56 protein-coding genes and 1 tRNA gene are annotated in these 54,342 nt (G+C 39.4%); 48 read left to right on the top strand and 9 right to left on the bottom strand.

Annotation, left to right across the window (positions count from 1 at the left end):
- Positions 1-133: 133 nt before the first annotated feature.
- Positions 134-586, bottom strand: a complete 453-nt coding sequence (locus AX662_RS06175) for a universal stress protein (protein ID WP_002884397.1) — start codon at positions 584-586, stop codon at positions 134-136.
- A gap of 363 nt (positions 587-949) precedes the next feature.
- On the opposite strand from AX662_RS06175, the gene AX662_RS06170 reads away from it, so the two are divergent.
- The 11 genes from AX662_RS06170 to gatB all read left to right on the top strand — a co-directional run bounded on the left by AX662_RS06170 (position 950) and on the right by gatB (position 13,933).
- Positions 950-2,164, top strand: coding sequence for a pyridoxal phosphate-dependent aminotransferase (locus tag AX662_RS06170; RefSeq protein WP_004183315.1), 1,215 nt, complete (start codon positions 950-952; stop codon positions 2,162-2,164).
- 267 nt (positions 2,165-2,431) lie between these two features.
- Positions 2,432-3,217 carry a GTP-sensing pleiotropic transcriptional regulator CodY gene (gene codY / locus AX662_RS06165; RefSeq protein ID WP_002884784.1) on the top strand — a complete coding sequence of 262 codons (786 nt, stop codon included), beginning with the start codon at positions 2,432-2,434 and terminating at the stop codon, positions 3,215-3,217.
- A gap of 65 nt (positions 3,218-3,282) precedes the next feature.
- Positions 3,283-3,834, top strand: coding sequence for a cysteine hydrolase family protein (locus tag AX662_RS06160; RefSeq protein ID WP_014634960.1), 552 nt, complete (start codon positions 3,283-3,285; stop codon positions 3,832-3,834).
- 192 nt (positions 3,835-4,026) lie between these two features.
- A complete protein-coding gene (locus tag AX662_RS06155; RefSeq protein WP_060971923.1) occupies positions 4,027-5,466 on the top strand; it encodes a 6-phospho-beta-glucosidase in 1,440 nt (479 codons plus the stop codon).
- 218 nt (positions 5,467-5,684) lie between these two features.
- Positions 5,685-6,893: a glycosyltransferase gene (locus tag AX662_RS06150; RefSeq protein WP_060971922.1), complete on the top strand. Its 1,209-nt coding sequence runs from the start codon at positions 5,685-5,687 to the stop codon at positions 6,891-6,893.
- 3 nt (positions 6,894-6,896) lie between these two features.
- Entirely contained in the window at positions 6,897-7,778 is an 882-nt protein-coding gene (locus AX662_RS06145) for a glycosyltransferase family 2 protein (RefSeq protein ID WP_060971921.1), read from the top strand.
- Between the two features lie 50 nt (positions 7,779-7,828).
- Positions 7,829-9,127 (top strand): hypothetical protein, encoded by a 1,299-nt coding sequence (locus tag AX662_RS06140; protein ID WP_060971920.1) that lies wholly within the window; start codon positions 7,829-7,831, stop codon positions 9,125-9,127.
- Positions 9,108-10,583 carry a glycosyltransferase gene (locus tag AX662_RS06135; protein ID WP_060971919.1) on the top strand — a complete coding sequence of 492 codons (1,476 nt, stop codon included), beginning with the start codon at positions 9,108-9,110 and terminating at the stop codon, positions 10,581-10,583. Before AX662_RS06140 ends, AX662_RS06135 begins: the two co-directional genes overlap by 20 nt.
- A 139-nt stretch (positions 10,584-10,722) precedes the next feature.
- On the top strand, positions 10,723-11,025 hold the full coding sequence (gatC, locus tag AX662_RS06130) for an Asp-tRNA(Asn)/Glu-tRNA(Gln) amidotransferase subunit GatC (protein WP_002884769.1): 303 nt from the start codon (positions 10,723-10,725) through the stop codon (positions 11,023-11,025).
- Complete coding sequence (gene gatA, locus AX662_RS06125; RefSeq protein WP_060971918.1) at positions 11,025-12,491, top strand: Asp-tRNA(Asn)/Glu-tRNA(Gln) amidotransferase subunit GatA; 1,467 nt, start codon at positions 11,025-11,027, stop codon at positions 12,489-12,491. The genes gatC and gatA overlap by 1 nt, the downstream gene beginning before the upstream one ends.
- Positions 12,491-13,933, top strand: coding sequence for an Asp-tRNA(Asn)/Glu-tRNA(Gln) amidotransferase subunit GatB (gene gatB, locus AX662_RS06120; protein WP_002891678.1), 1,443 nt, complete (start codon positions 12,491-12,493; stop codon positions 13,931-13,933). Before gatA ends, gatB begins: the two co-directional genes overlap by 1 nt.
- A gap of 106 nt (positions 13,934-14,039) precedes the next feature.
- Here gatB and AX662_RS06115 read toward each other — a convergent pair whose 3' ends face one another.
- Complete coding sequence (locus tag AX662_RS06115) at positions 14,040-14,405, bottom strand: hypothetical protein (RefSeq protein ID WP_060971917.1); 366 nt, start codon at positions 14,403-14,405, stop codon at positions 14,040-14,042.
- Between the two features lie 157 nt (positions 14,406-14,562).
- On the opposite strand from AX662_RS06115, the gene AX662_RS06110 reads away from it, so the two are divergent.
- From AX662_RS06110 to AX662_RS10760, 24 genes are all read left to right on the top strand, one after another.
- Positions 14,563-15,999, top strand: coding sequence for a 6-phospho-beta-glucosidase (locus AX662_RS06110; RefSeq protein ID WP_060971916.1), 1,437 nt, complete (start codon positions 14,563-14,565; stop codon positions 15,997-15,999).
- A 54-nt stretch (positions 16,000-16,053) separates the two neighbouring features.
- Positions 16,054-16,293 carry a SemiSWEET transporter gene (locus AX662_RS06105; protein WP_060971915.1) on the top strand — a complete coding sequence of 80 codons (240 nt, stop codon included), beginning with the start codon at positions 16,054-16,056 and terminating at the stop codon, positions 16,291-16,293.
- 131 nt (positions 16,294-16,424) lie between these two features.
- Positions 16,425-16,739: a PTS cellobiose transporter subunit IIB gene (locus AX662_RS06100; RefSeq protein ID WP_003096262.1), complete on the top strand. Its 315-nt coding sequence runs from the start codon at positions 16,425-16,427 to the stop codon at positions 16,737-16,739.
- A 163-nt stretch (positions 16,740-16,902) separates the two neighbouring features.
- Positions 16,903-18,879 carry a BglG family transcription antiterminator gene (locus AX662_RS06095; RefSeq protein WP_060971914.1) on the top strand — a complete coding sequence of 659 codons (1,977 nt, stop codon included), beginning with the start codon at positions 16,903-16,905 and terminating at the stop codon, positions 18,877-18,879.
- A gap of 9 nt (positions 18,880-18,888) precedes the next feature.
- Positions 18,889-19,203, top strand: a complete 315-nt coding sequence (locus tag AX662_RS06090; RefSeq protein WP_003096270.1) for a PTS cellobiose transporter subunit IIA — start codon at positions 18,889-18,891, stop codon at positions 19,201-19,203.
- A gap of 29 nt (positions 19,204-19,232) precedes the next feature.
- Positions 19,233-19,739, top strand: a complete 507-nt coding sequence (locus tag AX662_RS06085; RefSeq protein WP_013991085.1) for a hypothetical protein — start codon at positions 19,233-19,235, stop codon at positions 19,737-19,739.
- 58 nt (positions 19,740-19,797) lie between these two features.
- On the top strand, positions 19,798-21,144 hold the full coding sequence (gene celB, locus AX662_RS06080; protein ID WP_048790342.1) for a PTS cellobiose transporter subunit IIC: 1,347 nt from the start codon (positions 19,798-19,800) through the stop codon (positions 21,142-21,144).
- A gap of 88 nt (positions 21,145-21,232) precedes the next feature.
- Positions 21,233-21,616 (top strand): hypothetical protein, encoded by a 384-nt coding sequence (locus AX662_RS06075; protein ID WP_060971913.1) that lies wholly within the window; start codon positions 21,233-21,235, stop codon positions 21,614-21,616.
- Between the two features lie 158 nt (positions 21,617-21,774).
- Positions 21,775-22,818, top strand: coding sequence for a 2,3-butanediol dehydrogenase (locus AX662_RS06070; protein WP_060971912.1), 1,044 nt, complete (start codon positions 21,775-21,777; stop codon positions 22,816-22,818).
- A 97-nt stretch (positions 22,819-22,915) separates the two neighbouring features.
- Complete coding sequence (locus AX662_RS06065) at positions 22,916-23,833, top strand: DMT family transporter (RefSeq protein WP_060971911.1); 918 nt, start codon at positions 22,916-22,918, stop codon at positions 23,831-23,833.
- Between the two features lie 136 nt (positions 23,834-23,969).
- A complete protein-coding gene (locus AX662_RS06060; RefSeq protein ID WP_002891674.1) occupies positions 23,970-24,497 on the top strand; it encodes a YqeG family HAD IIIA-type phosphatase in 528 nt (175 codons plus the stop codon).
- Positions 24,497-25,615 (top strand): ribosome biogenesis GTPase YqeH, encoded by a 1,119-nt coding sequence (gene yqeH / locus AX662_RS06055; protein ID WP_060971910.1) that lies wholly within the window; start codon positions 24,497-24,499, stop codon positions 25,613-25,615. Before AX662_RS06060 ends, yqeH begins: the two co-directional genes overlap by 1 nt.
- 29 nt (positions 25,616-25,644) lie before the next feature.
- Positions 25,645-25,962 carry a ribosome assembly RNA-binding protein YhbY gene (gene yhbY, locus AX662_RS06050; protein ID WP_060971909.1) on the top strand — a complete coding sequence of 106 codons (318 nt, stop codon included), beginning with the start codon at positions 25,645-25,647 and terminating at the stop codon, positions 25,960-25,962.
- Between the two features lie 105 nt (positions 25,963-26,067).
- Complete coding sequence (locus AX662_RS06045; RefSeq protein WP_049546032.1) at positions 26,068-26,700, top strand: nicotinate-nucleotide adenylyltransferase; 633 nt, start codon at positions 26,068-26,070, stop codon at positions 26,698-26,700.
- A complete protein-coding gene (gene yqeK / locus AX662_RS06040; RefSeq protein ID WP_060971908.1) occupies positions 26,697-27,287 on the top strand; it encodes a bis(5'-nucleosyl)-tetraphosphatase (symmetrical) YqeK in 591 nt (196 codons plus the stop codon). The genes AX662_RS06045 and yqeK overlap by 4 nt, the downstream gene beginning before the upstream one ends.
- A 23-nt stretch (positions 27,288-27,310) precedes the next feature.
- On the top strand, positions 27,311-27,664 hold the full coding sequence (gene rsfS, locus AX662_RS06035) for a ribosome silencing factor (RefSeq protein ID WP_060971907.1): 354 nt from the start codon (positions 27,311-27,313) through the stop codon (positions 27,662-27,664).
- A gap of 204 nt (positions 27,665-27,868) precedes the next feature.
- Complete coding sequence (locus AX662_RS06030) at positions 27,869-28,609, top strand: class I SAM-dependent DNA methyltransferase (protein ID WP_060971906.1); 741 nt, start codon at positions 27,869-27,871, stop codon at positions 28,607-28,609.
- 5 nt (positions 28,610-28,614) lie between these two features.
- The gene (locus AX662_RS06025; protein ID WP_060971905.1) at positions 28,615-29,706 is read left to right on the top strand and encodes a nucleotidyltransferase; all 1,092 of its coding nucleotides are present in this window, start codon (positions 28,615-28,617) and stop codon (positions 29,704-29,706) included.
- Positions 29,707-29,847: 141 nt separating this feature from the next.
- Entirely contained in the window at positions 29,848-30,102 is a 255-nt protein-coding gene (locus tag AX662_RS06020; RefSeq protein WP_060971904.1) for a type II toxin-antitoxin system Phd/YefM family antitoxin, read from the top strand.
- A gap of 3 nt (positions 30,103-30,105) precedes the next feature.
- A complete protein-coding gene (locus AX662_RS06015) occupies positions 30,106-30,360 on the top strand; it encodes a Txe/YoeB family addiction module toxin (protein ID WP_060971903.1) in 255 nt (84 codons plus the stop codon).
- A gap of 701 nt (positions 30,361-31,061) precedes the next feature.
- Complete coding sequence (locus AX662_RS06010; RefSeq protein ID WP_060971902.1) at positions 31,062-33,167, top strand: AAA family ATPase; 2,106 nt, start codon at positions 31,062-31,064, stop codon at positions 33,165-33,167.
- 435 nt (positions 33,168-33,602) lie between these two features.
- Positions 33,603-33,728, top strand: coding sequence for a hypothetical protein (locus AX662_RS11060; RefSeq protein ID WP_002884447.1), 126 nt, complete (start codon positions 33,603-33,605; stop codon positions 33,726-33,728).
- Positions 33,729-33,745: 17 nt separating this feature from the next.
- Positions 33,746-34,354: a DUF4230 domain-containing protein gene (locus AX662_RS06005; protein WP_002884297.1), complete on the top strand. Its 609-nt coding sequence runs from the start codon at positions 33,746-33,748 to the stop codon at positions 34,352-34,354.
- Between the two features lie 574 nt (positions 34,355-34,928).
- Positions 34,929-35,096, top strand: a complete 168-nt coding sequence (locus AX662_RS10760) for a hypothetical protein (RefSeq protein WP_014634940.1) — start codon at positions 34,929-34,931, stop codon at positions 35,094-35,096.
- A 180-nt stretch (positions 35,097-35,276) separates the two neighbouring features.
- Here AX662_RS10760 and AX662_RS06000 read toward each other — a convergent pair whose 3' ends face one another.
- On the bottom strand, positions 35,277-35,576 hold the full coding sequence (locus AX662_RS06000) for a hypothetical protein (RefSeq protein ID WP_014634939.1): 300 nt from the start codon (positions 35,574-35,576) through the stop codon (positions 35,277-35,279).
- Positions 35,573-35,992 carry an HIT family protein gene (locus AX662_RS05995; RefSeq protein ID WP_037599159.1) on the bottom strand — a complete coding sequence of 140 codons (420 nt, stop codon included), beginning with the start codon at positions 35,990-35,992 and terminating at the stop codon, positions 35,573-35,575. The genes AX662_RS06000 and AX662_RS05995 overlap by 4 nt, the downstream gene beginning before the upstream one ends.
- Positions 35,993-36,056: 64 nt before the next feature.
- Between AX662_RS05995 and AX662_RS05990 the strand changes: the two genes are divergently transcribed.
- The 5 genes from AX662_RS05990 to AX662_RS05970 all read left to right on the top strand — a co-directional run bounded on the left by AX662_RS05990 (position 36,057) and on the right by AX662_RS05970 (position 39,467).
- Positions 36,057-36,788, top strand: coding sequence for an ABC transporter ATP-binding protein (locus AX662_RS05990; RefSeq protein WP_014634937.1), 732 nt, complete (start codon positions 36,057-36,059; stop codon positions 36,786-36,788).
- On the top strand, positions 36,788-37,822 hold the full coding sequence (locus AX662_RS05985) for an ABC transporter permease (RefSeq protein WP_371748832.1): 1,035 nt from the start codon (positions 36,788-36,790) through the stop codon (positions 37,820-37,822). Before AX662_RS05990 ends, AX662_RS05985 begins: the two co-directional genes overlap by 1 nt.
- A gap of 57 nt (positions 37,823-37,879) precedes the next feature.
- Positions 37,880-38,671, top strand: coding sequence for a cell cycle regulator CcrZ (ccrZ, locus tag AX662_RS05980; RefSeq protein ID WP_002884270.1), 792 nt, complete (start codon positions 37,880-37,882; stop codon positions 38,669-38,671).
- Positions 38,672-38,680: 9 nt separating this feature from the next.
- On the top strand, positions 38,681-39,322 hold the full coding sequence (gene trmB / locus AX662_RS05975; protein WP_003096317.1) for a tRNA (guanosine(46)-N7)-methyltransferase TrmB: 642 nt from the start codon (positions 38,681-38,683) through the stop codon (positions 39,320-39,322).
- A 58-nt stretch (positions 39,323-39,380) separates the two neighbouring features.
- A tRNA-Ser gene (locus tag AX662_RS05970) sits at positions 39,381-39,467 on the top strand.
- Between the two features lie 71 nt (positions 39,468-39,538).
- On the opposite strand, the gene AX662_RS05965 is transcribed toward AX662_RS05970, so the two are convergent.
- On the bottom strand, positions 39,539-40,720 hold the full coding sequence (locus AX662_RS05965; RefSeq protein ID WP_014634936.1) for an NAD(P)/FAD-dependent oxidoreductase: 1,182 nt from the start codon (positions 40,718-40,720) through the stop codon (positions 39,539-39,541).
- A gap of 112 nt (positions 40,721-40,832) precedes the next feature.
- Here AX662_RS05965 and ilvD point away from each other — a divergent pair, with 112 nt between their 5' ends.
- The gene (ilvD, locus tag AX662_RS05960) at positions 40,833-42,551 is read left to right on the top strand and encodes a dihydroxy-acid dehydratase (protein WP_014632703.1); all 1,719 of its coding nucleotides are present in this window, start codon (positions 40,833-40,835) and stop codon (positions 42,549-42,551) included.
- Between the two features lie 156 nt (positions 42,552-42,707).
- Here ilvD and AX662_RS05955 read toward each other — a convergent pair whose 3' ends face one another.
- Positions 42,708-43,067, bottom strand: a complete 360-nt coding sequence (locus AX662_RS05955) for a metal-sulfur cluster assembly factor (RefSeq protein ID WP_037598415.1) — start codon at positions 43,065-43,067, stop codon at positions 42,708-42,710.
- Positions 43,068-43,570: 503 nt separating this feature from the next.
- Between AX662_RS05955 and AX662_RS05950 the strand changes: the two genes are divergently transcribed.
- From AX662_RS05950 to AX662_RS05940, 3 genes are all read left to right on the top strand, one after another.
- Positions 43,571-44,107 (top strand): DUF536 domain-containing protein, encoded by a 537-nt coding sequence (locus tag AX662_RS05950; protein ID WP_002884601.1) that lies wholly within the window; start codon positions 43,571-43,573, stop codon positions 44,105-44,107.
- 49 nt (positions 44,108-44,156) lie between these two features.
- Positions 44,157-44,747 (top strand): 3'-5' exonuclease, encoded by a 591-nt coding sequence (locus AX662_RS05945; protein ID WP_060971901.1) that lies wholly within the window; start codon positions 44,157-44,159, stop codon positions 44,745-44,747.
- Between the two features lie 174 nt (positions 44,748-44,921).
- A complete protein-coding gene (locus tag AX662_RS05940; protein WP_060971900.1) occupies positions 44,922-45,650 on the top strand; it encodes a MerR family transcriptional regulator in 729 nt (242 codons plus the stop codon).
- Between the two features lie 52 nt (positions 45,651-45,702).
- Here AX662_RS05940 and AX662_RS05935 read toward each other — a convergent pair whose 3' ends face one another.
- Both AX662_RS05935 and AX662_RS05930 read right to left on the bottom strand, forming a co-directional pair.
- Positions 45,703-48,345 carry an FtsX-like permease family protein gene (locus AX662_RS05935; protein WP_060971899.1) on the bottom strand — a complete coding sequence of 881 codons (2,643 nt, stop codon included), beginning with the start codon at positions 48,343-48,345 and terminating at the stop codon, positions 45,703-45,705.
- Positions 48,346-48,359: 14 nt separating this feature from the next.
- The gene (locus AX662_RS05930) at positions 48,360-49,061 is read right to left on the bottom strand and encodes an ABC transporter ATP-binding protein (RefSeq protein ID WP_002884692.1); all 702 of its coding nucleotides are present in this window, start codon (positions 49,059-49,061) and stop codon (positions 48,360-48,362) included.
- A 1,104-nt stretch (positions 49,062-50,165) separates the two neighbouring features.
- Between AX662_RS05930 and AX662_RS05925 the strand changes: the two genes are divergently transcribed.
- Positions 50,166-50,783: a hypothetical protein gene (locus tag AX662_RS05925; RefSeq protein ID WP_060971898.1), complete on the top strand. Its 618-nt coding sequence runs from the start codon at positions 50,166-50,168 to the stop codon at positions 50,781-50,783.
- Between the two features lie 118 nt (positions 50,784-50,901).
- On the opposite strand, the gene AX662_RS05920 is transcribed toward AX662_RS05925, so the two are convergent.
- Positions 50,902-51,201, bottom strand: a complete 300-nt coding sequence (locus tag AX662_RS05920) for a YbaB/EbfC family nucleoid-associated protein (RefSeq protein WP_060971897.1) — start codon at positions 51,199-51,201, stop codon at positions 50,902-50,904.
- Between the two features lie 311 nt (positions 51,202-51,512).
- Between AX662_RS05920 and AX662_RS05915 the strand changes: the two genes are divergently transcribed.
- The 3 genes from AX662_RS05915 (at position 51,513) to AX662_RS05905 (ending at position 54,215) form a co-directional block, all read left to right on the top strand.
- Entirely contained in the window at positions 51,513-52,022 is a 510-nt protein-coding gene (locus tag AX662_RS05915) for a hypothetical protein (RefSeq protein WP_060971924.1), read from the top strand.
- 366 nt (positions 52,023-52,388) lie between these two features.
- Positions 52,389-53,273: a hypothetical protein gene (locus AX662_RS05910; protein WP_060971896.1), complete on the top strand. Its 885-nt coding sequence runs from the start codon at positions 52,389-52,391 to the stop codon at positions 53,271-53,273.
- Positions 53,274-53,531: 258 nt separating this feature from the next.
- Positions 53,532-54,215: an FxLYD domain-containing protein gene (locus AX662_RS05905; protein WP_229040623.1), complete on the top strand. Its 684-nt coding sequence runs from the start codon at positions 53,532-53,534 to the stop codon at positions 54,213-54,215.
- The last annotated feature ends 127 nt before the right edge of the window (positions 54,216-54,342 follow it).

Raw genomic sequence — 54,342 nt, 5'->3', positions numbered from 1 at the left:
TTACACCAATGAAAGGCTATGAGTTTTTTTGTTGCACTATATTTTACAATTTATCACAAAAAAAGAACTGAGAGTTAAAATCTCGGTTCTTTTTTTGTATGAGAAAAGCACCAGAGGTGCTTGTGAGAGGTGACTAAAGTGTTTTTTCAGAGTCACGAACAATGAGCAAGTCAACTTTTGCGTGACGGAGAATGTATTCAGAAGATGAACCAATAAGCAAGCGTTCAAAAGTATTGAGACCAGTGGCACCAACCATAATAAGGTCAACATTTTCCTTATCAGGGATATCAACAGCCAAGAGGCTCTTAGGATTACCGAACTCAATAACTTTGCGAATCTTGGTTAAACCAGCTTCTCTGGCTTGGCGTTCAAAGTCAGCCAAAACAGCTTTAGCTTCGTCTTCTAGTTTTTCATAGATATAAGAGTCGAAAGTCGCAACGCTTTGAAGGGCGCGTGTATCGATAACGTGTACCAATAGTAACTGAGCATTATTACGTTTTGCAACGTGCACACCTTTAATAAAGGCCAGTTCTGATTCGTAAGAACCGTCGACAGCTACCATAATACGTTCATATTGTTGAGACATAAGCTCTACCTCCTATCTTTAGCTTTATTATACTCCTTTAATTTAAAAAATGAAAGCGTTGTTATGGATTTTCTGAAATCTTTTTTTGACTGCTTACTTTAGGATGTCCGTAGTAATGTGAAGATTTCAGTATTATCTAAAAATTGAAGATTGCATGAAAAAGAGGTATAATACAATCTGTTATTAGCTTCGTAAGAAACATGATAATTAAACAATAGGAAGACAAGTCTTCAGAAATGATACCAAATGGCTGAGCCTAAATAAAGTTGGTGTCAATAAAAGTGGAAATCCCTATCAGGTGTTGAATTTTCTTATTTTCTGCTAGATGTATCTGCTTTTAGTATCTTTTGAAAGGATTAACTTATGAAAACATTTGATAAATCATCAAAGTTGGAACACGTTGCCTATGATATTCGTGGACCAGTTTTGGATGAAGCCAACCGTATGATTGCTAACGGTGAAAAGATTCTTCGTCTTAATACGGGAAATCCTGCGGAATTTGGCTTTACAGCACCGGATGAAGTCATTCGTGATTTAATTATGAATGTTCGTAACAGTGAAGGGTATTCGGATAGTAAAGGGATTTTCTCAGCTCGTAAGGCGATTATGCAGTATTGCCAGTTAAAGGGATTCCCAAATGTAGATATTGATGATATTTATATTGGTAATGGTGTTTCAGAGATGATTTCCATATCTATGCAGGCCTTGCTTGATGATGGAGATGAGGTCTTGGTCCCAATGCCAGATTATCCTCTTTGGACAGCCTGTGTCAGTCTAGCAGGCGGTAATGCCGTACACTATGTCTGTGATGAAAAATCTAACTGGTATCCAGATATTGATGATATCAAATCAAAGATTACATCAAATACTAAGGCAATTGTAGTCATCAATCCCAATAATCCTACAGGTTCGCTCTATCCTAAGGATGTTCTTGAACAGATTGTTGATATTGCTCGACAAAATGATTTGATTATCTTTGCGGATGAGATTTATGACCGCTTGGTTATGGATGGTAAGAAACATACTGCAATCGCTAGTCTTGCACCAGATGTCTTCTGCGTGTCTATGAATGGTCTTTCTAAGTCTCACCGCATCTGTGGTTTCCGTGTGGGTTGGATGGTTCTTTCTGGACCTAAAAAGAATGTCAAAGGCTATATTGAAGGGCTTAATATGTTGGCTAACATGCGTCTCTGTGCCAACGTGCTCTCTCAACACGTTATTCAGACTTCACTTGGTGGCTACCAATCCGTTGATGAGCTCTTGATTCCTGGTGGGCGTATCTATGAACAACGTGAGTTTATCACGAATACCGTAAACGCTATTCCAGGGCTATCAGCTGTTAAGCCAGATGCAGGGCTTTACATCTTCCCTAGGATTGACCGTAACATGTATGATATTGAAGATGATGAAGAATTCTGTCTTCGTCTCTTGAAGAAGGAGAAGGTTCTCCTAGTTCCAGGTAAAGGCTTTAACTGGAATGAACCAGATCACTTCCGTATTGTCTATCTTCCTCGAGTGGAAGAGTTGGCTGATCTCGGTAATAAAATCGAACGAGTCTTGTCATATTACAAGCGCTAATTCCTTAAAAAACTGGACAATAAGGCTTGTCCGGTTTTTATTGTTTTTAAAAGGGGGATATATTTGAGCAAAATCTGAACATTCTCCCTAAAAATGCCATAATATACTTAATATAATGAATAGTAGAATAATAAATAATTTTCAGACAATTGTTTGCAATTTCTGGGTTAAGTGTGCTATAATGATAGGGCTAGTGAGTCTTGACGCAGAAGATTAGTACAAGGCTTGATATTATTATGATTACAATAGAAAGTGAAGACAATAAATATGGCAAATTTGCTGGCTAAAACACGTAAAATTACATCTATCTTGCAACGCTCAGTAGACAGCTTGGAAGGAGATCTTCCATACAACAACATGGCTGCTCAATTGGCGGATATCATTGATTGTAACGCTGCTATCGTTAATGGTGGTGGTGCTCTCCTTGGTTTTGCCATGAAGTACAAAACCAACAATGATCGTGTGGAAGAGTTTTTTGAAGCTAAACAACTTCCAGAAGAATACACACGTGGTATCAGCCGTGTTTATGATACTCAAGAAAACATTGGTATTGACAGTGACTTGACCATTTTCCCAGTGGAGTCAAAAGATGACTTCCCAGATGGTTTGACTACAATTGCCCCTATCTATGGTGGTGGTATGCGTCTTGGTTCTTTCATCATTTGGCGTAACGATCATGATTTTGTGGATGAAGATCTTATCTTGGTTGAGATAGCTTCTACGGTAGTTGGGTTGCAGTTGTTGAACCTTCAAACAGAGAACTTGGAAGAAACGATTCGTAAACAAACGGCTATTAACATGGCTATTAATACCTTGTCTTACTCAGAAATCAAGGCAGTTTCAGCTATCTTGAACGAGTTGGACGGTTTGGAAGGTCGCTTGACAGCATCTGTTATCGCTGACCGTATCGGAATTACGCGTTCAGTTATCGTTAATGCCCTTCGTAAGTTGGAATCAGCTGGTATTATTGAGAGTCGTTCACTCGGTATGAAAGGGACTTATCTTAAAGTCCTTAACGAAGGTATCTACGACAAATTGAAAGAATACGAATAAGAAGAATACTGAAAGAGAGTGAGGTAGGAGGACCTGCCCCACTTTTTTTAAAAGGAGAAAGTAGCATGACAAAGGCATTGATATCAATTGATTACTCTTATGATTTTGTGGCAGATGATGGGAAGTTGACGGCGGGTAAGCCTGCCCAAGCCATTGAAGATCGTATTGCTCAGGTAACTCAAGAAGCCTATGACAATGGGGATTATATCTTTGTTGCCATGGATCGACATGATGAAGGAGATACCTTCCATCCTGAGACTAAACTCTTTCCACCTCACAATATTGCAGGGACATCTGGGCGAGAACTTTATGGTAAGTTAGCTAGTGTATATGATGCCATCAAGGACGACCATCGTGTCTTTTGGATGGACAAGCGACACTATTCAGCCTTTTCCGGAACGGATTTAGATATTCGTTTACGTGAGCGTCGTGTGACGACAGTTGTTTTGACAGGAGTTTTAACAGATATTTGTGTGTTACATACGGCCATTGATGCTTATAATTTGGGCTATGATATCGAGGTGGTAGAGAGTGCAACAGCCTCCTTGACGCCTGAAGCTCATGACTTTGCTATTGGACATTTTAAAAATGTTCTTGGAGCAACAATTGTGGAGTAAGAGTTAGTTCTTACTCTTTTTTTATCATTGTCATAATGGAGAGAGGATTGAGAGTGGGAATCTGTCCTACTCTCAATTTTTTGTCTAAAATCATAGGATAGTATCAGTTTTCCGTAGTTTACTATAAGAAAACGATTACAGGCTATTGTATACTATTACCATATTAAGTCGAAATATATAGGAGGTAGAATAATGACTAAAAAATTAACTTTTCCTGATGGATTTTTGTGGGGTGGAGCGACAGCAGCCAACCAATGTGAAGGTGCCTATGATGCTGATGGGCGTGGTTTAGCCAATGTTGACGTGGTACCAATTGGTGAGGATCGCCTTTCCATTATCACTGGACATCGCAAGATGTTTGATTTTGAGGATGGTTATTTTTATCCGGCCAAGGAAAGTATCGATATGTACCACCGTTACAAGGAAGATATTGCTCTCTTTGGTGAAATGGGCTTTAAGACCTATCGTCTTTCTATTGCTTGGTCACGTATTTTTCCTAAGGGTGATGAGGCTGAGCCAAATGAAGCTGGGCTTGCCTTTTACGAGGACCTCTTCAAGGAATGTCACAAGCATGGCATTGAACCTTTGGTGACGATCACACACTTTGATTGTCCAATGCACTTGATTACCGAGTATGGAGGATGGCGTAATCGTAAGATGCTTGGCTTCTATGAAAATCTTTGCCGTACCCTTTTCACACGCTTTAAAGGTTTGGTTAAGTACTGGCTCACTTTCAATGAAATCAACATGATTCTCCATGCCCCATTTATGGGAGCAGGACTCTGCTTTGAAGAGGGTGAGAATGAGGAGCAGGTTAAATATCAGGCTGCTCACCATGAGTTGGTAGCCTCAGCTATGGTGACGAAATTGGCTCATGAGATTGACCCTGAAAATAAGGTCGGTTGTATGTTGGCAGCAGGTCAATATTATCCAAATACAGCCCATCCACGTGACTACTGGGCAGCTATGCAAGAAGACCGTAGTAGCTATTTCTTTACTGATGTTCAAGCTCGTGGAGAGTATCCAAATTATGCTAAGAAACAGTGGGAACGTGATGGCATTGAGCTTGAGATGACGGAAGAAGATTTGGCCCTTCTTAAAGAGCATACTGTTGATTTTATTTCCTTCTCTTACTATGCAAGTCGTGTGGCTTCAGGTGATCCAGAAGTTAATGAAAAGACTGCTGGAAATATCTTTGCCTCTATTAAAAATCCCTATTTGGAAGCTTCAGAGTGGGGCTGGCAAATTGACCCACTAGGCCTTCGTATTACGCTCAATGCTATTTGGGATCGTTACCAAAAACCGATGTTTATCGTTGAAAATGGGCTTGGTGCTGTGGATACGCCAGATGAAAATGGTTATGTTGAAGACGATTACCGTATCGACTACTTGGCAGCCCACATCAAGGCTATGCGTGATGCTATTAATGAAGATGGTGTAGAGCTTTGGGGCTACACAACCTGGGGCTGTATCGACCTTGTTTCTGCTGGAACTGGTGAAATGAAGAAACGTTATGGCTTCATCTATGTGGACCGAGATAACGATGGTAATGGTAGTCTTAAACGCTCTAAGAAGAAATCATTTAACTGGTACAAAGAAGTTATCGCAAGTAACGGTGCCTCTGTAGAATAGGGTGTGAGTTCTCGACTAATGACATCTATGAGTTGAGAGGTGTTGGGTGTTCTAAGCCATGTGCTAGTCTGAATCCTGTTTTACGCATATAAGGAGCACTAAGAGAAAATTGATCTCCATTTAAAGTCAGCCTTAGGGTTGGCTTTTTTTGTAAGGGATAGAAATTGTAATGTTTTCTAAAAAATGATATTCTTGTTAGAGTTTGAGAGGAAGAAAACATGGGTAAAAAATCGGTTGTATTTGTAGCTGAGCTATCCTATATGGAAAAGTTAGAGGTAGCTCTTAAATCTTTGTGTGCACATAAAGGGCAGTGGAAAATTTATGTGCTAAATGAGAATTTACCAACAGAATGGTTTACGTTGATGAATCTTCGTTTAGAAGCTATTGATTCTGAAATTCTTAATTGTCGTGTGTCTGCAGAAAGCTTTAAACAATTTTCGCTTCCAAGTGCGCATATTCATTATGCGACTTTTTTCCGTTATGTGATTCCCGAGTTTGTTCAAGAAGATCGTGTTCTCTATTTGGATTGTGATATGATCTTCACGCAGGATTTGTCACCACTTTTTGAAGTGGATCTGGGCGGATTTGGTATTGGAGCGGTAGTGGATCGTCCAACGACGACAGATGGTTTTAATGCTGGTTTGATGGTTATTGACATCGATTTGTGGCGACAACACAAGGTGACAGAGTCTCTTTTTGAATTAACTAAGGAACATCATCAAAATGTTTATGGCGATCAAGGGATTTTGAATCTTTATTTTAAAGACGCCTGGCACCAACTTCCATGGACTTATAATCTCCAAGTAGGCTCTGACAAGGATCAGTACAGATATGGGGACTTGGATTGGTATGATGTTTTTAAAGGGGTGCCAGCGGTTATTCATTACACCTCTCACAATAAACCTTGGACCTCTAAGCGTTTCAACCGTTTCAGAGATATTTGGTGGTTTTATTATGCCCTATCTTGGGAAGACATCTTATTGAGAAAGCCATCCTTAAAGCTTAGCTTTAGTGATATGGTAGGTGATTTTCCTTACCATACGGCTATTTATACTAATACGGCAGACATCTTTGAATTGGAACATTTACTGCAGGCTCTTCCAGATGTAGCTTTTCATGTTTTGGCTCATTCTCATTTCGGGTTTAATTTGGTGAAATTGGAGCAGTATCCAAACCTTATTCTCTATCCATCCTTTGATCCATTGACCAGTCGAAAGGTTTTGGAAAAAATAGATTTTTATTTGGATATCAACCCATTTGACGAGGTTGATCATATCACAGAAACGATTCATCAGTTGGGTCTTCCAATTTTCTCTTTTGAAGAGACCAATCATGACCACACTGGAAAAAATCAAGTGTTCAAGAATGACCAAGTAGACCAAATGGTAGAGGCAGTTCGAGACTATATAGATACGATTGAGAGATAGACCATGGAAAATAAAGAAGTAGTGAGTATTGTGATTCCCATTTATAATGTGGAAGCTTACCTGAAGCAGTGTTTGGAAACGATAGTGAATCAGACTTATCCAAACCTTGAAATCATTCTTGTCAATGATGGTTCTCCTGACAATTCAGAGGAGATTTGCAAGGAATTTTTCAAGAGAGATTCGCGTATTCGCTATGTGCGACAAGTTAATGGGGGCTTATCTGCAGCCCGAAATACAGGGATTGACCTAGCCACAGGTGATTACATCACCTTTGTAGACCCAGATGACTGGGTAACAGAGGATTATGTGGAGACCTTATACACTCAGCTTAAAAAGTATGAAGCAGATGTTTCTATTGCCAACTATAACTTGTTCAATGAGAGTACAAGTAAGTTTTTGATTAAGGTAACGGAGAACGATTATTCTGAAACCCTCTATGAAGGAAGAGACATCATAGATCAGGATGCCATTCAAGAGACACGAGATATGGCTTGGGCATGTGCCATGATGAAACTCTACAAGATTTCCTTATTCGAGGACCTTCGTTTTCCTGTTGGTAAAAATGTTGAAGATAACTTCCTTATGTATAAACTCTTGTTAAAAGCAAATCGTGTTGTCCATACTGAAAAATGTATCTACTGGTATCGAGTGGGACGTAAAGATACCCTTTCGCAGGTCTGGACTGAGAAGCGTGTTTTAGATGAGATGGAAGCTAAGAATGAAAAACTAGCTTTGCTAGGTATGTTGGGCTATGATTTGACCTGGCACCGTTATATTTATAAGACGCGTCTAAAACGGGCGATTGAAAAAATGGAAGAAGCTAATCTTCAAGATACTGAGACCTATAAGATGGCGCAGGTTAACTTGAGATTTTTGGAGCAATAAAGGTCGAGGGTTAAGCTATTTATAGCTTGGATTAGTCAGAAAGGATAACTATGCTCATTATTGCACAAGAACCCAGTCAGGCAACGGAAAAACTGAGAAGATTACTAGATTCCTTTGGTATCCAGTACCGTGTGTTTTACACTAATTTTGAAACAGATGTAGATAAAGCTACTATTAGTTTAGCTTCATCATTTATTTATTCCTCTGAGGAAGATTATCAAGGGGAACCACTCTTTTTTAACGATTTGTCAGTTCCTCTATATTGGGAATTGTGGACTTTGGGGATTACGACCTATATTTTTGATGGTCAAGACCGTCGTGCTAGTGTCATTTTTCGTGACAATCTAAAGGAACGTACGGTCAAACAAGTCCAATGGTTTGGACAAGGGGAAAAAGTTGTTGCGATAGACGACTATAATCGCTATGGTTGGCGTACCAAACAGCGACTTCTGGATGATCAGAGACAAGGCATTATGGATATTTACTTTAATCGTAATCAAGAAGAGGTCTTGCTTCACTATATTCAAGATGGGTACTTGATTGATCAAGAATCTGAAGGAAGAGATAGGATTTTCTCGGGTAGGGAAGAATTAACTAAGGTTGTTTTAAATCAAATTCTAAAGTCAGACGAAGCTATCATCTGTATGGATTCCAATCTAATCCCGATTTTGCAGACCTTGAATGCTGATCGTCTGGTCTATTGCTCCGACAGTCATGATGGTCTTGAGTTTATTCAAAGTCAAGTGAATCATGTTTTGATTACTAATTATTATCCACAAGAGGAACGTTGCTCAGGCATGATTTATTTAGCTGGTGCTGAACAAGAAGGTTCCCAGACTTTTGTGCCTCAGGCTATGGTGATGACTGCTTCTGAAAATATTGAGGGACTAGCTGACTTGGTTGATGCTTTTCCGGATATTGACTTTCATATCGGAGCTCAAACTAGTATGGGACCAAAATTGACTTGTCTCGAAGATAAGGGAAATGTCCATCTTTACCCAGGGATTCGTCAGGAGAAATATCAAGAGCTACTAAGGAATTGTTTCATTTATTTAGACTTGAATTATGGAAGTGAAGTGTCTGATGCAACTTTGGATGCGATTGAAAATGGACAGTTGCTTTTTGGCTTAGAATCAACGGTTCATCGTCACTACTATAAGGACTTACCAACAGTCTATACTTCCTTAGAGGAACTAGAGCAGGGATTCCGACAACTTATACAGCAAGCAGAGTTTTACCCTAAGGCTCTTGAAAGTCAGAAAGAGGTTTTGAAACTCGCCGAGAGGGAAGAAGTCTTAGCTTTCTTTACTAGATTGGAGGGGGAAAAAGATGACGATTTACACCTTTAACCTATTGGTGGGCTATGAACCTAATGGTGTCGATGTGGCTCAGGCGTCTAGAGCTTTGATGCTACGTGAATTAAATGAGCCTGCTAAGTTTGTCTTTACGACCTGGCCACAACCCTATAAATTAGATTATTATCTTTCTTTGGGGCATCGCTACGAGGAACTCCTCCATGCCTATCTTAGCTTTACAGATCAAGACAGTCATATCCCATCTTTGACAGTGGGGGCCTTGCAGCAAAAATTTAAGTTGACACGTCTAGATTTGAAGAGCCAAAGCGAAACAGACTCTGTCTATACCTGTTCTGATGGAACTTCTTTGGTTTTCAAGATGGATCCCTACCAAAAAGGTTGTGTGAGGTATGTAGATTACCACGTCAATGGCATGCTGTTGAAGCGTGAGTGGTATGGAACAAGTAAGTTAGTCACAGAATACTTTGAAAAAGGCATTATCATCAGGAGAAGTTATCACAATAAAGATGGTCGCATCGCCTTTGAAGAACTTAAGCAAGGAGCCAGTTGGTTATATAGGCTAGGAGGTACTGAGATTTTAGTGACCAAGACAGAGGTCATGCGTCGTTTTCTAGCAAGACTTCCTTTGACAGCTGAGGATACCTTATTGCTGGATAGGGCTTCCTTGATGGAGTTTATGCGACCGATTTATGAACTGGATTCACCTGCAAAGCTAGGCTTTGTTTTTCATTCAGAGCATGAGTTTGAAAATGGGGACCTCTACTATGAGTATTATTACATCTTTAAGTACGCCCAACGCTTTGACTTCTTTATCACAGCTACTGAGGCACAAAAGGCTGTTTTAGAGAATACTCTGCAAAAGCAAGGTGTCACAGACGCCGCTATTTATGCCCTAGCAGTGGGACATTTGGAGGATCTTAGTTTTCCAGAGGGGCAGAGGAAGCCTCTTAGTTTGATGACGGCTTCGCGATTGGACCCACGTAAACGCTTGGATTTGGCTATAAGAGCCGTTGCCCTCGCCCATCAAAAAGAGCCTAACCTTCGCTTTGACATCTATGGTAAAGGTGGGGAGCAAGAGAATCTACAAGATCTAATTGATACTTTAGGGGCGAATGATTACATCCAACTTAGAGGGCATGCGGATTTGCGTGACGTCTACCCACAGTATGAACTTTATGTCACAACCTCTCAGTGGGAGACCTTTGGTTTGACCCTGATGGAAGCGGTAGGAGCAGGTTTAGTCCTGGTTGGTTTTGATGCCCGTTACGGCAATCCAACCTTCATCAAAGATGGTGAGAATGGCTATCTGGTTCCTTATAGCGAGACTATGGATGAGGACCTACTTGTTTCTCAGATGGCGGACAAAATTGTATTTGCCTTAGAAAGTGATCTTGAGTCCATGCACCAAGCCTCATATGAGTTGGCCAAACAGTATTTGAAACCTGAAATTCTAGAAGCTTGGAGAAAGCTCTTGATAGCCATACGATAAGTGTTTTGAAAAAGCTCTATCTCTGTAAACTGTAGTGACAAAAAAGTTACTACAGTTTTTTTATCCTCCAAGCAAAATAGGCTAAATTATGGTAAAATAGAAGGTATTGAAAAATCATCATTTCACGAAAGGAAGCAAGATGAAAATTACGCAAGAAGAGGTAACCCACGTTGCCAATCTTTCAAAATTGAAATTCTCTCCAGAAGAGACAGCTGAGTTTGCGACAACCTTGTCTAAAATTGTCGACATGGTGGAATTGTTGGAAGAAGTGGACACGACAGGTGTTGCTCCAACAACGACCATGGCGGATCGTAAGACCGTATTGCGTCCGGATGTTGCTGAAAAAGGGACGGACCGTGACCGCTTGTTTAAAAATGTACCTGAAAAGGATAACTACTACATCAAGGTACCAGCTATCCTAGAAGATGGAGGAGATGCCTAATGTCATTCAACCATAAAACCATTGAAGAATTGCACGACCTCCTTGTCTCTAAGGAAATTTCAGCAACGGAATTGACTCAAGCGACGCTTGATGATATCAAGGCGCGTGAAGAAGACGTCAATGCCTTTGTGACGGTGGCTGAAGAAGCTGCCCTTGGGCAAGCCAAGGCCATTGATGAAAAAGGAATCGATGCAGATAACCTCCTGTCAGGGATTCCACTCGCTGTCAAAGACAATATCTCAACAGATGGTATCTTGACCACTGCAGCTTCAAAAATGCTCTATAACTACGAGCCAATCTTTGATGCGACAGCTGTTGCCAATGCCAAGGCCAAAGATATGATTGTCATCGGGAAGACCAACATGGATGAATTTGCCATGGGTGGATCTGGTGAAACTTCGTACTATGGACCAACCAAGAATGCTTGGGACCACAGCAAGGTGCCTGGTGGATCTTCTAGTGGTTCAGCAGCTTCTGTCGCTTCAGGGCAAGTCCGTTTGTCCCTTGGTTCTGATACTGGTGGTTCTATTCGTCAACCGGCTGCTTTTAACGGGATTGTTGGTCTCAAACCAACTTATGGAACAGTTTCCCGTTTTGGTCTCATTGCTTTTGGTAGCTCACTCGACCAAATTGGGCCGTTTGCACCAACGGTCAAGGAAAATGCCCTCTTGCTCAATGTTATTGCTAGTGAAGATGCCAAGGATTCAACATCTGCACCTGTTCGTGTAGCAGACTTTACTTCTAAGATTGGTCAAGACATTAAAGGCATGAAGATTGCCCTTCCGAAAGAATACCTTGGGGAAGGGATTGACCCAGAAGTCAAAGAAACCATCCTCAATGCGGCTAAACACTTTGAAAAATTGGGAGCAACTGTCGAAGAAGTTAGCCTTCCACACTCTAAATACGGGGTTGCCGTTTACTACATCATCGCTTCATCTGAAGCTTCTTCAAACTTGCAACGTTTCGACGGTATTCGCTATGGTTTCCGTGCGGAAGATGCTAAAAACTTGGATGATATCTACGTGAACACTCGTAGCCAAGGCTTTGGTGATGAGGTTAAACGCCGTATCATGCTTGGTACCTTTAGTTTGTCATCTGGTTACTACGATGCTTACTACAAGAAAGCCGGACAAGTCCGTACCCTCATTATCCAAGATTTTGAAAAAGTCTTTGCGGATTACGACCTTATCCTTGGTCCTACAGCTCCAAGCGTGGCCTTTGATTTGGATTCGCTTAACCATGATCCGGTTGCCATGTACTTGGCGGACTTGTTGACCATTCCAGTTAACTTGGCAGGTCTTCCAGGAATTTCGATTCCAGCAGGATTTGCGCAAGGACTTCCAGTTGGTTTGCAGTTGATTGGTCCTAAGTATTCTGAAGAAACAATCTATCAAGCTGCAGCTGCTTTTGAAGCAACAACGGATTATCACAAGCAACAACCCCTTATTTTCGGAGGTGACAATTAATGAACTTTGAAACAGTCATCGGACTTGAGGTCCACGTTGAATTGAATACAAACTCAAAAATTTTCTCACCAACCTCTGCCCACTTTGGAAACGAGCAAAATGCCAATACCAATGTGATCGACTGGTCTTTCCCAGGGGTGCTTCCTGTCTTGAACAAGGGTGTTGTGGACGCTGGTATCAAGGCTGCTTTGGCGTTGAATATGGACATCCATCAGCACATGCACTTTGACCGTAAGAACTATTTCTACCCTGATAATCCAAAGGCCTACCAAATTTCGCAATTTGATGAGCCTATCGGTTATAATGGGTGGATTGAAGTGCAATTGGAAGACGGCTCAACTAAGAAAATTGGGATTGAACGTGCTCACTTGGAAGAAGATGCCGGTAAGAACACCCACGGAACAGACGGTTTCTCTTATGTAGACCTCAACCGTCAGGGGGTGCCATTGATCGAGATCGTCTCTGAAGCAGATATGCGTTCTCCAGAAGAAGCCTATGCTTATTTGACAGCTTTGAAAGAAGTCATCCAATACACAGGTATTTCTGACGTCAAGATGGAAGAAGGATCAATGCGGGTCGATGCCAACATTTCTCTTCGCCCATACGGTCAAGAGGAATTTGGTACCAAGACGGAGTTGAAAAACTTGAACTCTTTCTCAAACGTCCGTAAAGGTCTTGAATACGAAGTGGAGCGTCAAGCGAAAATCTTGCGTTCAGGTGGTGTTATTCGTCAAGAAACACGCCGTTATGATGAGGCCAACAAGAGCACGATTCTTATGCGTGTCAAAGAAGGGGCAGCGGATTACCGTTACTTCCCAGAACCAGACCTTCCCTTGTTTGAAATCTCAGATGAGTGGATCGAGGAAATGCGTACATCATTGCCTGAGTTTCCAAAAGACCGCCGTGCTCGCTATGTGGCAGAGCTTGGCTTGTCTGACTATGATGCCAACCAATTGACAGCGACGAAAGTTACTTCTGACTTCTTTGAAGCAGCTGTAGCCCTTGGAGGCGATGCCAAACAAGTGTCCAACTGGCTCCAAGGTGAAGTCGCACAATTCTTGAACGCAGAAGGCAAAACGCTGGAAGAGATCAAGTTGACGCCAGAAAACTTGGTAGAAATGATTGCCATTATCGAAGATGGAACGATTTCATCTAAGATTGCCAAGAAAGTCTTCGTTCACTTGGCGAAAAATGGTGGCGGCGCGCGTGAATACGTCGAAAAAGCTGGATTGGTACAGATTTCAGACCCAGAAGTCTTGATCCCGATTATCCACCAAGTCTTTGCAGACAATGAAGCAGCCGTAGCCGACTTCAAGTCAGGTAAACGTAACGCTGACAAAGCCTTCACAGGCTTCCTTATGAAAGCAACCAAAGGCCAAGCCAACCCACAAGTAGCCCTCAAGCTACTTGCCCAAGAATTGGCGAAGTTGAAAGAAGAATAATAGATAAAGAACCAGCCGAGAGGTTGGTTCTTTATCTATTATTAGGGTATACAAAAACTCCTAACGAGTGGAGTTCGTAGGAGTTTTTGAAAAAGACTAAGTGACTTTAGAAATGAGGAAGAGCTGAAGCAACTTTCATTTCTTCAGGAACAGTGACAATAACTTGATGAGCTTTTAATTGATATTTATCAATAATCCATTGACGAAGTTTTTCTTTAGAGACATTAGCAGTTCCTCGGAATTCATGTCCGTTATCATGGACAGTCCAGTCTCCCATTTTCTTAAAATCAGTATTCTTAAGTAAGTCAGGGTATTGATCTAGCTCTTTAAGATGAACAATAGTAAAGGTATTACTATTACGTACAATGACGTTTTTCTTCAAAGTCTTACTTAAGTACCAGAAGAGTATAGCAACAGCGCTAACTCCAACAACAAGTCCTGCAAAAGCAATTAAAAACTGTATGAAATTCATATTAGAACCTCCTTATGAGACATAGTATACTCTTTATCTAAAACGTTTTCAAGCAAAAGATGACCTATTACTTTCCGTAGTATTATGGAAAAAGAATGCGTTTTCATTACCGCTTATGGAGTTTATAATAGAAGTATCAAAGTCAGGAGGAAAAACGATGACTACTTTTAAAGATGGATTTTTGTGGGGCGGTGCTGTTGCTGCTCATCAACTTGAAGGTGGATGGCAAGAAGGTGGTAAAGGAATCAGTGTTGCTGATGTGATGACTGCTGGTCGTCATGGAGTTGCCCGTGAAATTACCCCGGGCGTTTTGGAAGGTAAATATTATCCAAACCATGAGGCAATAGATTTTTACCATCGTTACAAAGGAGATATAGCACTTTTTGCTGAAATGGGATTTAAATGTTTCCGAACATCGATTGCCTGGACACGTATTTTCCCAAAAGGTGATGAATTAGAGCCTAATGAAGAAGGTTTGAAATTTTATGATGATCTTTTTGATGAGTGCTTGAAGCATGGAATAGAGCCTGTAATTACGTTATCTCATTTTGAGATGCCTTATCATTTGGTTACAGAATACGGTGGGTGGAAAAATCGAAAATTGATTGATTTCTTTGTTCGTTTTGCGGAAGTCGTATTCAAACGTTATAAAGATAAAGTTAAATACTGGATGACCTTTAATGAAATCAACAATCAGGCCAATTACCAGGATGATTTTGCACCATTTACGAACTCTGGTATTGTATATGAGGAGGGTGATAACCGAGAAGCTATTATGTATCAAGCAGCACACTATGAGTTAGTAGCTTCTGCTCGAGCAGTAAAAATTGGTCATGAAATTAATCCAGATTTTCAAATTGGTTGTATGATTGCGATGTGTCCTATTTATCCTGCAACTTGTAATCCTAAAGATATTTTAATGGCTATGAAGGCTATGCAAAAACGTTATTACTTTACTGATGTACATGTTTTGGGTAAATATCCTGAACACATTCTCAAGTATTGGGAACGTAAAGGAATCTCAGTTGATTTTACAGATCAAGATAAAGAGGATTTACTTGGAGGAACAGTAGACTATATTGGATTTAGTTACTATATGTCTTTCGCTATCGATTCTCATCGTGAGAATAATCCTTATTTCGATTATCTTGAAACAGAAGATTTGGTTAAAAATAATTATGTTCAGGCATCTGAGTGGGAGTGGCAGATTGACCCAGAGGGCTTACGTTATGCATTAAACTGGTTTACTGATCACTATCATTTGCCACTATTCATTGTTGAAAATGGTTTTGGTGCTATAGACCAAGTTGAAGCAGATGGCATGGTTCATGATGATTATCGAATTGATTACCTAGGGGCTCATATTCGTGAAATGAAAAAAGCTGTAGTTGAAGATGGTGTTGATTTGATGGGATATACTCCTTGGGGCTGCATAGACCTAGTTTCAGCTGGTACCGGTGAGATGAGAAAACGTTACGGATTTATCTATGTGGATAAAGATGATGATGGACAAGGGACCTATGAACGCTCACCAAAGAAATCATTTAATTGGTATAAAGAAGTTATTGCATCTAATGGTGCAACGGTGGAATAAAACTAAGAAGCTGGGTGTATTCCCAGCTTCTTTAGTAAACATAGGAGAATAAATATGATTGGTAGCATTGCAGCAATTTTAACAACATTTGCCTTTTTGCCGCAAGTTGTGCGTGTGGTAAAAACAAAAGATACTGAATCAATTGCCTTAGGGATGTATGTTATGCAGGTTATTGGTATTGCTTTGTGGCTTGCTCATGGGTTTCATATTGGTGACTTACCTTTGATTTTGGCTAATAGTGTTTCCTTTTTACTATCTGGTATTATTTTGACTTATAAATTGAAGTACAAATAATTATTTTCCGTATCGTTGAGGAAAAATCAGCAATGGTAATTGTAAGCGCTATACTCTATAATTAAGGTGTAAATAAGAAATAGCCCAATCAAGTATCAATTTGATGGGATTAGATTAAAGGAGAAAATCTTATGGCAAAAGCATTGATTATTTGTGCAGCAGGAATGTCTTCATCACTCATGGCAAAGAAAACAACTGAATTTCTAAAGGGGAAAGGTCAGGATATTGAGGTTGATGCTATTAGTGCCACTGAAGGTGGAAAAGCTATTGCAGCATCAGAATTTGATTTATACCTTGTAAGTCCTCAAACAAAAATGTATTTTAAACAGTTTGAAGAGGCAGGGGCTAAAGTCGGAAAACCAGTTGTTCAAATTCCACCACAAGCTTACATTCCAATTCCAATGGGAATTGAAAAAATGGCTAATTTAATTGTAGAAAACATCTAATCTTCGTTAAAGAAATAGTGTAAAAAATAGGTGTTAGTTAATATTATCTGTCGAGTGGATTATAAATGATTCATAATGTAACTTATGCTCGATAAAAAGAAGTAAAGGTGTGAAAATATCCTATAATAGAAGGTGAATATATCATTTTTAGGAGGATATGTGATTGTCAAAAACTAGGGAAAAAAGCATCCTTCAATTCTTGATAAAGCATAGGGAACGTTATGTTACGAGTAAAGAGCTTGCTGAATACTTGTCCTGCTCGGATAGGACTGTACGTAATCACTTAAAATCAATTGATCAAACCTTAAACCTTCAAGGTGTTAGCTTAGTATCAAAACAAGGACAAGGTTATAGACTGTTTTTTGAAAGCCAAGAGGCTTGTCAAACGTTTCGTATGATCTATGAATTAGGAGATGATTATAATACAAAATCTTCCATGTCCCAAAGTGATGATCGGCTAGCCTTCATTTTAAATAAGCTCTTGTTTGAACAGGTTCCAGTTCTTTTTGATGATTTAGTTGAGGAGCTATATGTCAGTCGCTCAACCTTGTCTAATGATTTTAAAAAGATACGCCAGATGCTGGCTGAGTATAACCTAACTATAGAAAGTAGAGCGAATAAAGGTGTCTACGTTTCTGGTGAAGAACTAGACAAACGTCGCTTTATTATAAGTTATTTCTTGGAGAACCAGTTTTTTAAAGCATTGCACTCTTATGTGAAGTCAAATTTTTTTGACCAAAATCTTCCATTAGAGGAATTGGCAAAGATTGTTTTAGAAGAATGTCAGGAAGCCAATCTAAAGTTGTCGGATTTTGTTTTACAAAATTTAGTTGTTCATATAGCTTTAGCAATAGGCCGTATCAAGTCTGGTTTTGAAATTAGTAACTTAGATTGTCAGATGGCAGATAATGATATTGAACGTCGGGTTGCTAAGAGGATTCTTTCAAGAGTTAGCAAGGTAACCAATCAGGAATTTCCAGTTCAAGAGATTGATTATATTACCCTACATCTGTTAGCTAAAAGTCAGTTACCCCAAAACAATCAAACAGAGTTTTCTAAAGAGGCACTGAGAGACTCGGTGGTCCAAAGCTTTAAAACCTTAGGGTTAGAGTACATATATCACTTTTCTTCGGATTTTCAACTTATTGAGAGTCTTATAACTCATTTGATGACCTTACAGGTACGTTTAGCCAGTCATATTAATCTTAGTAATCCATTGGTAGATGAGGTTAAACAGAATTATAGTGACGTCTTCTTCATGACCAAGGAAGTTCTTGCAAATATGGAAGCTTTTTCACAGGCTACTATATCTGATGATGAAATAGTTTATGTCTGTCTTCATTTCTTGGCTGCCATCGAACGTCGGAAAGAAAACCATAAATTTTCAGTATTGGCGATTTGTGCAACAGGTTTTGGAGCTGCTCAAATGCTTAGAAATCGTCTTGAATCTGAGCTTGGGAATCGTATAGAGGTGGTTGATGTCATAGGTTACTATGAGTTGAACCAAGAAAAAATAGACGGTATTGATTTTATTGTATCTGCTGTTGATTTATCAAACCTTTACTTTCAGATACCAGTTTTTACGGTGAGTGTCTTTCTTAAATCCGAGGAAATATCTCAGATTCGTCATGCTATGAATCAGATGCAAGTCTCGAGAATTAGGAAACGTTCAGAAGTAGCCCCTATTGAAGACGACAATTTTAAACAGTACTTTAGTCAAGATAATTTCTTTCTGTGGACGAAAGGCGATAAAACAGGACTATTGGAAGAAATGGCTGAGTCTCTATCTGTCGATGAATCAGTGGACTTCAAACAGTCTCTACTTTATGAAATAAAGCAGCGTGAGGCATTAAGTTCTGTTGTTTTTTCCAAAAGAGTCGCGGTTCCACATCCCATTAGACCTTTGGGGAAAGAAGTTAAAGTCTCGGTTGCTATCTGTCAAGAACCTGTCTCTTGGGATAGTCAAAGCTCACATATTCAACTTGTTTTTCTTTTATCACCATCATTATATGGAAATGATGGATTGAAGGATGTGACGAAGAAAATAGTTTCCTTAACAGAAAATGATGACTTACAAAAGCAATTAATCAAGTGCAAGGATTTTGATGAGTTTATTACAATATTCGAAAAAATAACATAGGAGGTTCGTATGAATCAAGAAGAACTACAGGTTGCAGCCTTTGAAATTATTCTTCATTCAGGTACTGCTAGAACAGAAATTCATGAAGCGTTTGCTGATATGCGAGAAGGTCGCTTTGACGAAGCAGAAGCTAAGTTAGACCATTCAAATGAAGAAATTTTAGAAGCACACCATGCACAAACAAAACTTTTGCAAGACTATGCAAGTGGTGTAGAAATTAAGATTGAAATTATCATGGTCCATGCTCAAGACCATTTAATGACCACAATGACTCTATTGGAAGTGGCAAAAGAAATGCTAGTTCTTCATAGAAAGGTTGGCTAAATAGATATAGTTAAACAAGGAGGAAGACAATGACAAAAAAAGAACAACTAGAAATCGAGCGTCAACGTCGGGAGACAGCATTAAAAAATACTTTCTTTAATCGCTACCTTCTTCTACGTTATACAATAGCACTTTTCTTTTTTGGCAATATTTATTGGCTTTTGAATCAATTTATTCGTCCTTCTTTTGTTATTGTTCTCCCTATTACGTTAATTGTATTAGCGATTTTGGCTACTGTTGAGCAGTTTCGATTGTATGGCAAGCGTGATGAACGTTTGAAAGTGACTCAGATGTTTGTTCGCTCGCAAGCTGTTATTCAGGTGGGACTACTTGTTCTAACTTGGACAAGTCTGTTTACAACTCTTTTCCCAATTTTTGAAAATAATCAAGCTGCACGTTTCTTCGTTTTTGTTATTCTTTTACTAGGTTTAGGACTTTGCTTGCTAAATCTTAAAAGAATTCAAGAAATATATGAACGTAAAGATAAGGCTTATCAACGCTTTATCCAGTTAGAAAAGAGTTCTATAACCTTATAACAACTTTTAAAAGGATTGCTATTGAAATATATATAATTATTATTAAGGAGGTCCGATTATGGATCAACAAAACGGATTATTTGGTTTCCTTGAAAATCATGTCATGGGACCAATGGGAAAACTTGCCCAGTTTAAAGTTGTACGTGCAATCACGGCAGCAGGTATGGCAGCTGTACCATTTACTATTGTTGGGTCAATGTTCTTGGTATTTAGTATTCTGCCACAAGCTTTCTCATTCTGGCCAATTGTAGCTGATATTTTCTCAGCTTCATTTGATAAGTTTACTTCTCTATACATGGTTGCTAACTATGCTACTATGGGTTCCCTCTCTCTTTACTTTGTTCTCTCACTTGCTTATGAGTTAACTAAAATCTATGCAGAAGAAGAAGAACTAAATATGAATCCTCTTAATGGTGCTCTTCTTGCGCTCATGGCGTTCATTATGACAGTTCCACAAATCATTTTTGACGGTGGAATGATGAAAGCTGTAGGTAGCCTTAAAGAAGGTGCAGTCGTTGTCGACGGTTGGGCAATGGGCAATGGCGTTACTCGTTTTGGTACTACTGGTATTTTCACAGCTATTATCATGGCTATTGTGACAGTTCTTATTTATCGTACATGTGTAAAACGTAATTGGGTTATTAAAATGCCTGAAGCTGTTCCAGAAGGGGTTTCTCGCGGATTTACAGCCTTGATTCCAGGATTCGTCGTTGCATTTGTAGTTATCTTTATTAACGGTGCACTCGTGGCGTTGGGAACTGACATCTTTAAAGTTATTGCTATTCCATTTGGGTTTGTTGCTAACCTAACTAACTCATGGATTGGATTAATGATTATTTATCTTTTAACTCAACTCCTCTGGATTGTAGGGATTCATGGTGCTAACATTATCTTTGCTTTCGTTAGCCCTATCGCACTTGCTAACATGGCAGAAAATGCTGCTGGAGGACACTATGCTGTAGCTGGTGAGTTCTCTAACATGTTTGTTATCGCTGGTGGATCAGGTGCAACTCTTGGTCTGTGTCTCTACATTGCTTTTGCTGCTAAGTCAGAGCAACTTAAAGCGATTGGACGTGCCTCAGTTGTTCCAGCATTGTTCAACATTAATGAACCTTTGATTTTTGGTTTGCCAATTATCTATAATCCAGCATTAGCGATTCCATTTATCTTAGCTCCAATGGTTACAGCTACTATTTACTACTTTGTTAATGCATTGCACTTGATTAATCCTGTTATTGCACAAGTTCCATGGCCAACCCCAGTGGGAATCGGAGCCTTCTTAGGAACAGCAGATCTCCGTGCTGTCTTAGTTGCTCTTGTCTGTGCAGTTGCTGCCTTCCTTGTTTACTTCCCATTCATTCGTGTTTACGATAAGAAATTGTTGAAAGAAGAACAAGAAGCTTAATTTATGGTTAAAGATCTTAACTTTGTTAAGGTCTTTTTTGTTATACTAATGGTATTCAATAAAACATCTATTAAGTAGGAGCAACCCAATGAACAAATTCTTAAGAGCCCTATTTATCCTCGTTATTCTCGCCATGACTGGTGCCATTATTTTTCAGCTATTTTACCCAACCTATATGGGAAGTCACTCGGGGTACGGTATTTCAGTTGGCTGGCAGAGGGAGATTGGAATTTGGAATGTGGCAGTCCTTGTCATCCTGATTGCCGTGAATCTCAAGTACGATTGGTTTTATTTGAGAGCTGTACTGATAGCTTTGATTATTGGAGGCGTCGGTATTGGAACAAATCATTTCCTTAGCTATCTTCAACATCATCACTCAGTCAACGCCATAGGTGCTCTTGAAAATTATCTTTTAGTCCTTGGCTGGGTTGTAGGTTGGTGGCTAGAGGTGTCTCGAATCAAAAAGAAATAAGGTAACTATTGTTTAGATTAGGGAGGTACTTCATAGGATACTTCCCTTATTTTTTTGGTCTCTTTTTCCTTGACAAGTAAAAAGAAAACGTTTACAATTTGATGTATAATGTTTCCTGAAAAGAAAACCAAAAATTGTGAAAACAAGGAGATCATCATATGGCTACTATGAAAGCAGCTCGCTGGCATGCAGCGAAAGACGTTCGTATCGAAGAAGTGGAAGTACCTGAAGTACAGCCTCATCAAGTAAAAGTGGCAGTCAAGTTCACAGGAATCTGTGGTACAGATTTGCATGAATATTTGGATGGACCAATCTTCATTCCAACAGAAGAACATGTGTATTCTGGTCAAAAAGCACCGGTTACTTTGGGACATGAATTCTCTGGTGAGATTGTAGAAGTCGGAAGTAATGTGACTCGTGTCAAAGTTGGCGATCGTGTAACCATCGAACCAATTCTTGCAGAGCACAACTTGATTGGCGATTATAACCTTGATCCAAACTTGAACTTCGTCGGCCTCGCTGCAGATGGTGGTTTTGCGAAATACTGTGTCCTTGATGGTGATCTTGTCCATGTGATTCCAGATAGCTTGAGCTATGAACAAGCTGCTCTTACAGAACCTGCTGCTGTAGCTGTGTATGCAGTCCGTCAATCTGCTTTGAAAGCTGGGGATACAGCTGTTATCTTTGGCTTGGGTCCAATTGGTCTTTTGATCGTTGAAGCCCTTCGTGCAGCAGGCGCATCAAAAATCTATGCGGTTGAATTGTCTCCTGAACGTCAAGCGAAAGCAGAAGAATTGGGAGCAATTGTTGTTCGCCCAGAAGAAGGGGAAACAGTCGTAGAGGCTATCCATCGTTTGACAGGAGGTGGAGCAGATGTTTCTTACGAAGTTACTGGGGTTCCGGTTGTTTTAGGCCAAGCCCTTGCAGCTGTTCATAAAGCTGGGGAATGTATGGTCGTATCTATCTGGGAACGTGAAGCCAGCATCAATCCAAATGAATTCGCCATCCAAGAAAAATCTCTCAAAGGAATTATTGCCTACCGTCACATCTTCCCTAAAGTTTTGGAATTGATGGAACAAGGCTACTTCCCTGCTGATAAATTGGTTACTAAGAAAATTAAATTGGAGAATATCGTTGAAGAAGGATTTGTTGAATTGACCCAAGATAAATCTCAAATTAAAATCTTGGTTGAACCAGAATAAGCATATAAAGGTCGAATGAATAGATAAAGGTCGAAACCGTTTTGTTTCGACCTTTTTGTGTTACAATAACAGAAACAAATAGATTTGGGAGGCGACTATGTCAAAGACGCTAAAAGGTAGTCTGATGGTCATAACTGTTGGAATTGCCTGGGGATTTTCAGGAGTTTCTGGTCAATACCTAATGGCTCATGGTGTTAATGTCAATCTTTTGACGAGTTTACGTTTGCTTCTGTCTGGTATTTTACTAACGGCTTCGGTCTTTTTTAGGCAGCGAGACAAATTAGTACAAGCTATTAAAGATAGAAAAACCTTAGTAAGTATCGCCTTATTTGCTCTCTTTGGTCTGGTACTAAATCAGTACGCCTATCTCAGTGCTATTCAATACACTAATGCTGGGACAGCGACGGTCTTGCAGTATGTCACCCCAGTTATCATCCTGGCTTTTGTATGTGCAAAATATCGTAGGTTCCCAACAGCAGCAGAGCTAGTGGCGATTATCATGGCTATTGTGGGAACCTTTACCATCGCAACGCATGGTCAGATAAGGGAGCTGGCAATTACACCTCTGGGCTTGTTCTGGGGTCTCTTTTCGGCGGTGACCTATGCACTTTATATCTTACTGCCTGCTAAGGCTATTGAAAAATGGGGAAGTTTGATTGTCATTGGTTTAGGCCTGTTGCTCGGTGGTTTAATCTTTCCGATTGTTATCCAAGCCTGGAAGTACGAGCTACCCTTGACTAGTGGAAATCTTCTAGCACTCTTTGGCTTGGTCTTCATTGGGACAGTCTTTGCTTACACCGTTTTTCTTAAGGGGACAACCATGGTTGGAGCTGTCAAAGGGAGTCTCTTGGCTTCGGTAGAACCTATAGCGTCAGTCATTTTGACCGTATTAATTATGGGGGACCGCTTCTTTGCCATTGATGTGGTTGGAATGTTTTTAATTGTTCTTGCTGTTATCATCATATCGCTTAAGAATTTAGTTGCACTTAAAAAACAAGAAAAAATTCAAAGATAATATTGGAGCCTGAGTGATTGTGGCTCTTTTCTTTATTGTTATGTAAAGGATGTTCTTAAAAAATAGGACTTAAGTCCCACACATAAACCTTAAAAATATGGTAGAATAAGAGGTAAACTAACATTTTGGAGAGAAAATGACTATAGACGATTATAGGCCCCATTTTATGGTGGAGGCTGTTTATGATTTGAAACCTGACCAGTTACGTGAACACGGTATTCGTGCCGTCTTGGTCGATTTGGACAATACCTTGATTGCTTGGAACAACCCTGATGGGACTCCTGAGCTACGTGCTTGGTTGGATGAGATGACAGAGGCTGATATTCCGGTAGTTGTGGTCTCTAACAATAAATATGAACGTGTTGAACGTGCGGTTGCCAATTTCCATGTGGATTTCGTGAGTCGTGCCATGAAGCCTTTCACTAAAGGCATTAATGAAGCGATTGAGCGTTACCACTTTAACCGAGACGAGGTTGTTATGGTGGGAGACCAGCTAATGACTGACATCAGAGCTAGCCACAGAGCTGGAATTCGCTCGATTTTGGTCAAGCCTTTGGTGAAATCAGATGCTTGGGTAACCAAGTTTAACCGTTGGCGTGAACGTCGCATGTGGAAAAAGATTGAAAAAGCATATGGTCCAATGACCTTCAACAAAGGAATTTAATGGAAGAATTATTTTGTATTGGGTGTGGAGCTCAAATTCAAACAGAAGATAAAGAAAAAGCAGGTTTCACACCTGCTAGCTCTATTAAAAAGGCCGAAGAAACAGGTGAGTTATACTGCCAACGCTGTTTCCGTCTTCGTCATTACAATGAGATTGTGGATGTCCACATCACAGATGATGAATTTTTAAAATTGCTTCATGAAGTTGGTGATAGTGATGCCCTCGTTGTCAATGTCGTTGATATTTTTGATTTTAATGGATCAATCATACCAGGCTTATCACGCTTTGTTTCGGGTAATGATGTGCTCTTGGTTGGAAATAAAAAGGATATCCTGCCTAAATCCGTAAAAGATGGTAAGGTAACCCAATGGTTGACAGAACGTGCCCACGAAGAAGGCATGCGTCCGGTGGATGTCATGTTGACGTCTGCCCAAAATCACCATGCCATTAAAGAGCTAATCCAACGTATTGAAAAACTCCGTAAGGGTCGTGATGTCTATGTTGTTGGTGTTACGAATGTTGGTAAATCAACCTTAATCAATGCCATTATCAAAGAAATTACTGGTGATAAAGATGTTATCACAACCTCTCGTTTTCCAGGAACGACCCTTGATAAGATTGAAATTCCATTGGATGACGGTAGCTATATTTTTGATACACCAGGAATTATTCACCGACACCAGATGGCGCACTATTTGTCAGCTAAGGATCTCAAGTACGTTAGTCCTAAGAAGGAAATCAAACCGAAGACTTATCAGTTAAATGCAGGGCAAACCCTATTCCTAGGTGGACTAGGACGCTTTGACTTTATTGATGGTGATAAACAAGGATTTACAGCCTTCTTTGACAATAATCTAAAGCTTCATCGTACCAAACTAAAAGGCGCAGATGCCTTCTATGATAAGCATGTTGGAAGTCTCCTCATGCCTCCTGGGCCAAAGGATCTTGCCGATTTTCCGAAACTTGTCCGTCACGAGTTCACTGTCAAAGATAAGACAGACATTGTCTTCTCAGGATTAGGATGGATTCGTGTCCAAGGAAAAGCTGACCAACCAACCATCGTTGCTGCTTGGGCACCAGAAGGTGTTGGCGTTGTCGTACGAAAAGCGATTATTTAAACTTAATTAAGTAGTTAAAAGGAATAAACATGTCATTAACATCAAAACAACGTGCCTTCCTCAAATCGGAAGCACACACACTTAAACCTATTGTACAAATCGGGAAAAACGGTCTTAACGACCATATCAAAACTAGCGTTCGTAGCGCCCTTGATGCCCGTGAATTGATCAAAGTAACCCTACTCCAAAACACTATGGAAGATATTCATGAGGTTGCTGAAATCTTGGAAGAAGAAATTGGCTGTGATACAGTTCTTAAGATTGGACGTATCTTGATTCTCTATAAAGAGTCAGCCATAAAAGAAAATCGTAAGTTGTCACCAAAGGTCAAAGCTATCCAAAAATAGTTGCTGACTTTGCTCGGTGAAGGATAAACTAAGGTATAGGAACACTTTTGAAGCATCAGCTAGCCTTAAGTCAGTTGTATAATGCTTGAAAAAGAGGAGGCGTACATGGCACTGGATCTCGTAACCCCATTTACAAAGGTTCAACTAGAAGAAGAAATCAAAGATACTGGACGTAAGCAGGTGGGAATTTTAGGTGGAAATTTCAACCCTGTTCACAATGCTCACTTGGTTGTTGCGGACCAGGTGCGTCAGCAGTTAGGTCTTGACGAAGTTCTTCTCATGCCTGAGTTTGAGCCACCTCATGTCGATAAAAAAGAGACTATTAATGAACAACATCGCCTTAATATGCTTATGTTGGCTATTAACGGTATCGAGGGTTTGGATATTGAAACCATCGAGTTGGAACGTAAGGGAATCAGCTATACCTATGACACCATGAAGCTCTTGACAGAGGCTAATCCTGATACGGATTATTACTTTATTATTGGAGCGGATATGGTCGAATACCTACCAAAATGGCATCGTATTGATGAACTAATCGAGATGGTCCAATTTGTTGGTGTTCAGCGTCCTAAGTATAAGGCTGGAACCTCATATCCCGTTATCTGGGTGGATGTGCCCCTTATGGATATTAGTTCGAGTGCAGTCAGAGCCTACATTAAGAAGGATCGTACACCTAACTTTATGGTGCCGCAGTCTGTACTTGCCTACATCAAGAAAGCGGGGCTCTATAAATGACCTATGAAAAATATCTAGACTATTCTCGTGAAGAACTCCTTGAAAAAGTTCGAGCGGTCATGAGTCCTAAACGCTTCAATCATGTTTTGGGTGTTGAGCGAGCTGCTATTGCTCTTGCTGAAAAGTATGGTTACGATACTGAAAAAGCTGGTTTGGCTGGCCTCCTTCATGATTATGCCAAGGAACTTCCGGATCAGGAATTCTTAGAGCTGATCGATAAGTATGAGCTCGACCCTGAATTGAAAAAATGGGGGAACAATGTCTGGCATGGCATGGTTGGGATTTACAAAATCCAAGAAGATTTGGGTTTGACTGATTCTGAGATTCTACGCAGTATTGAGAACCATACCGTCGGAAGCCATGAAATGTCAACCCTAGATAAGATTGTCTATGTTGCTGATTATATTGAGCATAACCGTAATTTCCCTTTGGTAGAGGAAGCTAGACAAGTAGCTGAGCAATCCTTGGATAAGGCAGTTGCTTTTGAAACCGTCCATACGGTAGAACACTTGGCCCACCAAGCTCTACCGATTTTCCCACAAACCTTGGAAACCTATAATGCTTTTGTGCATTGCTTAAAAGATTAATAACAAATTATTGGAGAATATCATTGACTAAAGAAGAATTACTTGAATTGGTTGTCAAAGCTGCTGATGAAAAGCGAGCTGAAGACATTGTTGCCCTTGATTTGTACGGCCTTACAAGTCTAACAGATTATTTTGTTATTTTGAGTGCAATGAACAGCCGTCAGTTGGAAGCTATTGCCGACAACATCCGTGAGAAAGTGAAAGAAGCTGGCCTTGATGCTAGTCACATGGAAGGTGACAATAAGGGTGGTTGGATTCTTTTGGATCTTAACGATGTTGTTGTTCACATCTTTACAGAAGATGAACGTGCACACTATAACCTCGAAAAACTCTTGCATGAAGCACCAATGGTGGATGTGTCAGCTTATTTGGCATAAAATCTGAACTCAGTTGGCGACAACTGGGTTTTGTTGCTTAAACTAAAGATTTAATAGGAAGGATAGAGCCTTGTGTTTGGTTGGTTTGTCAACTGAACACGAGCTAAAAGCTGTGAGAAAAAGATAAACTTTCTTTGTATCTAGCGATACGGCAGAAAGTTTCCTATTTTCTCTTTGCTTTTGACGCTCTTTGTATCTTGATTTATGGCTACTTATGAAACTTTTGCGGCGGTCTACGACGCTGTTATGGATGATAGTCTTTACGATTTGTGGACGGATTTTTCGCTTCGTCATTTGCCAAAGACTAAGGACAAAAAGAAATTGCTTGAATTGGCTTGTGGAACTGGGATTCAATCTGTACGTTTTTCTCAAGCTGGTTTTGATGTAACTGGACTCGATTTGAGTGCTGATATGTTGAAGATTGCGGAGAAGCGTGCGTCTTCCGCCAAACAGAAAATTGACTTTATTGAAGGCAACATGTTGGATTTATCGCAAGCTGGTAAGTATGACTTTGTGACTTGCTACTCAGATTCAATCTGCTATATGCAGGATGAAGTAGAGGTTGGGGACGTCTTCAAGGAGGTTTATAATATACTGAATGAAGATGGCGTCTTTATCTTTGATGTGCACTCAACCTATCAGACGGATGAGGTTTTCCCTGGCTATTCCTACCATGAAAATGCAGAAGAGTTTGCTATGCTCTGGGATACCTATGAGGATGCGGCTCCGCATTCTATTGTCCATGAATTAACTTTCTTTGTCCAAGAGGAAGATGGAAGCTTTAGCCGTCATGATGAGGTGCATGAGGAACGCACTTATGAGGTCTTGACTTATGATATTTTGTTGGAGCAGGCCGGCTTCAAATCTTTCAAACTTTATGCCGATTTCGAGGACAAGGAACCGACTGAAACTAGTGCCCGTTGGTTCTTTGTGGCGCAAAAATAAGAGCTATGACAGTTACAGGTATTATTGCTGAGTTCAATCCTTTTCATAACGGCCACAAGTATCTCTTGGATCAGGCTAAAGGCGTAAAAATCGTTGCCATGTCTGGGAACTTTGTTCAGCGAGGTGAGCCAGCTATTGTGGATAAGTGGATTAGGACTCAGATGGCTTTGGAAAATGGAGCTGACCTCGTGGTTGAGTTGCCTTTCTTGACAGCAGTCCAGTCTGCCGATTATTTTGCTGCTGGGGCCGTTGATATCTTGTCCCGACTGGGGATTGATAGCCTTACTTTTGGCACGGAAGAAGACCTAGATTACCAGGCAATAGCAAATGTCTATGCTGAAAAGTCCGAGGACATGGAAGCCTTTGTGGAAAACTTGCCAAGTGACCTATCTTATCCACAGAAGACGCAAAAAATGTGGGAGAAATTTGCTGGTGTGGACTTTACTGGCAATACACCAAATCATATCCTAGGATTAGCATATGCCAAAGCTTGTGCTGGTAAGGGCATTAAGTTGAATCCTATCCAGAGACAAGGGGCTGGCTATCATTCCTCAGATAAGGGAGTATCTTTCGCCTCAGCGACCAGTCTACGACTCCACAAGCAAGATAGTGATTTTGTGGATAAGTTCATGCCCGATAGCAAACTTTTTCAGACTTCTCCACAGGTCTCTTGGGATAATTATTTCCAATTGTTGGTTTATCAGATTCTTACAAACCCTAATTTGACCAGTGTTTTCCAAGTGAATGAAGAGATTGCTAGCCGTTTAAAAGCTGCTATCCGTGAGATTTCTTCTGTGGAGGAGCTGGTGGATAAGGTAGCGACCAAACGCTATACAAAAGCTCGTGTGCGTCGTATTTTGACTTATATCCTGGTCGGAGCTGTGGACAACTCTCTGCCTGAATCCATTCATGTGCTTGGGTTTTCTCAAAAAGGGCAGTCTCATCTCAAATCTGTGAAAAAGTCTGTGGATATAGTGGCTCGGATTGGAAAGGAACCTTGGGATATGCTTACACAACAAGCGGATAATGTTTATCAATTAGGTAACCCCGAGCTTTGCGAACAAAACTTTGGACGTGTACCGATTAGAGTAAAATAGTTTTATAGAAGGTCTATCTCTGGTAGGCTTTTTTGCTTCTTTTTCGAATAAATGTAATAGAAAGGATAAACTTGTACAAGTTCCTGACAAGTTTATCCTTTTGGTATATAATAAAAGAAAAGAGGAAAATGAGGTATGCTAATGGAAGCAGTCGTCTATTCAACGTTTCGAAATCATTTGAAGGATTATATGAAAAAGGTTAATGATGAATTTGAACCTCTAGCTGTAGTCAATAAAAATCCTGATGAAGATATTGTAGTGGTCTCAAAGAGTGAGTGGGATAGCATTCAAGAAACATTGCGTATTGTTCAAAATAAAGAACTATCAGACAAGGTTTTAAGAGGAATGGCTCAGGTACGTGCTGGAGAGACTCAAGAGCATGCACTAAAGGAGTAGAAAATGTTACTCACTTTCACTGAAGATGCATGGATAGATTATTGTTATTGGCAAAATCAGGATAGGAAGACACTTAAGCGAATCAATAAGCTGATTAAAGACATTCAACGGGATCCTTTTTCAGGTATTGGGAAACCAGAGCCCTTGAAGTATGACTTTCAAGGAGCTTGGTCTCGGCGAATTGATGCTGAAAATCGTTTGATTTATATGATTGATGGTAAGAGTGTCGCCTTTCTCTCTTTTAAAGATCATTATTAGGTCTACCTCTGGTAGGCTTTTTTTACTTTCCGTAAATTATTTTCCAAAAGGTCAAAAAAGATCAAGCAAAACTATTGACCTATACTGACCAATGGTGTATTATAATCTCATAAGGACTTAGCTTCCTTATAAATCTTGCAGTGCTTGCCTAAATACTTGTCATAAAGTTATTTTGGTTTGACTGCAAAAAAATATGACAAAGGTCAAAAAAAGTCAAAAAAACTATTGACTATTACTGACCAATGTTGTACAATATAAACATAAGGAAATGAAATCCTTATGAAGGCTGTGTCAATAGCCCATATACCAATAAAAAGGATTGCAGCTAGTCTGCAAAAATTTTCATCTGAAAGGTCAGTAAAAGTCAAAACTAAATTCTTGACCCAAGCAGATGAAAGGTATATGATAAAGCTATAAGGAAAAAGGTTTCCTTAATCTACAAGTTTCTTTCTGAAAGAGGCTTAGAAGTTAGCTATATTGAGAGATTCACAGAAAGAAGGTGGCTCTTATGCTAAATGACAATTTATTTAAGACTGTGAAAGTTCTCAGTCTCCTACCAAGAGCAAAACCTGAAATTATTAGAAGAGTAGTTGAAGCTACTAAAAATTTTTAGGGTTTTGGTCAGTAAAAGTCAAAAAACACATTAACATAAAAATAACACTTAAAAAATTTCACAAGAAAACACAAAACGAGGTAATTATATGAACAACAACTTTAACAATATGGACGATCTTTTCAATCAATTGATGGGTAACATGGGTGGTTACCGTTCAGAAAACCGTCGCTATATGATTAACGGTCGTGAAGTGACACCTGAAGAATTTGCGATTTACCGTCAAACAGGTCAATTGCCTGGTAATGAAGGTGAAGCAGTGAACCCAACTCAACAACAAGGTAAAGGACCTAAACAAGATGGTATCCTTGCTAAACTTGGTCGTAACTTGACTGAAGAAGCTCGCGAAGGTAAATTGGATCCTGTTATCGGACGTAACAAAGAAATCCAAGAAGCTTGCGAAATCTTGGCTCGTCGTACAAAGAATAACCCAGTCCTTGTAGGGGATGCTGGGGTTGGTAAAACAGCCGTAGTTGAAGGTTTGGCTCAAGCCATCGTCAATGGTGATGTCCCAGCTGCTATCAAGAACAAAGAAATCATCTCAATTGATATTTCTGGACTTGAAGCTGGTACTCAATACCGTGGTAGCTTTGAAGAAAACATTCAAAACTTGGTAAACGAAGTCAAAGAAGCTGGAAACATTATCCTCTTCTTCGATGAAATCCACCAAATTCTTGGTGCCGGAAGCACTGGTGATGGTCAAGGGTCTAAAGGTCTTGCTGATATCTTGAAACCAGCTCTTTCACGTGGTGAATTGACAGTGATTGGTGCAACAACTCAAGATGAATACCGTAACACTATCTTGAAGAACGCTGCCCTAGCTCGTCGTTTCAACGAAGTTAAGGTCAATGCTCCTTCTGCTGAAGATACTTTCAAGATTCTCCAAGGTATCCGTGATCTTTATGAAAAACACCACAATGTTATCTTGCCAGATGACGTCTTGAAAGCAGCGGTTGATTTCTCTGTACAATACATTCCACAACGTAGCTTGCCAGATAAGGCTATCGACCTTGTCGATGTAACAGCTGCTCACTTGGCTGCTCAACACCCAGTGACTGACGTGAATGCTGTTGAACATGAAATTGAAGCTGAAAAAGCTAAACAAGAAGCTGCAGCTGCCAAAGAAGACTACGAAGCAGCTCTAAACGCTAAGGTTCGTATTGAAGAACTTGAAAAGAAAATTGCTAACCATACAGCAGACCTTAAAGTCACTGCAACTGTTAACGATGTGGCTGAATCTGTAGAACGTATGACTGGTATCCCAGTATCTCAAATGGGAGCAACTGATATCGAACGTTTGAAAGATATGGGTCACCGTTTGCAAACTAAGGTTATCGGTCAAGATAAAGCCGTTGAAGCAGTGGCACGTGCCATCCGTCGTAACCGTGCAGGATTTGACGAAGGTAACCGTCCAATTGGTAGCTTCCTCTTTGTAGGACCTACTGGTGTTGGTAAAACTGAGTTGGCTAAACAATTGGCTCTTGATATGTTCGGAACAAAAGATGCTATCATCCGTTTGGACATGTCAGAATACAGCGACCGCACAGCCGTTTCTAAATTGATTGGTACAACAGCTGGTTATGTTGGTTATGATGACAATAGCAATACTTTGACAGAACGTGTTCGCCGTAACCCATACTCAATCGTCCTTCTCGACGAAATTGAAAAGGCTGACCCTCAAGTCATCACCCTTCTCCTCCAAGTTTTGGATGATGGTCGTTTGACAGATGGTCAAGGTAACACTGTAAACTTCAAGAATACTGTGATTATCGCAACTTCAAACGCTGGCTTTGGTTACGAAGCTAACTTGACAGAAGATGCTGATAAACCAGAACTTATGGATCGTTTGAAACCTTACTTCCGTCCAGAATTCCTTAACCGTTTCAATGCTGTCATCGAATTCTCACACTTGAGCAAAGAAGATCTTTCTAAGATTGTAGACCTTATGTTGGTTGAAGTTAACAAGACGCTTTCTAAGAAAGACATTGACTTGGCAGTTAGCGAAGCTGCTAAAGAATACATGACTGAAGAAGGCTACGACGAAGTCATGGGTGTTCGTCCACTCCGCCGTGTGGTTGAACAACAAATCCGTGACAAAGTCACAGACTTCCACTTGGATAACCTTGATGCTAAACACCTAGAAGCTGATATGGAAGATGGTGTCTTGGTTATCAAAGAAAAAGATGCTAAATAAAAAGCATAAAGCCTCCTAATCCTATTTATGAAGCAGAGATGTTAAACGTCTCTGCTTTTCTTTTTATAAATTTTTTAGACTTTCCTTGGGTGCTAGGGACGGAAGTGACTTCCTAGCGGATTCCATTCCTAAGATTTGAGCCTGGGTCTCAAATCTTCCGAGTGAGGGAAACATTATTGCTTCTCTCACTTTTAGCACAGCGGAAAGTCTTGTATTGTGTATAGCTGTGACTTTTATATTTATTCTTAAATATAAAATGAGATAAAATTGTTTAAATTATGATAACATGGTAAATAGTTAAAAATATATTCTATTTTCAAGAAAGCGTTGACAACGCATTCATATCGCTATATAATTTTTGTGTAAAATTAAATTTTAGTTAGTGATTTCTTGGGTTTAATATTACAATCTTTTGTTATTTGATAAGGAGAAATAATGTTAAAAGTAGTTTTATGGATTTTGGCTATTCTACTTCTTGTAGGAATAGCAATGTTGAACCCCCTAATTGCAGCTGGTATTGTGATTGCAGGATTGTTAATCCAGTTGTTTTTGAAGAAATGAGTTAATAGGAAAAAAGTATGAAAAAGATAATATATGGTATTTTAGCGATTTTATTAGTGATTGTCGTAGGATTCATTTTTCTTAGCGTATATAAAGGGAGTGAGTCATCTGGTAATCAAAAACCAAAGACAGAAATCATAGTAAATGTAAAATCTTTGGAAAAGGTCAGTGAGTTAGTTTTACTCAATGCATCTATTCAAAAAGTTAAGTCAATAGAAAATAATACAAAGTTATTTGGTAGTAACTTTGTAATACCTGGTTCAGAAAAGAAAGCACTCATTATTCTAAATTATACGGCAAAATTCGGTATTAAGAATGATGTAACCATTAAAGATAATGGTAATCATAATTATCAAGTTACATTACCCAAATTTGAAGTTATTGGTGTTGAATTAGATAAAGACAAACCTTATACACTCTACGATACTAGTGGAGGGATTCTTAGTTATTCGACTAAAGACATAGATACTGGTGAGGCTGTTGCAGAAGGTTTTTCAAATAAGGAACAACAAGGTTTTATAAAGGACAATAAAAAATTATTAAAGGAGTCAGCCGAGAAGTACTACTCTACAATGATTAAATCTTTGGACCACGAGGCAAAAGTGACAATTGAAACTCAAAAATAAAGGTAAGGAAAAGATATGTTAAAGTAAATTTTTAATGTTAGCGTTTATGTATTTGCAGTTTTTGGATTTATATTTACATTGTTAATAATTTTTTTGGCTATTAGAGATTCTTCGAATGAAAATTCTACTAATGGCAATAATACGTCAAAAGTAGGACAAAGTATTACGGGTTCGAAAAAAAAGTAGCAAAAACGGAAGAACTATATAGTGATAAAAATATTAAAATAACAAGAACTGGTGGAAATATTATTATTGATAACTTAACGGATAAAGAAATTAATATTGAATCAACTATTGTAATTAACAATAGTATTGAAGCAACACCATTTAGTTCGTCACAATCTAGTATCGATCCGAAAGGAAAGCAGTCAGTATCTATATCAGAATTTGTTGCAGTTAATCCAGGACAGAAAGTTGAGGAATCAGACGAAAAAGCAAAAAAAGCAAACTACTATAAGCATAAAATGAAGAGCGGTGAAAATATTGGGTGGACTGCTAATATACAGAATGGTAACTATGATACAATGAATTCATTTAGTATAAATTTTAATTACTAATTGTGAGGAGATGCAGAATGGATTTATTGGATAAACTGTTAAGTAATAAGATTGTTAATACAAATGGTTACACACGTTCAGATACTGGTACCAAAGTCCATTCCTATTTAAGGACACATCCTAAAAATCAAGGCTTAACGAGATCAGCAACACGTTCTATTATTAATGCTTTAAAAGAGAAATAGTAATTATATGAAAATAGGTTTAGTAGTGTTCTCTTTAATCTGATTAGTGGTGCCTTTTATTATTGAATGGTACTTTCTGTTGTGAAAAAAAGGAACATTGAGTGACTATTACACTATCCATAAACTTTTTATAAGTTTTCATCATTGATAAAAAAGGTAAGTAGCACAGGCTACTTACCTTTATTCTTTATCCTCACCCTGATATTTTTTCAAGCGTTCTTGGATGATGTTGAGTCGGGGTTCGAGGTTTTTCTTGAAGACGCGTGTTTTATAGTTAAGGTCTTGTTTGATGTCAGCGAGAACAAGGTTTTGTTCCTTGATGATGTCAAGGTTGCGTTTGATATTGTCCAGATCGTGAGAGATATTTTCTCGTGATTGGTTGAGGTCTAGGATTTCCTCTTTGATGTCTTCACGTCGTTTATAGGCGTAGTAGGCACCGTAGGCGAGGGCTCCAAGAGCTAGAAAGCGTCCAATTTTCATTCTGTTACCTCTTTAGCGATGCTGTCAGCAAGGTCAGCCAGGGCAGCGAAGTCTGGTTCGTGTTCGTCAAATCCCATGTGGATACCATCGTCTGCACCGTAACGAGGAACGAGATGAATATGAGCGTGGAAGACGGTTTGTCCAGCAACTTCTTCGTTGTTATTAAGGATATTCATGCCGATTGCTCTAGTTGCTTTTTGCACGGCACGAGCAATTTTTGGAACACGGCTAAAGACAGTCTCAGCAGTCTCAGCAGACATTTCTAAGATGTTACGAACGTGCTCTTTAGGAATAACCAAGGTATGTCCTTTTGTAGCTTGTGAAATATCGAGGAAGGCTAGAACCTTGTCGTCCTCGTAGACTTTTGATGAAGGGATTTCTCCAGATATAATTTTACAGAAAATACAATTATCCATAATAACGACCTTTCCATGAGTTTTTGTTATAATAGATTATATCATACCAAAGAGAGAAAAGATAATGCTTAAATTAGAAAAGGTGACGGGTGGTTACGCTAATATTCCCGTCCTAAAAGATGTGACTTTTGAGGTGGCTGATGGCGAATTAGTTGGTCTTATCGGTCTTAATGGTGCTGGGAAATCAACAACAATTAACGAGATTATTGGTCTCTTAACACCTTATGGGGGACAGATTGCCATTGATGGGTTAACCATTCAGCAAGATTCAGCTAGCTATCGTCAGAAGATTGGTTACATCCCTGAAACGCCAAGCCTCTATGAAGAATTGACGCTTCGTGAACATTTGAAAACGGTGTTGATGGCCTATGGTCTTGATGTGACTGAAGGAATGGCACGTGCGGACAAGTACCTTAAGCTCTTTCGTTTAGATGAAAAGCTAGATTGGTTCCCGACTCAGTTTTCAAAGGGGATGAAGCAGAAGGTCATGATTATCTGTGCCTTTATTGTGAATCCAAGTCTTTTCATTGTTGATGAACCCTTCTTGGGCTTGGACCCCTTGGCAATCTCCGACTTAATTGAGCTTTTAGCTGAGGAAAAAGCTAAGGGCAAGGCAATTCTCATGTCTACACACGTTTTGGATTCGGCTGAGAAGATGTGTGACCGCTTCGTGATTTTGCACCATGGACAGGTCTTGGCACAGGGAACTCTTGAGGAGCTCCGTCAGACTTTTGGCGATGATAGTGCTAGTCTTAACGATATCTACATGCAGTTAACTAAGGGAGAATTGTCATGATAGCTAAGCTATTTAAGGAGCGTAGCAAGCGATTCAATGCCCGCTGTGCTAAGTATAGTCGCTACGTCTTTAATGATCACTTTATCTTGGTTCTTCTCTTTCTGCTAGGTTTTGTATTGGTTCAGTATAGCCAGTTGCTTCGACATTTTCCAAAGAATCCGTGGGCAATCATTCTTGGTTTGCTAGTGCTTTGTCTTCTATTGCCTTTCTGGGGGAATATTGCGACTTATTTAGAGCCAGCTGATAAGCATTACCTTTTGGTGAAGGAAGAAGAGGTGTTAGACCATGTTAAGAAGGCAACAGGGCGTGCTTTTAGATTTTGGGTAATCGTACAAAGCCTGATTTTTATTTTGGTTATTCCGCTCTTTTTAGCCTTGGGACTTCCAGTTTGGGGAGTTATCCTTGTAGCTGTGGCTATGGCTATTCTTAAGTACTTCATTTTTCAGAAAAAGGCTCAACCTTTTTATAAGCAGTCTGGACTGAATTGGACTGAGGCTATTGCAGCGGAAAATAAGCGTCAACAATCGATTCTGAAGTTCTTTTCACTCTTTACCAATGTTAAAGGGATTACGTCGAGTGTTAAACGCCGTGCTTATTTGGATGGTATTCTCAAACGTACAAAGAAAGACAAGGAACATACTTGGTACAATCTTTACCTAAGAGCCTTCTTGCGTTCTGGGGATTACTTTGCCCTTAGTTTACGCCTGTTTGCCCTAACACTTCTAGTTATCTTTTTGGTTCCTGAAAAATGGTTGGCTATGGTGCTTGTGGTTGTTTTTGATTACCTCTTGCTCTTTCAGCTCACGGCACTTAAATCGCACTTTGCTTATCAGAGAATGGCTAACCTTATGCCAGTTGGAAAAGACATGCAGGTAAGCAATCTTAAGCGCTTGATTAGCCAGATTGTACTTGGGATGACTCTGGTACAGGCTATTTGTCTCTTCGACCTTAAGTTTAGCCTGATTTTGGTTGGAATGATGCTAGTTCTGAGCCTTGTTTACCTACCAGCCAAGCTTAAGAAGATGATTGACTAACACCTATTAAATAAGTTAAAATAGAAACGAATGACTAAAGAAAAAGGAGATGCCTAGGTGACATCAACAGATAAAGATTTGAGCCTGACTCCTCTCAAAGGAAATAGTGGTAAGGCCTATATGGGAACTTACCCAAACGGAGATCGCGTCTTTGTGAAGATGAATACAACACCAATCTTGGCAGCTCTTGCCAAGGAACAGATTGCACCACAGCTCTTGTGGGCTAAGCGTCTGGGAAATGGTGACATGATGAGTGCACAGGAGTGGCTTGATGGTCGTATTTTGACCAAACATGACATGAACAGTAAACAGATTATCCAAATTCTTGGTAATTTGCACCGCTCTAAACACTTGGTTAATCAACTCTTGCAGTTGGATTATCATATTGAAAATCCTTTCGATCTTCTACACGAGTGGGAGGAAAATGCCGCTTACCAATTGCGTGAAAATGGCTTCCTTCAAGACGTTGTTAGAGATTTGAAACGTCATCTTCCAGAGTTTCGTGCGGAAATTGCAACAATTGTTCACGGAGATGCTCGTCATAGTAACTTTGTCATCACAACCTCAGGATTGATTTATTTGGTTGATTGGGATTCTGTACGTCTAACAGATCGTATGTATGATGTGGCGCAGATCCTCAGCCATTACATTCCATTGGCACATTGGCCACAGTGGTTGTCATACTATGGCTATAAGAACAACGACCTTGTGATGGACAAGATTTATTGGTATGGGCAGTTTTCATATTTGACACAGATTTCAAAATTCTTTGATAGTCGTGATATGGAACATGCCAACCGAGAAATTTATGAACTTCGTAAATTCAGAGAGACCTTGCACAGATATTAGAAAGTAGACATGCGAGTTAGAAAACGTAAAGGTGCAGAGGAACACCTAGCTAACCATCCTCAGTACGTTATCCTTGAGCCGGAGGCTGCTAAAGGTAAGTGGCATGAGCTTTTTGGTAATGACAATCCTATCCATATCGAGGTAGGATCTGGTAAAGGGGCCTTCATTACTGGTATGGCCCAACAAAACCCTGACATCAACTACATTGGTATTGATATTCAGCTGTCTGTATTGAGCTATGCCTTGGATAAGGTTTTGGCTTCGGGTGCTGAAAATGTCAAACTCTTGCGCGTGGATGGTTCAGCCTTGACCAATTATTTTGAAGATGGCGAAGTGGATATGATGTATCTGAATTTCTCAGATCCATGGCCTAAGAGTCGCCACGAGAAACGTCGTTTGACATACAAGACTTTCCTAGATACTTATAAGCAAATTTTGCCTGAAAATGGAGAGATTCACTTTAAGACAGACAATCGTGGACTTTTTGAATACAGTTTGGCGAGCTTTTCACAGTATGGAATGGTTCTCAACAAAGTTTGGTTGGACCTTCATGCCAGTGATTATGAAGGCAACGTCATGACTGAATACGAGCGTAAGTTCTCAGAAAAAGGTCAGGTCATCTATCGAGTAGAGGCCCAGTTTAAAGATTAACTCTTGAAAACTTGATTAAAGATAACGATTAGCCATTAATAGGCTAATCGTTTGATGTGGAGAGGTCGCATAGAGGCCGAGTGCGCACGCTTGGAAAGCGTGTAGTCCTTAACGGGGCTCGGGGGTTCGAATCCCCTCCTCTCCTTTGAGAAATAGACAAAAAATCCCTTCTATGACAGAAGGGAACTTTTTGTTGTCCTTAATTGAAAAATCTTTCTAATCCCAAGGGCTCTGGATACCTGCTACCCAACCAGTACAGAGGGCGCTAGTGATGTTAAAACCGCCGGTATGGGCATTGATGTCAAGGACCTCTCCTGCAAAGTGTAGGTGAGGGACTTTTTTACTTTCTAGGGTCTTGGGATTAATTTCCTTAAGGTCAACGCCACCTTTAGTCACAAAGGATTTGGCAAGTGACATTTTACCTGTGATTGGGATTTCCATGTCCTTAAGCTGACTGATAATGTTTTCCAAGTCCTTGGGGCGTAGTTGTTTAACCTTGCTGTCAGCCTTATCTTCTGCTAGGAATTCAGCAACACGCTCAGGCACAAGCGCTTTGAGGGTGTTTTTGACAGATTTTTCGCGATTCTCCTCAAAGTAAGTCTTGAGATTTTCTTGGCTTTGGTTGGGAAGAAAGTCCAGATGGGCAATCTCACCACCCTTAACAAAGCTAGAAAGACGTAGGGCGGCTGGTCCAGATAGGCCAAAATGGGTGAAGAGAAGGTCGTGAGTAATCTTGTGTTTGCCATAGGACAGAGTGACATCGTCAAGAGAAATTCCCTGTAAAGCCTTGTGAGGAAAGTCGGTTAGGAGTGGACTTTCCGCAGCTTCAAGTTCAGTGACATGGAGCTTAAAATGGCGGGCAATATCATGTCCAAAACCAGTTGAACCAGTCGATGGGTAGGATTTTCCTCCAGTTGTGACGATGAGTTTATCACTGGTAAAAGTCTGGTCTGAAGACTTAACTTGGAATTGCTTATCAACTTTTTTGACGGAGACAACTTCTGTATTGGTAAGGATACTAGCGCCCAGTTCTTGAATTTTATTTTCCAGAGCTTGGATGATGGTCCGTGATTTATCTGTCTTAGGGAAGACACGTCCGTGATCCTCAACCTTGAGTTTGACACCATTGTCCTCGAAAAAAGCAATGATATCGTGGTTATCAAATTGTGAAAAGACGCTATAGAGGAAACGTCCATTACCAGGAATGCCTGCTAGAAGGTCGTCTAAAGTCCCGTTGTTAGTAACATTACAACGTCCACCACCAGTACCAGACAGCTTCTTTCCGAGACGTTTGTTTTTTTCAATTAGGAGGGTTTGTTGGCCATAGAAGGCTGAGGCAATGGTTGCCATCATGCCAGCAGGCCCTCCACCAATAACGATAGTATCAAAATGTTTCATGCCTTTATTTTAGCATAATTTAAAAAGGGAGAATAGTTGGTAAATGGTCAGTTTTTTTAGACAATTTATGTTAGAATAGGAGTAGAAGTTTAAATTAGAATAGTTATTAACTATGGAGGAAAATATCGTGTCTGAAAATAACATGAAACACCGTTCATCTGTCTACGATAGCATGGTTAAATCACCTAACCGTGCCATGCTTCGTGCGACTGGGATGACGGATGATAGTTTTGAAAAGCCTATTGTTGGGGTTATCTCAACTTGGGCTGAGAACACACCATGTAATATCCACTTGCACGGTTTTGGTCAAATTGCCAAAGAGGGTGTTAAAGACGCGGGTGCTTGGCCGGTTCAATTTGGTACGATTACCGTTGCCGATGGTATTGCCATGGGGACACCAGGGATGCGTTTCTCATTGACATCTCGTGATATCATTGCTGACTCAATCGAAGCAGCTATGGGTGGTCACAACGTCGATGCCTTTGTTGCAATCGGTGGTTGTGATAAGAACATGCCTGGTTCTATGATTGCCATTGCTAACATGGATATTCCAGCGATTTTTGCCTATGGTGGTACCATTGCACCAGGTAATCTTAACGGTAAGGATATCGACTTGGTTTCTGTTTTCGAAGGTATCGGTAAATGGAACCACGGTGATATGACCGCTGAAGAGGTTAAAGAACTTGAATGTAATGCCTGCCCTGGCCCTGGTGGTTGTGGTGGTATGTATACTGCCAACACAATGGCGACAGCCATCGAAGTAATGGGGATGAGTCTTCCAGGATCATCATCTCACCCTGCAGAATCAGCTGAGAAAAAAGCAGATATCGAAGAAGCAGGTCGTGCAGTTGTTAAGATGCTTGAACTAGGTCTTAAACCATCAGATATCTTGACACGTGAAGCCTTTGAAGATGCCATCACTGTCACAATGGCACTTGGTGGTTCAACCAATGCGACACTTCACTTGCTCGCTATTGCTCACGCTGCTAATGTTGATTTGACACTTGAAGATTTCAACGATTTCCAAGAGCGTGTACCTCACTTGGCTGACTTGAAACCTTCAGGTCAATATGTCTTCCAAGACCTTTACAACGTCGGTGGTGTGCCAGCCGTTATGAAATACCTTCTTAAGAATGGTTTCCTTCACGGTGATCGTATCACATGTACTGGTAAGACTGTTGCAGAAAACTTGGAGGCCTTCGATGATTTGACACCAGGTCAAAAAGTCATCATGCCGCTTGAAAATCCTAAACGTGCTGATGGTCCATTGATTATCTTGAAAGGTAACTTGGCTCCAGAAGGTGCGGTTGCCAAAGTATCAGGGGTTAAAGTTCGTAACATTACTGGTCCTGCTAAAGTATTTGACTCAGAAGAAGATGCCATCGAAGCCGTTCTTTCTGATGAAATCGTTGATGGCGACGTAGTTGTTGTACGTTTTGTAGGTCCTAAGGGTGGTCCTGGTATGCCAGAAATGTTGTCATTGTCATCAATGATTGTTGGTAAGGGGCAAGGGGACAAGGTTGCCCTCTTGACAGACGGACGTTTCTCAGGCGGTACTTACGGACTCGTTGTTGGTCACATTGCTCCTGAAGCTCAGGTTGGTGGACCTATTGCCTACCTCCGTACAGGTGATATGGTTACAGTTGACCAAGATACCAAAGAAATTACTATGCACGTTTCAGACGAAGAGTTGGCGAAACGTAAAGCGGAAACTGAGTTGCCACCACTTTATAGCCGTGGTGTCCTCGGTAAATACGCTCACATCGTTTCTTCAGCGTCACGTGGTGCCGTTACCGACTTCTGGAATATGGATAAATCAGGTAAAGCCTAATGAAATGATATCAACAAAATCACACCGGACATTTGTTCGATGTGATTTTTTGATATTAATTTCTAAGACAGTTGTTGGCAGTGTGATGACAAGTAATGGTTTGTCTGTTGTTACTCTAGTAAAAAACCGGTTGGAAATGTCCAACCGGTTTTCCTTTTATTTTCCGCCTCGAGGTGAGATACCAAGAGCGATACGTCCATAACGACTGATGCGTGTCATCTTCCAGACCGGTGAATAAGTGGTTTCCACCTTGACAGAGTTAATACCGTCAATGGATTTTAGCTTTTCAGCGATTTCATAAGGCATAGTCTCTTCACAGCCACAACCAGTATCAGTAAAGGTCATAAGGAAGTAGCAGTGGCCATTTTCATCGACAGTGATTTCATAAATCAAACCAAGGTTGTAAATGTCTAGCTCAATCTCAGGGTCGAATACAGTGGTCATTTGTTCGACGATTGGCTCTAAGAAGGGCTGGGCCAAATCATTGACCTTAATATCATCACGGAAGTTTTTCATAGGACTCATTCTTTCTATTTTGCTTTTGTTTATTATGGCATAATTTAGGGCTTTTTTCAATCTCGGATGGCAATATGAGGCTTTAGTAAGCGAGTAAAGTAACAATAAAAAAACTCCAACAGTCAAACCGTTGAAGATAATGTGATTGATGCTTCAATATCAAGTCGTTTTGCAACCAAGGTTGCTCGAATACCATCAAAAATTGGAGCAAGAATGAAAATCCCAAACCTTGTGGAATTGTTCCCACCATTCCTAGATATAACAGATCTGATACCGACCAAAGCCAATTTGGAAGTACCGATTGTTTAAGTCAAAGACTTTCCTTCTATATACATTTATACCCACACATAGTTTACCAAAAGCTTAGCTTCCTATCAAGTAAATTGTTTGAAGAGTGAAAGGAAAAAAGTCCTTCAGATATCCAGAATAACTAGTCAAATTGACAGAAAGGAGTGATTGTGATATTCTCATAGTAAGACATTTCAAGAGAAAATGAGGCTATTATGAGTATTGAAAAGACAGTCAGCGAGATTGCTGAAATCCTTGGTGTTAGTCGTCAAGCAGTCAATAATCGTGTCAAACAACTTCCAGAAGAAGATCTAGAAAAAAATGCTAAAGGGGTTACTGTCGTTAAACGCAGTGGCTTAATTAAGTTGGAGGAAATTTACAAGAAAACCATCTTTGACGATGAGCCAATCGATGAAGAAACAAAACAACGTGAGTTGTTGGAGATTCTTGTAGACGAGAAAAACTCTGAGATTGCCCGTCTCTATGCTCAGTTGAAGGCTAAGGACGAACAGTTGTCTAACATGGATGACCAATTGCGTGTTAAAGACGTTCAAATCGCCGAAAAGGACAAGCAAATTGATCAACAGCAGCAATTGACCTTGACTGCTATGAAGGACAAGGAGGAGCTTAAACTGGAACTTGATGAGGCTAAGGTTGAGGTTGACGAAGCCAAGGCCCAAGTGGAAGAAATCCAGACCAAACAAGAAGAAGCTTCTAAAAAAGGTTTCTTTGGACGTCTATTTGGAAAATAAAAAAGAAGCTGGGACTCAGTCTCAGCTTTAACTATTGTAGGAGATTAAAATGGAAAATTTAGAAACTTATATTGCCTTTGATTTGGAGTTTAACACGGTGGATGGGGTTAGCCATATTATCCAAGTATCGGCCGTTAAGCTGAATCAGCATGAGGAAGTGGACCAGTTTAATTCTTTCGTCTATTCGGATGTTCCTTTGCAATCCTTTATCAATGGTTTGACTGGAATTACAGCGGATAAGATTGCCAAGGCACCAAAGCTAGAGTCTGTTCTGGCGGATTTTAAATCATTTGTTGGTGACACTCCACTTATTGGCTACAATGCTCTTAAATCAGATTTGCCTATTCTAGCTGAAAATGGTTTAGACTTGGAAGAGCAGTATGCTTTAGATGTTTTCGATGAGGCCTTTGCCCGTCGTGCTTCTGATTTGAACGGTATTGTTAACCTCAAGTTGACTAGTGTGGCAGATTTCTTTGGAATCAAGGGACACGGTCATAACAGCTTGGAGGATGCTCGTATGACCGCACAGATTTACGAGAAGTTTCTCGAATTAGATGAGAATGCCAAACTTTTGGAGCAACAGGAAGAAGTCAGTAACAATCCTTTTGCTGCCTTAGGTTTGGGTGGCCTTTTCGACTAGGGCTTTACAGAAGCTGTAAAGGCTGTAAAGAGTGATAGCTAACTTTTTCTGTAAGAAAAGAAAATCCTCTAGGGTTAGAGCTTGCATATTACCTTGCGTTATAAGGTAGAATCTAGGTATCAAGGGTGGCCAAGGTCCTCCTTTGATAGAAAATCTAAAAAGGAGGTGACTGAGATGTCGCAGTTTTCAACAGGAGAGTTGGCTAAGGCAGCAGAAGTGTCTGTTAGGACTGTCCAGTACTATGATCAACGAGGTATCTTGACGCCGTCTGAAGTCACAGAAGGTGGTCGGAGAATCTATCACGAATCAGACTTGGAACGCCTGCAAGTCATTTGTTTCTTAAGAGATTTGGACTTCTCAATCAAACAAATCAAGAAACTCTTGCAAGAGGAGAATAGGGAACAGGTTTTAGAGCTTTTGTTGACAGACCAAATCGAGAGTTTGGAAAAGTCTTCGAAGGAAATAGAGGTCAAACTAAAACGTGCCCGTCACTTGCAAAAAGAAACTGCTAAACGACATCAACTTTCGCTGGAAGATTTGTCAGACATTTCACGTCTTATGGAAAATCAAAAATCATGGCGTCATTTGCAGTTGAGAATATTTGGGAGCATCAGTCTAGCGAGTCTTCTTTATATCATAGCCCTACTGATAGTCATTTATTATTTTAAGGATCCTAGAGGTTTGTTTGTTGTCTGTCCTGCTTATATTATAGTAGTGAATTTAGTGATGTTTCACTATAGAAAGCAGTTTGAATACCTTTGTCCTAATTGTCATAGGACCTTTGATCCAAGTTTTAAAGAATTTGCCATTGCCGGACATACACCAAGGACTCGTAAGTTGACTTGTCCTCATTGTCATGTAAAGACCTACTGTTTGGAGTTAGCTAAGACTAAAACGAAATAAATTTATCGAATATAAAAAAACGCTTGAGAATTACTTCTCAGGCGTTTTTAGCTTATTCAACTGAACTTAGAGCTTCGAGCATATTAAGCTTGGCTAGGCGGTTATTAACAACGAAGCCAAGGATAATAAGAATGAAGCCGATAAGAACAGCTGGTAGAAGGTAGGTAGCCAAACCGATAGATGGATCAAACATGATACGATCTGGCGGAATGATGCTTACCATATATTGGTGGAGTGCTTGTCCAAGACCAAACCCTACGAAGATACCGATGATAGACAGGTAAATAGTTTCACGATAGATGTAGAGGGATACTTCATTATTGTAGAAACCAAGAACCTTAACGGTTGAAAGTTCGTGGATACGTTCTGAAACGTTGATGTTAGTTAGGTTATAGAGAACAACCACAGCAAGGAGAATGGAAACTGTAATCAAAATACCAATAACCTGTGTCAATGAATTGACCATAGTGCTGATTTGCAGTTTAAGGTTGTTGTTTTGAACAACACCGTAAACATTTGGCAAGTTGATGAATTTGGCTGCCATATTTTCAACATTTTGCTTAGTTGGTTCAGCGAGAGTAACAAGGTTGGCATTATTCACTGAAGGTGTCCCAAAAGCTTTTTGGTAGTAGCTAGCATTCATAAAGAGGAAATGCCCCATGTACATTTCAGTGATACCAGCTATCTTAATCTTGACAGATTCATCCTGACTGTTTTGCACAGTAATGGTATCTCCAACCTTGAGGTTTAGAAGTTTTGCCATTTTTTCAGAGATAATTGCTCCGTCATTAGATAGCTTGAGAGTCTTATTGCGGTCTCGGTCATGTAAGCTAACGTAACTGTCAATGAGCTTTTCGTCACGGTCGTTAAAGACAAGGGTTGAGATTTCTTGGGTGTCCTTATTGGTACCGACAATTTTTTGCAAGGTTTCAAAATGGACATTCAAGTATTCTTTGACGTCTTTGCTATCGAGGAGTTTAGTGAGTTCCTCATCCAGAGTACTTGACGCATTTGGTTGCTTGGCAACAATCATATCATAGTGAATGATGTCTTCAAACTGTTGCTGGTTAAGGTTAGATACAGAAGATCGAATTCCTAAACCTGCGAAGAGAAGTGCAATAGAACCTGCGACACCAAAGAGAGTCATAAACATCCGTTGCTTATAGCGGAAAATATTACGCATGGTAACTTTTTCCGTAAAGCTGAGACGTTTCCAAAGCGGTGTGATGCGCTCTAGGACAATCTTAGCTCCTGCTCGAGGTGGTTTTGGAAGAAGGAGTTGGGAAGGTTTTTCCCAGAGCTCTTTCTTGGCAACCACAAAGGCAGGTAGCATAGCAGATAAGAGACCTAAAAGGAAGGCCACAAGGGTAAGTCCTAAGTAGAAGTGCAATTCAAAAGCAGGAAGCTGCAAATCGCTCTTATAAGTGTTGTGAATTAGAATCGGAAGTAGTGTATGACCGGTAATAACACCTGCGGTTGTACCAGTAATACTCGTTATCAAACCATAAATGACGAATTTATGGATAATTCGCGAATTACTGTAGCCTAGGGCGTTGAAAATACCAGCCTTACCACGCTCTTCTTCAACAAAGCGTCCCATGGTTACAAAGGTAACCAAAGCTGCCATAAAGTAGAGAGCGACAGGGAAGATGTTACTCACATCGTGAATGATGTTAATATTACTTTCATAAGCAACATATCCCTCGGAACCCGGAATCTCTCGACGCGAGTAGAATTGATAGCTGGGCGCTGGTAAATTATCAACCATTGCTTGACTTTCTTCGAGTTCTTTTTGCTTGGCTTCAATCTTGGTAGTAGCTTCTTTGACACTAGCAGCTTCAGCAGCGTTGCTTGTAGCCATTTGCTGGGTCTGTGCGAGAGCTGTTTCAAGTTCTTGTTTAGCTTGAGTAATTTGAGCTTGAGACTGAGACTTGATCTCAGTTAGGCGTTTCTCAGGTTCATCTTTAAAGAGTTTCTTAAGTTCAGCTTTTCGTTCAGAAATCTTATTTGCGTATTCCTCACTAAAAGGACTAACATTTTCCAAATCCTTGTAGCGGATGCGGGCAATCATGTAATCATTAGAGGTGAAGTCCGTCTCTGGCACAATGGCGTAGCCATCTAGTTTCCCCGTACCAGCGCTGGCATTACCAAGACGGTTCCTAGAGAGAAGTTCAGAGGAATTAACAAAACCAGTAATGGTATATGTTTGTTCCTTTAACTGTTTTTGCCCTGAGCTATCTACTGGCTCAGAAAAGTTAATCTTATCTCCGACGCTATATTCCTCTTTATAAGTTGAGGAAAGAGCGATTTCCCCGTCCTTGGTAGGAAGTTTCCCCTCAATAAGGTCGTAAGTGGAGATGTTCTTAGGTTTAGAGAAGATACGAAATGCCGTATTCGTCCCCTTGACGACAGCATCTTTGAAATAACCATACTCGATGTCTACATTCTTCTTTTTAATTGTATTGAGAAGGTCCTGATCGGTTTGGTTGATACTGTAAGTACTGATTAAGCTCAAGTCAGCTGTTTGATGCGTCTTGAAGAAGTGTTCCCCAGTTTTCTTCATATTAGGAGAAGTTACTTTAAGACCAATCAAGGCAAAGGATCCCAGTGCCATAAGTAAGGCAATCGAGAGCATACGCCCTTTAGAAGCTACAAAGGTTCGCCAAACATCTTTCCAATAAGTTGTTTTTTTCATGACGTTGCTCCTTTCTAGTATTCCAAGTCCTCGATTTTTTGTGGATTAGGATTAAGTTCCACACTCTTAATCTTGGCATCGTGCATTCGAATGACACGATCGGCAATTGGAGCTAGAGAAGCATTATGGGTAACGATAATAACAGTTGTTCCCTGTTTGCGAGCCATTTCTTGAAGGAGGGTCAGGATTTGTTTCCCTGTTTGATAATCCAGAGCCCCTGTTGGTTCATCACAAAGAAGAATCTTTGGATTTTTGGCAACGGCGCGTGCAATAGCGACACGTTGTTGCTCCCCACCAGATAGTTGTGATGGGAAGTTGTCTAAGCGGTCTCCCAAACCGACTTCGACCAGTGTTTGAGTAGCATCTTTAGCGTTTGGAACGATTTCAGATGCTAGTTCGACGTTTTCCCTGGCCGTAAGGTTAGAAACTAAGTTGTAAAATTGGAACACAAAGCCAACGTCCTCACGACGATAGGTTGTAAGTTCTTTGGCTGTGTATTCAGAGATATCCTTACCATCAATAATGACGCGGCCTTCGTCATTGGTGTCCATACCACCTAAGATGTTAAGAACGGTTGATTTCCCAGCGCCAGAGGCACCAAGAATAACGACAAGCTCCCCTTTTTCGATATCAAAGCTTACGTCGTTGTTTGCGATAATTTCCAGATCACCGGTTTTATAGCGTTTATAGCTATGCTTCATTTGAATATAAGCCATGAATTTCCCTTTCATACGAAAATAATGATGCTGATAATTACCTATCTTTCCGTACTCTATTGTAACGGATTTTCCTTGGAATATCTAGGTTTTGAGGCAAAAAAAGGGTTAAAAGTGGAGAAGTTCTTCTTACATGTGACAGAAATGTGGACGAAGCGCTTACATATGAGAAAATACTATTTCAGATGAGCTTTGAGTGAGGTGAAGATTTGGTGAAATAGTTATAAAGTTAGGTTATTTTCAGTCTTTTACGGAGTGGATATACTATTTTTTTCAATTTCCATAATTATCGGAGAGTTTAGGTCGGTAAATACTTCATCATAGGGGTGCCAAAGGGGATCTAGTTTTCCGTCAAAGTTGATGATAGATAAAGAGTTTTTTCATAGTTTCTAGCAATGACGTATCCAGAATACGGACATTTTTTTTGAATTTGGAGGATACATTTTCTATATGGGGAAAGTTATTTATGAGGAAATAGAGGGCTTTTCGTAATGATTTTTTGTGTGTTAGTTATTTTTAAAGAAGTTGTAAACACCTTAAATATATATATCTAAATGAGAGATGTGCATCTTTAAGATTAGTTATTTATTATGGGGTATTCCATAAAGTTACCCTTAAATCCTTTTGTTGTGGCATTCTTTTGACTAATAGAGGAATTCTAGTTCCTAATCTTATTTTAGGATGTTGAGAATTCGACTTCCTGTCTCAAGAATTCTTTTTTATAATTACATTTAAAGTGTTTTGACAAAATTTTCTTATCCGATAAAATTTTTTTGGAGATAAGTCAGCAAAAGTGCTTTCTGAAGAATCTGTCTAAAAAACAACTATTATTTCCCTAAGTACTACTTAAAGAAATTACCATTTGCATAACGTAAAAAAGCTAATCTGATAATAGATTAGCATCAATTTTAAGACATGAAGTTGTCATTTATTTAAAATGCTTAAAAATTAAAGAAACGCTTGAAATCAAGGGGGTTGCATGCTAAGATTGTTATCTGGGTGAAGGGTTGGTCAAACAGCTCAACCAACCTTTTACCTCCTACAGCAGTAAATAGAACGCCTTGTTAGCCAGTTAGAGCTAACCAGATAAATAGTGAGGGATTTATGATTAAGAACAAAGATAATGGTTTTATCGGCAAAGCAATAATCAGCTTGATTGCTACTTTGGGGACTCTGACTTTATTCATGGGGACCACTGGGGTATTGGCTGATGTTAAAGAAGCTCCCAAAATTGATTTAGATGCCAATAAGACTAAGGTTCAAACCGTTAGTGATGAGGACTTGAAGAATCATGATGGGCAAGCTCAGGATACGAAGAAGCAAGAAACACCTGGACAAAAACAGCCAGAAACTGAAGAATCTAAGACTACAGATGAGGAAACTCCTGACTACATCGTTATCACCGAGGTAGTGGATTCGTCGGAGCATAAGCAGGACTCTAATCAAGTGGTTGATGGAGTATCTCAAACGCTTGACCCAGACTTGTTGAATGAGATTTTAGCTCAAACTAGCGAGGTTGGAGAATACCAGATTTATGTCAAGAATGATGATGAACTATTAATCTCAGGACCTGTACCTTCCCAAACAGCGAATGAGGATGTGAATTACCCTACTTTAGAAAGTTCATTGGATTCAGCGAGTATCTACTTAGGTCAAAAGAATCGCTATAAATTGGCAAACGAAGAAGACGCACAGTCAGGTCTTGCTTTGGTTGAAGAATAAAATTTTTATATGACTAACACAAAAAGACTTGGATTTCTTGTCCAAGTCTTTTGTATGTTATGACTGAGTTGCTAGATGAGTATATAGAAAAAGGAACCGCGAGATTCCTTTTCATTTTTTAGAATGGCAATTTACCTGCAAAGGCACCCATTGATTTTTTAGTCGCTTCGTCAATTTGTTCAAGAGCATTGTTAAGTGCTTGAACAGTCATATCTTGGAGTGTTTCCACATCATCAGGATCTACGACAGCATCATCGAAAGTGATGTTAACCACTTTTTTGTCACCAGTTAATTCAGCAACTACCAAGTCTTGGGCTGATTTTCCAGTGAAAGTTGTAGCAGCCAATTCAGCTTGACTTTTTTCCATTTGTTTCTGAAGCTTTTGAGCTTGCTTCATCATGTTTTGCATGTTCATCATAATATTTTCTAGATTCCTTTCATACCAAGGGTTTAGCCCCTGTTTCTTAAATTTTACTGCCCACTTCTACCCAGAAATAAGTAGTATAAAAATCTTAACTATTATACCATGTTTAGCTTGATTAACAAAGTGAGGAGAAGTATTGGAGGAATTTGTTAAGACTTGATTTTTTCTTGTTCATAAAAATGTTAGATCAGTTACAAAGCCACCAATCCTTAAATTATGAGACTTGTTAAAAATAGTGTACAATGGTTTGTTGTTAATCCAATCAAGAAATGGTTTGGTCGTAGAAAAGGAAAGAGAAGATGACAATGCAAAAAAGAAATATTTTAGGGATTTTTGTAGGACTAATTATAGGGCTGTATACAGTCTTGGGAATGGGCCTATTTACCTTTATTAATTTAAAATTTAACTCTGTTTATTATGCTCAGCATACCCCTCATAAGGAGGGGACAGATCCGGATGTCATTATGCTAATGGAGAATATGGGTTGGGCCTACACACCGGAAATAGAAGATATTAGCTATGATGATGATGGAATGTACGCTATAACTAGAAATAAAGGAACGAAAACGTCTATATTAGGTCTTTCAGGTGATACTCTATATTTTAGTTCGGCATCTGGTGATGACTATCTTTTAAATCGTAATTTTTCTGTCCAACATGCTTTTGATGAACATTATCACAAGATTAAGTATAATCAACGAAAAGTCCAAAAAGAAATTAGAGAGACTGTTCAACCTGTGATTGATGCTCAACCAAAACCATTAATCAATCTTCAATGGTTGTTTAATTTAATTTATCAAAGTAGGTTTAATTAGAGAATAAGATAGCATAGAAGCATTTTGTAAGATTGATTATGCTTGTGAGTCTATATAGTTACGCTAGTTAAAAGTATAAAAGAAAACGCTTTGCAGTTTGCAAAGTGTTTTTTTACGGTTAGAGGATAGGTGCTAATTCTTCCGAAATAAAAAAGTAGTAGGATTGAAAATTATAAGGATGTGGGACTAGGATGTTTTACTTAAATCATACTTTTGATAGTCAGTCCCTATTAATCTGGAGAAATTTCTCATTTGAAGAAGATGAGTGAAAAATGTCTATATATAGTATAATGATTTTAGAAGAGTTCGAGTTATGGAATGGGGGACCTTGAAAAATAAATTAATGTAGAGGGAGGCAACAGTGACATGAAGTCGAAAAGATATACAATTATTGGAATAGTTGCCATTGTGAGTTTAATTTTCTTTGTAGTAGTGACTTTTTGTGGAAAAGGGCATCAGTGGAGTAATAATGTCGTACAAGGATTTAAATCGCTTGGTCTTAAAGGTAATGTAAAAGTAATTGGGACATATAAAGAAATTGAAGCATTTCACGGTACTGTTGTTGAAGTGAATTATACTGAGAGATTTTCTGATGGATATTTTTTAGATGAGAATCTGAGAGCAGATATACGAGAATATAATGGTGAGCATATTTCAGATTTTTATCCTCCGTTATCTACAAAGATCGAAGCATTGCTCAATGACAAGGAAAAAGACTTGTTTGATACTGTTAAATTTAACGAGTTTAGCTTCTTATTAGATGTTTATAAAATGAGACCAGGTTTTCAACGAGAAGAAGATAAAATCAAAAAAGACGTTGCCAATAAAATTAATAAACTATTTGATAGACAAGTGACGTTTGATTATAGTTATAAATTTGAGCCAGTATCTAGAGAAAAAATCTACGCTACTATTCTTTCACAGGCTGTCAGGAATCGTGATAATGGAGACTTTGAAGCGGCTGGCTTTTATAATATTAGACCTAAAAATTTAATGAAGAATAAAGCAGTGAGTCTTCATTTGGATTGTATTTTTGCTTCTCTTGATCCTAACGCTAGCAAGTCATTTTCGAGAGAGCATATTGATTATTTTAAAACGAAACTCTTATCTTTGCCCAAAGGCTCATTTTTTGATGGAATATATGAAATACGAGGTAATTATTATAGTGAAGAAGGGGAAAGTATTGATGTAACTTGTATATTTGTTGTTGAAGACGGTGTTGGTCACTTTGAAGAAGATAAAATGAACTAAAAACAAAAAATACACCTAAATGAAATTTGGTATAAAAAAGTATCTATACTTGGGTTGTCACTTAAAAGGTATTTGCCATCGTGATGGTAATCAAGGGGTTAATATAATAAATAAAACGATAGAGATGGGGGATGGACTTTGTTAAAAAAACTACTAAGGGTATCCTTAATACCTTTATTACTAATACTTTTGTTAATATCTATATTTCAATCAATCCATAACAGGAATAAGACTTATGATAGTGAATTCATAACTTCATTGGCAACAGGATTAGATGAACGTTGGAAAGTTACTGCCCAAAAGGATGATGATGAACAGGAAATTGAAGACTATAAATCCTATATAGATTATGAACTAATTGAAATTGAACAGTATAAAAATAGGAAGTTTAAAAATCCTAAGTTAAAGAGATTAGCTAATAAATATATTAACGTTCAAAAGAATGAAAGAAAATCTATAGAAAATCAAGATTTAGTGGACAGTACTTTTGTAAGAGAATGGAATAAATACCAAAGGAAACGTTATGAATTGCTTCTAGATATTAACTCAATAGTCGGAATTCCTGTTCAAGATAAAAATAGCCTAGATAGTATATTGAAATCTGGTAAAGCTGTGAAAGAATTTAATAGAGTTTACGGAATATTAGTAGATACTTTTGATCCCAAAAACTTCGTAGTTGAAGAGGTCACAGGTGTATCGGGAAAAGAGAAGCGCTACATAGGGGATTTTGAAAATACTACAGGTCATTACATCAATTACATAGATATTAGCATTGATTTTTATGATGAAAATGATAAAGTTTATTCTGGTTTTCGGTTTAACACAAGATATGTATGGGAAAATGGAACTAAAAAAAGCTTCGAATTCTCGATTCCAGATTCAGATACGAGGTTCAAATATTTTAAGGTTAATTTGGGTGAAAAAAGTTTTAGGTTTGAGTAGATTTTCTATTTTATAGAAGGGTAGACAATAGTGTTTCAACTAAGTTCTAAAAATAGATAGTTATGTAAAAAAGAGGTATTTTTATACCTCTTTTTGTTCACTCTTCAATTATGCTGTCACTGTCCAT

The sequence above is a fragment of the Streptococcus sp. CCH5-D3 genome, from assembly GCF_001556435.1.
Taxonomy (GTDB): domain Bacteria; phylum Bacillota; class Bacilli; order Lactobacillales; family Streptococcaceae; genus Streptococcus.
Note: the sequence above shows the minus strand (reverse complement) of the source record. Positions and strands in the feature narration are given on the sequence as shown.

Bases quoted from the DNA above. Each gene is read 5' to 3' on its own strand.
- AX662_RS06145 (WP_060971921.1), top strand. From the start codon at position 6,897: ATGGAAAATAAAGAAGTAGTGAGTATTGTGATTCCCATTTATAATGTG.
- AX662_RS06155 (WP_060971923.1), top strand. From the start codon at position 4,027: ATGACTAAAAAATTAACTTTTCCTGATGGATTTTTGTGGGGTGGAGCG.
- AX662_RS06000 (WP_014634939.1), bottom strand. From the start codon at position 35,576: ATGAAAATTGGACGCTTTCTAGCTCTTGGAGCCCTCGCCTACGGTGCC.
- AX662_RS05930 (WP_002884692.1), bottom strand. From the start codon at position 49,061: ATGGCTTATATTCAAATGAAGCATAGCTATAAACGCTATAAAACCGGT.
- AX662_RS06045 (WP_049546032.1), top strand. From the start codon at position 26,068: ATGGCACTGGATCTCGTAACCCCATTTACAAAGGTTCAACTAGAAGAA.
- AX662_RS06160 (WP_014634960.1), top strand. From the start codon at position 3,283: ATGACAAAGGCATTGATATCAATTGATTACTCTTATGATTTTGTGGCA.
- AX662_RS05935 (WP_060971899.1), bottom strand. From the start codon at position 48,345: ATGAAAAAAACAACTTATTGGAAAGATGTTTGGCGAACCTTTGTAGCT.
- AX662_RS06010 (WP_060971902.1), top strand. From the start codon at position 31,062: ATGAACAACAACTTTAACAATATGGACGATCTTTTCAATCAATTGATG.
- AX662_RS11060 (WP_002884447.1), top strand. From the start codon at position 33,603: ATGTTAAAAGTAGTTTTATGGATTTTGGCTATTCTACTTCTTGTAGGA.
- AX662_RS06100 (WP_003096262.1), top strand. From the start codon at position 16,425: ATGGCAAAAGCATTGATTATTTGTGCAGCAGGAATGTCTTCATCACTC.
- AX662_RS06115 (WP_060971917.1), bottom strand. From the start codon at position 14,405: ATGAATTTCATACAGTTTTTAATTGCTTTTGCAGGACTTGTTGTTGGA.
- AX662_RS06110 (WP_060971916.1), top strand. From the start codon at position 14,563: ATGACTACTTTTAAAGATGGATTTTTGTGGGGCGGTGCTGTTGCTGCT.
- AX662_RS06140 (WP_060971920.1), top strand. From the start codon at position 7,829: ATGCTCATTATTGCACAAGAACCCAGTCAGGCAACGGAAAAACTGAGA.
- AX662_RS05920 (WP_060971897.1), bottom strand. From the start codon at position 51,201: ATGATGAACATGCAAAACATGATGAAGCAAGCTCAAAAGCTTCAGAAA.
- AX662_RS06175 (WP_002884397.1), bottom strand. From the start codon at position 586: ATGTCTCAACAATATGAACGTATTATGGTAGCTGTCGACGGTTCTTAC.
- AX662_RS06070 (WP_060971912.1), top strand. From the start codon at position 21,775: ATGGCTACTATGAAAGCAGCTCGCTGGCATGCAGCGAAAGACGTTCGT.
- AX662_RS06105 (WP_060971915.1), top strand. From the start codon at position 16,054: ATGATTGGTAGCATTGCAGCAATTTTAACAACATTTGCCTTTTTGCCG.
- yqeH (WP_060971910.1), top strand. From the start codon at position 24,497: ATGGAAGAATTATTTTGTATTGGGTGTGGAGCTCAAATTCAAACAGAA.
- AX662_RS06030 (WP_060971906.1), top strand. From the start codon at position 27,869: ATGGCTACTTATGAAACTTTTGCGGCGGTCTACGACGCTGTTATGGAT.
- AX662_RS06090 (WP_003096270.1), top strand. From the start codon at position 18,889: ATGAATCAAGAAGAACTACAGGTTGCAGCCTTTGAAATTATTCTTCAT.
- AX662_RS05990 (WP_014634937.1), top strand. From the start codon at position 36,057: ATGCTTAAATTAGAAAAGGTGACGGGTGGTTACGCTAATATTCCCGTC.
- trmB (WP_003096317.1), top strand. From the start codon at position 38,681: ATGCGAGTTAGAAAACGTAAAGGTGCAGAGGAACACCTAGCTAACCAT.
- AX662_RS06060 (WP_002891674.1), top strand. From the start codon at position 23,970: ATGACTATAGACGATTATAGGCCCCATTTTATGGTGGAGGCTGTTTAT.
- AX662_RS06150 (WP_060971922.1), top strand. From the start codon at position 5,685: ATGGGTAAAAAATCGGTTGTATTTGTAGCTGAGCTATCCTATATGGAA.
- AX662_RS06025 (WP_060971905.1), top strand. From the start codon at position 28,615: ATGACAGTTACAGGTATTATTGCTGAGTTCAATCCTTTTCATAACGGC.
- AX662_RS05945 (WP_060971901.1), top strand. From the start codon at position 44,157: ATGGAAAATTTAGAAACTTATATTGCCTTTGATTTGGAGTTTAACACG.
- gatA (WP_060971918.1), top strand. From the start codon at position 11,025: ATGTCATTCAACCATAAAACCATTGAAGAATTGCACGACCTCCTTGTC.
- AX662_RS05915 (WP_060971924.1), top strand. From the start codon at position 51,513: ATGCAAAAAAGAAATATTTTAGGGATTTTTGTAGGACTAATTATAGGG.
- AX662_RS06015 (WP_060971903.1), top strand. From the start codon at position 30,106: ATGTTACTCACTTTCACTGAAGATGCATGGATAGATTATTGTTATTGG.
- AX662_RS06020 (WP_060971904.1), top strand. From the start codon at position 29,848: ATGGAAGCAGTCGTCTATTCAACGTTTCGAAATCATTTGAAGGATTAT.
- AX662_RS05965 (WP_014634936.1), bottom strand. From the start codon at position 40,720: ATGAAACATTTTGATACTATCGTTATTGGTGGAGGGCCTGCTGGCATG.
- gatC (WP_002884769.1), top strand. From the start codon at position 10,723: ATGAAAATTACGCAAGAAGAGGTAACCCACGTTGCCAATCTTTCAAAA.
- yqeK (WP_060971908.1), top strand. From the start codon at position 26,697: ATGACCTATGAAAAATATCTAGACTATTCTCGTGAAGAACTCCTTGAA.
- AX662_RS05950 (WP_002884601.1), top strand. From the start codon at position 43,571: ATGAGTATTGAAAAGACAGTCAGCGAGATTGCTGAAATCCTTGGTGTT.
- AX662_RS06085 (WP_013991085.1), top strand. From the start codon at position 19,233: ATGACAAAAAAAGAACAACTAGAAATCGAGCGTCAACGTCGGGAGACA.
- gatB (WP_002891678.1), top strand. From the start codon at position 12,491: ATGAACTTTGAAACAGTCATCGGACTTGAGGTCCACGTTGAATTGAAT.
- AX662_RS05955 (WP_037598415.1), bottom strand. From the start codon at position 43,067: ATGAAAAACTTCCGTGATGATATTAAGGTCAATGATTTGGCCCAGCCC.
- AX662_RS05910 (WP_060971896.1), top strand. From the start codon at position 52,389: ATGAAGTCGAAAAGATATACAATTATTGGAATAGTTGCCATTGTGAGT.
- yhbY (WP_060971909.1), top strand. From the start codon at position 25,645: ATGTCATTAACATCAAAACAACGTGCCTTCCTCAAATCGGAAGCACAC.
- AX662_RS06075 (WP_060971913.1), top strand. From the start codon at position 21,233: ATGAACAAATTCTTAAGAGCCCTATTTATCCTCGTTATTCTCGCCATG.
- AX662_RS05995 (WP_037599159.1), bottom strand. From the start codon at position 35,992: ATGGATAATTGTATTTTCTGTAAAATTATATCTGGAGAAATCCCTTCA.
- AX662_RS05925 (WP_060971898.1), top strand. From the start codon at position 50,166: ATGATTAAGAACAAAGATAATGGTTTTATCGGCAAAGCAATAATCAGC.
- codY (WP_002884784.1), top strand. From the start codon at position 2,432: ATGGCAAATTTGCTGGCTAAAACACGTAAAATTACATCTATCTTGCAA.
- AX662_RS06135 (WP_060971919.1), top strand. From the start codon at position 9,108: ATGACGATTTACACCTTTAACCTATTGGTGGGCTATGAACCTAATGGT.
- AX662_RS06005 (WP_002884297.1), top strand. From the start codon at position 33,746: ATGAAAAAGATAATATATGGTATTTTAGCGATTTTATTAGTGATTGTC.
- AX662_RS05940 (WP_060971900.1), top strand. From the start codon at position 44,922: ATGTCGCAGTTTTCAACAGGAGAGTTGGCTAAGGCAGCAGAAGTGTCT.
- AX662_RS10760 (WP_014634940.1), top strand. From the start codon at position 34,929: ATGGATTTATTGGATAAACTGTTAAGTAATAAGATTGTTAATACAAAT.
- ilvD (WP_014632703.1), top strand. From the start codon at position 40,833: ATGGAGGAAAATATCGTGTCTGAAAATAACATGAAACACCGTTCATCT.
- celB (WP_048790342.1), top strand. From the start codon at position 19,798: ATGGATCAACAAAACGGATTATTTGGTTTCCTTGAAAATCATGTCATG.
- AX662_RS06065 (WP_060971911.1), top strand. From the start codon at position 22,916: ATGTCAAAGACGCTAAAAGGTAGTCTGATGGTCATAACTGTTGGAATT.
- AX662_RS06170 (WP_004183315.1), top strand. From the start codon at position 950: ATGAAAACATTTGATAAATCATCAAAGTTGGAACACGTTGCCTATGAT.